Genomic DNA, 56,264 nt, shown 5'->3' with positions numbered 1-56,264 from the left:
CGCAGAACACGCGCGCGATCATCCGCGAGAACCTTGCGGAGAACTTCGGAATCGGCCGCAGCTTCACGCATTTCCACAATGGCTTTCTGACCTTGCTCGTCGAGTCGGGCATTCTCGGGGGTGGCGCGGTGATCGCGGTATTCCTTCTCGCCACCTGGATGGCGTTGCGAAACCTGCGCGCGGCATCAGACGAAAATGCGCGTTTCGGTGCCATGCTGCTGCTCACGCTGGTTGTCACCTATGGCGTCAGCGGCAGTGTCAACATCGTGCTGGGCCATGACATCATCGACACCGTCTTCATGGTCTTCCTGATCGTCGGCACCTATCTGGCAAGCGGCGAATCGATGCTGGAGAAGCGCCGACGCGCCGGGCTTCGCGAGCCTCAGTAAGTCGCTTCTACGCGAGAAGCAGCCCTGCCCCCAACACCGCCTCGCCTGCGACGATCCCGACGGGAACGCTCTTGCCGGACGCCAGATAGGCCGCAAATCCCGTCAGCCCCGCTGCAGCGCGCAGGAGCGGCGGCGTTGCGGCAAGCGCGCCACTGGGAAAGAGCACCAGATTGGCGATCACGGCGGCCACCAGCGCCGTGGCGATGCAGCGCACGAGCACGATAAGCTGCGAATCCTCCGAGATCCTCCCGCCGAGATAAACCCCCAGAAAGCGCCAGAAGTCCGTTGCCAGCCAGCCGGCGACGAGGATGAACAAATAGGGCCACCACCATGCGTCGATTGCCGTGAAGGTCATACCCCGCCCCTCCGCGCCGCCGACAGGTGAATGGCGAAGGCCGCCAGACCGGCCACCAGGCCCGCCGCCAGAAGGTCGAACTCGGGCAGGAGCAGGTGGAAGACGGGGCCGAGAACAAGGCCCAGCACCATCGCCACCTGTCCCGCACGCTCACGCGCCGAACCCCACAGGGAGGTAAGGAAATACATTGGCGTTAGGAAGAAAAGTGCGGCCGAAACGGCCGGAGGCAGACGGCCTGCAATGGCAAACACCACCGCCACCACCCCCATATTGACCAGCACCAGCGTGGCGCCCAGACCGGCATAATAGGTCGTGCGCATGGACCGCGGCACATGGCGGAACTGCTGCATCGCCAATACCCAGGAAGTGACAGCGACGAAGTGAGACAGCGCGTAGAGCACCCAGGCCGGCGTTCTGGGCGTGCGCATCTCCGGCGTCAGCGCAACCACCATCGGCGCCAGCCGCACCGAAGACAAGGCCACGGCAAGGGCCGCTGCGGGCAGACCGTTTCCCGAAAGGATGGCCCCCACCAGCACCACCTTGCCTGGGAGCGCCCACACCACGCCGGTCATGAACACCGCCTGCGCCAATGTCAGGCCCGCATCGCGCGCAAGCCCTGCAAAGCCGACAAAAGCGCTGACCAGTATGAGCCCGGGAATGGAAAAGGCGGCAAGCACGCCACGGCGGAACCAGACCGCGCGCCTTTCCTCCCGGCCGGAACGGGCAAGTTCAACGTGCTGCATGGGCTTTGCCGAATAACACAACCGCCATCATCATGCGACAGGCGGCTGCTGTCCCGCTTGGTTCACCGTGCGGCGTGACGTTGCGCCAGCCGCTCATAAAAAAGCGCGCGGGACCTGAGAGGGTCCACGCGCGCGATGACGGGAAAAGCTGCCTCAGTCCTTGCGCGGCAATTGCGGCACAAGGCTGCGCTTCGGCGGCTCCTTGGTGGCCGGCGGGCGCTTTGCCTTGGGCCTCGCCTTCTTGGCGGCAGCCGGCCTTGCCTTCCGCGAGGATCCGGCCTCGCGTTTCGGCTTGACCGGGGTATCGTCCGGTATCGCGTCGAGCTTCAGCGCGTCCGCTTCCCTGTCGAGCGTGACCCGCACGGTGCCACCGCGCTTCAGCTTGCCGAACAGAACCTCCTCGGCGAGCGGCTTCTTGATGTGCTCCTGGATCACGCGGCCCAGCGGGCGTGCACCCATGCGCTCGTCGTAGCCCTTCTCGGCAAGCCAGGCGATGGCCTCCTCCGACAGGTCGAAGGTGACGCGACGCTCGGCGAGCTGCGCCTCAAGCTGCATGACGAACTTCTGCACCACCTGATGCACGACCGGAACAGGCAGCGAACCGAACGGAATGATGGCGTCGAGCCGATTGCGAAACTCCGGCGTAAACAGCCGGTTGATTGCCTCCATGTCGTCGCCCTCGCGCTTCGACGAGCCGAAGCCGATCGCGGGCTTGGCCATGTCGGCCGCTCCCGCATTGGTGGTCATGATGAGGATGACGTTGCGGAAGTCGATGCGCTTGCCGTTGTGGTCCGTCAGCTTGCCATGGTCCATGACCTGCAGAAGGATATTGAACAGGTCGGGATGCGCCTTCTCGATCTCGTCGAGCAGCAACACGCAATGGGGATGCTGGTCGACACCGTCGGTGAGCAACCCGCCCTGGTCGAACCCGACATAGCCCGGAGGCGCACCGATCAGCCGTGAGACGGTGTGGCGCTCCATATATTCCGACATGTCAAAACGCAGAAGCTCCACGCCCAGCGAAGCGGCGAGCTGGCGGGCGACCTCCGTCTTGCCCACGCCCGTGGGGCCGGAGAAGAGATAGGAGCCGATGGGCTTTTCCGGCTCGCGCAGGCCGGCACGCGCCAGCTTGATGGAAGAGGCCAGCGCCTCGATGGCCTTGTCCTGGCCGTAGACCACGCGCTTCAACTCGGCTTCCAGGCCGGAGAGCACCTTCTCGTCATCGGCCGACACCGTCTTGGGCGGGATCCGCGCCATGGTGGCGATGGTAGCCTCGATCTCCTTGACGCTGATCGTCTTGCGACGCTTCGACTCCGGAAGAAGCTTCTGCGAGGCGCCCGTCTCGTCGATCACGTCGATCGCCTTGTCCGGCAGCTTGCGATCGTTGATGTAGCGCGCTGAAAGCTCCACCGCCGCCTTTACCGCATCATTGGTGTATTTCACCCGGTGGAAGTCCTCGAAATAGGGCTTCAGCCCCTTCATGATCTCGATGGCGTCCTCCACCGACGGCTCGTTGACGTCGATCTTCTGGAAGCGGCGCACCAGCGCCCGATCCTTCTCGAAAAACTGGCGGAACTCCTTGTAAGTCGTTGATCCAATACAACGAATGGCGCCGGAGGAGAGCGCGGGCTTCAGCAGGTTTGAGGCGTCCATCGCGCCGCCCGAGGTGGCGCCGGCTCCGATCACCGTGTGGATCTCGTCGATAAAGAGGATGGCGCCCGGAAAGTCCTCCAGTTCCTTGACCACCTGCTTCAGACGCTCCTCGAAATCGCCGCGATAGCGGGTGCCGGCAAGCAGGGTGCCCATGTCGAGCGCGAAGATGGTCGAGTCGAGCAGCACCTCGGGAACGTCGCCCTCGACGATGCGCTTGGCCAGCCCCTCCGCAATCGCCGTCTTGCCAACGCCGGGATCGCCCACATAGAGCGGGTTGTTCTTGGAGCGGCGGCACAGAACCTGGATGGTTCGGTTGATCTCCGCTTCGCGGCCGATCAGCGGGTCGATGCGCCCCGCCCTCGCCTTGGCGTTGAGGTTGATGCAGTAGGCCGACAGCGCATCCTGCTGCTGCTTCTTCTTGGCCCCCTCCTCGGCCTCCGCACCGGTAGCGCCCGCCTGGTCCTCCTCGGCGCCGCGCGGGGCGCGCGGTTCCGAGGCGCCGGGGCGCTTGGCGATGCCGTGGCTGATGTAGTTGACCGCATCGTAGCGGGTCATCTGCTGTTCCTGCAGGAAATAGGCGGCATGGCTCTCGCGCTCGGCGAAAATGGCCACGAGCACGTTGGCGCCGGAAACCTCTTCCCGGCCGGAGGACTGCACATGGATGACGGCGCGCTGGATGACACGCTGGAAACCGGCCGTGGGCTTGGAATCCTCGTCATAGCCGGTGATCAGATTGTCGAGCTCGGTGTCTATGTAGTCGAGGACGGTGCGCCTCAACTCGTCAAGATCGACATTGCACGCCCGCATCACCGCGGCGGCATCGTTGTCGTCGATGAGCGCCAGAAGCAGGTGCTCCAGCGTGGCGTATTCGTGATGGCGTTCGTTGGCATAGGTCAGCGCCTGGTGAAGTGCGCGTTCCAGGCCCTGCGAGAAAGCCGGCATTAGTACCTCACTTCTTTTCCATCACGCATTGCAGCGGATGCTGATGCTGACGGGCGAAATCCATGACCTGAGCCACCTTGGTCTCGGCCACTTCGTAGGTGTAGACGCCGCATTCGCCGACGCCGTGATTGTGGACGTGCAGCATGATCGTCGTGGCGGACTCCCGGTCTTTCTGGAAGAATCGTTCCAGAACATGAACGACGAACTCCATCGGCGTGTAGTCGTCGTTGAGAAGCAGCACGCGATAGAGGCTCGGTTTCTTCGTCTTCGTCCGGGTCCGGGTAATGACCGCCGTTCCGCGCCCGGTGCCGTTGCCGTTCTCACGGGTCATCCGCAATACGTCGCCTGGCATCTTGCTCTCGCCGATCGTCACTGGTCCCTTGCTCTTCGCCCCCCTTGAGGGGCGACATGTAGGTACTTCAGTGGCGATTTTAAGCCCTTCTCCCGCGCTGACAATACGGATTGCACGCCTGCCGCCGTCAATTTTTTGAAAGAGGGCGTTCCGGCCCCGCCGGACCGCCTTGCCATCGGTGCAAAATGCCGCAAAGCATCGGGTTTGTTTCGAATTGGAAAATTCCGCGCAGGATTTAAGACACCATAAACGAAATGGTAACGCCCCCGGCCATAGCGTCAGGGCAGATGGGTCGCCCGCGGGGCGCCCCCGGAACGAGGTCCTTCACAGGCTGGAATGGGTGAGCTCGTGCGGCTGACGCTTGCAGGTTTTCTTGGAGTCTTTCGCGGTTCCTTCGGCTTTGCGGTTGCGGCAACCCTCGCCGCTGCCGTGATGCTGACGGCGGCTCCGTCCGCTGCCAATCCGAAATATGCCGGCATCGTCATCGATGCGAAAACGGGCAAGGTGCTCTATGAGGACAATGCGGATGCGCCGCGCTACCCGGCCTCGCTCACCAAGATGATGACCCTCTACCTCGTCTTCGAGGCCATGGACAGCGGCAGGATCTCCAGGAACACGCGCATTCCCTTCTCGCGCAACGCCGCCGCCGAACCGCCGACCAAGCTTGGCGTGCCGGCCGGCCACAGCATCACCGTCGAGCAGGCCATCAAGGCCCTGGTGACGCGCTCGGCCAACGATGTTGCCACGGCGGTGGCCGAATTTCTGGGTGGCTCCGAGGCACGGTTCGCCGAGACGATGACGCGCAAGGCACGCCAGCTCGGCATGGCCTCGACAACCTTCAGGAACGCCCACGGCCTGCCCAACAGCGCGCAGAAGACCACGGCCCGCGACATGGCGCGGCTGGGAATCGCCCTACGCGAGCATTTTCCGCAGTACTACGACTATTTTTCCACCCGATCCTTCACCTTCGCCGGCCGCCGCATCACCTCCCACAACAACCTGCTGGGCAGCGTGAAGGGCGTGGACGGCATCAAGACGGGCTATATCCGCGCCTCCGGCTTCAATCTGGTCTCGTCCGTCTCGACCGGCGGAAAGAGCATCGTGGCCGTGGTGATGGGCGGGAAGACCGCCCGCTCGCGCGATGCGCACATGGCCGATCTGATCCACCGCACCCTGCCCAAGGCATCGACGGGCGGCGACCGCATGCTGATTGCTCGCGGCGGTGTTGCCCCCGTACTGGCCGCGGCGCTGCCGCGCAGCGCGCCGGTGCCCACCGAGCGGCCGGAAGAGATTCCCGTCATCGCCTATGCGGAGGAGGCGCAAGGCTCGGCCGCCCGCGCAGCCCTTGCCGCCGCTCCCGTGCCGCGTCCGCAGGTGAGCGTGGAGGCGGAAGGCGACGTCGATCCGATGAGGACGGCGTCGACCGAGGTGAAGGGCTGGGTGATCCAGGTCGCCTCCCTGCCCACCGAGAGCGACGCGCTGCGCCTTCTGAACGAGACGAGCCAGCGCGCGCCCACGGTTCTGGCCGATGCAAAGCCGTTCACCGAGGTCTTCGAGAAGGATGGGCGGATCTTCTACCGCGCGCGCTTCGGCGGCTTCTCCGGCAAGGCGGAGGCCTGGAGCGCGTGCGAAGACCTGAAGAGGAAAAACGTCGCCTGCTACGCCGTGCAGAACTGATCGCTTCCGCTTACGGCAAGTTTTTGCGTCCAGGGGAGTTCATCCGTGATCGGACAGGAGTACGTCTCTCGCTTCGTTGATACGCGCGGCAAGAAAAGACGAGCCGCCCATATCGGGGTGCAGGCGCTGCATGAGGCGGCGATGAGCCTTGCGGATTTCCGCCGCGCTCGCGCCGGGCTGAAGACCAAGGATCTCGTAGGCCTCCTCCTTTGTCATGCGGCCCGCAGTGCCCGTGCTGCCCTGCCCCCGGCCCTGGTCCGTATCCGCGCCTTCGCGCCAGACGGGAAAGCGGCCGTCAAGATACGTTTCCAATAGCTGCAGGCTTTCTGCATCGCCCGCCAGCTCCCGTCGCAGTTCCAAGAGCTCCTCAAGGCTCATCCCGGCCAGCCGTCGGCCTTCGTGTCGGCCGACCAGAACCACGCCCTCCAGCGCGCCGGTATCGTGGTCGAGTTCCATTTCAAGGGCTGCCGTGCGTACGGCGGAGCGCTGGCCGGGGGTGCGCCGCGCCCGGGCCCGCAGACGGCTGGAGCCGAGCCAAGCGGCCGCACTTGAAAGAAGCATGCCGCCAAGGCCCGCCCGCCCGGTCAGCAGGAACACCACGCCCGCAATCCCCAGGGCGAGCGGACCGGCCAGCCGCAGCGCATTTGCAATGCCGGCCGGGCTTGCCCGCGTGAAGGCAAGCGCAGCCAGAAGCAGAATGAGCAGAAGCGCAAAGGCAAGAAGGGGAACGCTCATCGCCTCCCGCCACGCAGGTGCTCGATCATCAGCCGATCCTCGGGCCGGCCGCGCGCCTCCAGCGCCGCAAGGCCGCCGGTGGCGAAGACGGCAACCGAGGAAAGCAGCTTGGCAAGCGTATCGGCGGCATTGCGGTCGAAGCGGAACCAGGCGCCCTTGGACAGCCTGGCAATCTCGCGGAATGCGGAGGTGGCTATCGGGTCGCTTCCTTCCTGAAAGACGAACACCGGCAGGCCCTTGAGGCCCAACTGACCGGCCTTGTCGGCCAGCGTGTCCACCTCCTCCTCCATCGCATCGCCGATGAAGACCAGCGCATTCACCCTGCCGCGCGCGTTCTCCTTGAGCGCATGGGAGAGCACCTTGCCGATCTGGGTGCGCCCGCCGCGGCAGTCGATGCGCGTCATCAGCCGCTTGAGCGCCGCCGTATCGGCGACGAAACGCGAGGCCGCACACTCGCCGAAGCCACGATAGTAGACGAGCTGCACGTTGAGCGCCCCTGCCCTGCCCACGGCGTCGAACATCTTCGCCTGAATCTCGCAGGCCAGATCCCAGGTTGGCTGGCGGCTCATGGTGGCGTCGAGCGCCAGGATCAGCCGCCCGCTTCCCGTTCCTGCGCGGCTCTGGGCGAGCGCGCGCGCCTGGCGCACGAAGGCTTCCACCGCGCGCGGATCCGAGCGGGCCGGCTGGATGTCCGCCCTCTCTTCGGTTCTGGCAGGCGTCTTCTTGTCGTTCATGGGAAACAAGATGTGGTGGGCGGTGGCGGCTGGCAAGCCCCTCGCCGTCTACAGGAGGCCAAGTTCGACCAGTTCGCGGCGCATGTGATCGGGCAGCTCGTCGGCTGCTCCGCCGGCCGGCTGGTCGGCGGGGGCATCCTGCGGCTTGAGATAGCGCCACCCCTGGAAGGGCCGCCTGGGCTGCCACTGGGTGCGCACCACCTGCGGCTCCAGCACCAGATGGCAGCGCGACACGCCATCGCCGTCGGTGAAGGGCCGGATGTCGAGCAGCCGCTGCCGGCAGCGCACCATGCCCTTGATGACCCAGTAGAGCGAGCCGCCCGCCAGCAGGTCGTCGATCCTGCGGGGGATCATGCGGGTGGTGTGGAAATGCTCGACAGGCTCGCCCCGCCGCGCCTTCTCCTCGAGGCGCATGGCAATCCATGCCTCGAGATCTTCCGGGCTTTCGCAGCCGACGCACAGCTTGATGAGATGCAGGGCCATGGGAGGATTTCTAGGGCGCCGGCGTCACGGAAGAAAGCCCCCCTTTGGGCCATCCACAACCACCGCTCTCAGCACTCCACCACGTTGACCGCCAGCCCGCCGAGGCTCGTCTCCTTGTAGCGCTCGTTCATGTCGAGGCCGGTCTGGCGCATCGTCTCCACCGCCGCATCGAGAGAGACGAAGTGCTTGCCGTCGCCCTTGACGGCCAGCGAGGCCGCAGTCACCGCCTTCACCGCACCGAGCGCATTGCGCTCGATGCAGGGCACCTGAACGAGGCCGGCGACGGGATCGCAGGTCATTCCGAGGTGATGTTCGAGCGCGATTTCGGCAGCATTTTCCACCTGTGCGGGCGTGCCCCCCATCACCGCGGCGAGCCCGGCAGCAGCCATCGCCGATGCAGACCCCACCTCCCCCTGGCAGCCCACCTCGGCACCGGAGATGGAGGCGTTGTGCTTTATGATGCCGCCGATGGCGGCAGCCGTCAGCAGGAAGTCGCGAATGCCCTTCTGATCGGCATCGACATGGAAGCGCAGCCAGTAGCGCAGCACCGCCGGTACCACGCCGGCAGCACCGTTGGTGGGCGCGGTGACGACGCGCCCGCCGGCGGCGTTCTCCTCATTCACCGCCATGGCGTAGACGGACAGCCAATCATTGGCGGCAAGCGGGTTGGGGCGGTTCTGGCGCCACTCTGCCTCCAGCTTTTCGTGAAGATCGCGTGCCCGCCGGCGCACGTTGAGGCCACCCGGCATCACGCCCTCCTTCGACAGGCCCCGCTCGATACAGGCTGCCATGGTCTCCCAGATGCGGTCCAGCCCGGCATCGAGCTCCGCCCGTTCCAGATGCGTTTCCTCGTTGGCCCGCTTCATGTCCGCTATGGAAAGGCCGCTTTCCTCGGCCATGGCGAGCATCTGACGGGCATTGGCGAAGGGAAAGGGCACCCGGGTGTCCACGGGCGGCTTGCTGGCGGCCTTGAGGGTCTGCAGTTCCTCCTCCGATACCACGAAGCCGCCGCCCACCGAATAGTAAACACGGCGCAGCAGAAGCCGTTCCCCGGCATCGAAGGCGCTGAAGGCCATGCCGTTGGCATGGCCGGGCAGCGGCGCCTTGCGGTCGAAGACGAGATCGGCTTGCGGATCGAAGCGGTATTCGGGGTGGCCGGGCGGGCTCAACCGCCTCGTCCGCGCGATGCGCTCGATGATCGCATCCGCAGCGTCGGGGTCCACCGTCAGCGGCGTGTAGCCCTGCAACCCCAGGATCACCGCCCGATCCGTCGCATGGCCCACACCGGTGAATGCCAGCGAGCCATGCAGGCTCACGGAGAGCCGGGCGACCTCTACACCGACGGGACGCGGCCACTCGCCCTGCACAATCTCACGCAGAAAACGCTCGGCCGCCACCATCGGTCCCATCGTGTGAGAGCTTGAGGGGCCGATGCCGATCTTGAACAGATCGAACACGGAAAGAAACATGCAGTCACTCCAACCGCCCGGAATGCACGCATCCAAGCGTGCCCGCGTCTCTCATGCATGTCAGGAAACGACATGGAAAGGCAAGCATCAAAGGACAGGGCGCAGCCTTGCGGCTGCGCCCTGTCATCCCCGAAAAGGAAACGATTTTCTTTCTAGCTCGCCGCGATCACGGCAAGGGATTCGCTTCCTGCAAAGAGCCACGCCAGGAGGATGATCCCGGCAAGACCGACCGCCGCCTTGACGGTCACGCTCCAGCAGGACTTCTGAACGGAGTCGTCCATAGAATTCCCGTCTTGTCTTCATTTCGGGCGCCGGCCTTTCGTCCCCACGGCCAGCCGCCTCAGGCCGGGGAATACTCCTGCCGGTTTCGCGATGCAACAGGAAAAGCGGCGGGAAATGGGCAGACGCGCCGGCCAGGCTCTCGCAGAATGGGTATCCGTACTGTTATTTCAATGACTTGTTTGAAAGCCTGACTGTCATCAAATTTCAATCATTGGGGCGAAATCGGGGCGCTTTCCACAGTCTCGGGGGCAGGCAGAAGCTCCCCGGTTCGCCCCGTCAGCCGGTAGGCGGCAAGCCCCAGCCACTCGCGAGTCGCGGTCGTGGTGTTGCGCAGGGAGTCGAGCACGTTGTCGGCGGCGAGGCCAAAGCGCTCCTCGCCCGTGGTCTTGTAGTCCACGGGCCAGGCAACGACGGGAAACCCGGCCTGCCGGAAGGCGCCCGCCGCGCGCGGCATGTGAAAGGCGGAGGTGACGAGCAGCCAGACCTCCCCCGGCCGTGGATCGACGAGGCGCCGTGAGAACAGCGCATTCTCGTAGGTATCGCGCGAGCGGTTTTCCAGTTCGATGCGGTGCGGCTCGACTCCCAGCGCCGTGAGGAGGCGTGGCGCAGTATCGGCATCCCCCTCGCCGGGAAGGATCAGCGCGCCCGAACCGCCCGAGACGACAAGACGCGCCTCGGGCCAGCGGCGCGCCAGAATGGCCGCCTCGACCAGGCGGTCGCCGCTGGCATTCAGCTCATAGCCGCCGCGCACCAGATTGATCGCGCCCTCGAAGCCGCCGCCAAGAACGATGATTCCATCAACCTTGTCAGGCGGAAGATCCACCTTCTGAAAGCGGTTCTCCAAAGGATGGAGAAGCAGCGCACCGAGAGTTGTCCATCCCGAAAGGCCGAGGATGAGGAATGCCAGAAGGCCGAGGCTGAGCGAGATCCTTCGCCGGTGCACGAAAGTCGCCACGAGCGACGCAGCGACCAGCAAGACGGCAAGATTGAATGGCTGGACCAGTCCCCAGAAGATGGCGGAAGCGACATGAAACATGGCTTCCGCCTCCCAGCCCTCTCGCGCCCCGCCTGGCTACCACCAGCGCCTGGGTTCAAAGCGGCCGGCTGCCTGTTCGATGACATGGGCCGTGCGGAACAGAGTCTCCTCGTCGAAGGGCCGACCGATGAGCTGCAGGCCGAGCGGCAGCCCCCTGCCGTCGAGACCCGCAGGAACCGCAATGCCCGGCAGACCGGCCATGTTCACCGTCACCGTGAAGATGTCGTTGAGATACATCTTCACCGGGTCGGCATCCATGTCCTGCTCGGCGATGCCGAAGGCGGCGGAGGGTGTGGCAGGCGTGAGAATGGCATCGACGCCGGCAGCGAACGCTTCCTCGAAGTCGCGCTTGATGAGCGTGCGCACCTTCTGCGCCTTCAGGTAGTAGGCGTCGTAATAGCCGGCAGAGAGCACATAGGTGCCGATCATGACGCGCCGCTTCACCTCGCGGCCGAAGCCTGCAGCACGGGTCTTCTCGTACATGTCCACGATGTCGCGCCCGGGCACGCGCAGGCCGTAGCGCACTCCGTCATAGCGGGCGAGATTGGAGGATGCCTCCGCCGGCGCCACGATATAGTAGGCAGGCAGCGCATATCTGGTGTGCGGCAGGGAGATGTCGACGATCTCCGCACCCGCCTCGCGCATCCACTCGATCCCCTTCTGCCAAAGCGCCTCGATCTCGCCGGACATGCCCTCGACGCGATACTCCTTGGGAATGCCAATCCTCAAACCCTTGACCGACTGGCCGATGGCCGCTTCGTAATCGGGCACCGGCCGGTCCACGGAGGTGGTGTCCTTGGGGTCCACCGAGGCCATGGATCTGAGCAGGATCGCCGCGTCCCGCACATCGCGGGCAATCGGCCCTGCCTGATCGAGCGAGGAGGCGAAGGCAACGATGCCCCAGCGCGAACAGCGCCCATAGGTGGGCTTTATCCCCACGGTGGCGGTGAAGGCGGCCGGCTGGCGGATGGAGCCGCCGGTATCGGTGGCCGTGGCACCAGCGGCAAGCCACGCCGCAACGGCAGCGGCCGAACCGCCGGAGGAGCCGCCGGGCACCAGGGGCTTGTCGTCGCCCTCGGCGCGCCAGGGGTTGACGACCGGGCCGTAATACGAGGTTTCGTTGGACGACCCCATGGCAAACTCGTCCATGTTGAGCTTGCCCAGCATGACCGCCCCGTCGGCCCACAGATTGGCGGTCACCGTGGATTCGTAGCGCGGCCTGAAGCCGTCGAGGATGTGGCTTGCCGCCTGGGTGTGCACATCCTCGGTGGCGAAGAGATCCTTGATGCCGAGGGGAATGCCCTCCAGGGCACGGGCCTCTCCTGCGGCAATGCGCGCGTCGCAAGCCTTGGCCATGGCCCGCGCCTTGTCCGGCGTTACGGCGACGTAGGCATTCAGTTTCTCGTTCGCCGCCTCGATGGCGCTCAGATAGGCTTCGGTAAGCTCAAGAGCTGAAATCTCGCGCGAGGCGAGTTTCTCGCGGGCTTGTGCAATGGTCAGGCGGGTAAGGCTGGAGTCGGTCATCAGGCCGCTTTTCTCGAATAGAGGTTTCAGTGACGTGGCGGCGCAGTTTTCCTGCGCCTATTCGACCACCTTGGGCACGACGAAGAAGTTTTCCTCGCTTGCCGGCGCGTTGGCAACGATGTCGGCCGCCTTGCCGCCGTCCGTCACCTCGTCCTGGCGCTTCTTCATGCTGATGGGAATGACGGAGGTCATCGGCTCGACATCCGTGACATCCACCTCGCCCAATTGCTCCACAAAGCCGAGGATGGCGTTGAGCTCGCCGGTCATGCGGGTGGCTTCCTCCTCGTCGACGGCGATTCTGGCGAGCCTTGCCACGCGCTTCACGGTCTCGATATCGACGGACATTCTGCTCTTCCTAGCCAGGGAAACGATGGCACAGGGCTATAGTCGCGCCCGGCGCGGGGCGCAACAACCATTGCCGAAAAAGGCGCGCCGTCAGAGCTCGACGGTCTTGCCGCGCTCCGGCACAAGCACGCTGGTGCGCGAGCCCTTCATCCCTGCGACGAACTTCTCCGCGGACTGGTCGATGATCGGGAAGGAGGCATAGTGGCAGGGAACGACGGTTTCGAAGTTGAAGTAGCGCCGGCAGGCAAGCGCCGCCACCGCGCCGCCCATGGTGAAGCGGTCGCCGATGGGCACGATGCCGATGGCCGGATGGTGCAGCTCCTCGATCAGCGCCATGTCGCCGAAGATGTCGGTGTCGCCCATGTGATAGAGCGTCTTTTCCTGCGGGAAATGCAGAACCAGACCCGCCGGATTGCCCAGATAGACATTGGTGCCGTCGTCGAGCGGGAAGGAGGAGGAATGGCGGGCCTGCACGAAGGTGGTGGTGAAGCCGCCGCAATCTACCGTGCCGCCATGGTTTCCGGGGTTGATCTTGTCCTGCCCCACGCCCTGCCCCACCAGATACATGCAGACTTCGAAATTGGCCACCAGCATGGCGCCCGTCTTCTTCAGGATGGCCAGCGAATCGCCCAGATGGTCGGCGTGGCCATGGGTGAGCAGCACATGGGTGACGCCCTCTGCCGGCCCCTCCCAACCTCCGTCCCAGCTCGGATTGCCGCTCAGAAACGGGTCGATCAGGATGTTCGCGCCGGCCGCCTCGATCCTGAAGGCGGAATGGCCGTACCACGTCACTTTCATGTTCAGCCTCCTCGCTTGTTGCGTAACGAAAGGATAGAACGCGCTGTCAGTGTGTCAAAGCCGAGGCAGCCTCATGGGCGTCCTATCCATCGAAGAATTGGCCGAGACCTTGCCGACCAGCCAGCCCGTGGCGGGCATCGACCTGGGCACCAGGACCATCGGCCTTGCCGTCTCCGATCTTGGCCTGAGGCTTGCCACGCCAAGGCCGGTGATCGCGCGTCGCAAGTTCACGGAGGATGCGAAGGTCCTGCTCGACCGGCTGGCAGGCGAGGAAGCAGCGGCGCTGGTGATCGGCCTTCCCGTCAACATGGATGGCAGCGAGGGGCCGCGCGCCCAGTCCACGCGTGCCTTCGCGCGCAATCTGGCGGCCCTGACCGCGCTGCCGCTGGTCTTCTGGGACGAGAGGCTTTCCACCGTGGCGGCGGAGCGCACGCTGATCGAGATGGACGTGTCGCGCGCCAAGCGCGCCGGGCGCATCGACTCGGCTGCCGCCGCCTTCATCCTGCAGGGCGCACTCGACCGGATTCAGATGCTGCGGGCGGCATCGCCACGCAGATAGCGCATCCGCCGCGCGGCAAGCCAGGCGCGGATGGCGCGGCGGCGGCGAAAGGCGAGAATCGCAAGGATAATCAAGGAATCGATCACACAGGCGCGCGCCAGCAGCATGGGCAGCGCCGCGGGGTCGATGCCCAGGATGCTTCCGTAGATCTCGAAGACGAGATCGTGCATCGGGCGGCTGAGAAAGAGGAACCCGAAGCTGATGTCGTTGAAGGAAAGGAAATACCAGCCCCAGATGAGGGCCATGGGCAGCGCCCAGAAGATGAGAATGTAGCGCAAGGGGCCCTCCGTCGCTGCCTGTGGCTCAGCCGCAGACTGGCCCGCGCGGCGGCGTCACGCAACGCTAACCATTCGTTAAGGTTAATTTCGACGGGCTGCCCTACCCCTCCTCGGGATACAGCATCTCCACGATGGCGGCGGCGTCGTGGCGTGCATCGAGCATGCCATAGGTGGCGCGCCACTGGCCGGCGAGACGGGTCTCGATGAACGCATCGGCCACGCGCCCTGCCCCCAGCCGGCGCAACTCGGCAGCGGCGGCGGCCAGCGCCAGCTGCTCGGTCAGAATGCGGGCCGTGCCTTCGTCCGACTGGCAAACGCGGATCGCTGCCTTCAGCACCTCCACCGTGCCGCGCCCCGCCTCCCCCAGATCGGTCTCGATCTGCGCCAGCACCTCGTCGAACAGCGCAGGGCTGCGCGCCAGCACGCGCAGCACGTCGAGCGCCATGACATTGCCGGACCCCTCCCAGATGGCATTGACCGGCGCCTCCCGGTAGATGCGCGCAAGCGGTGCCTCCTCGACATAGCCATTGCCGCCCAGGCACTCCATCGCCTCATAGGCGACGGCAGGCGCGATCTTGCACACCCAGTACTTCACCACCGGTGTCATGACGCGTGTGAAGGCGGCGTCGGAGCGGTTGGTGGCCGCCTCGTCGAAGGCGCGGGCCAGGCGGAAGGAAAGCGCCGTCGCGGCCGCCACATCAAGCGCCAGATCGGCCAGAACCCGGGCCATCAGGGGCTGCTCGGCAAGCCGCGCGCCGAACACGCGGCGGTGGCGTGCATGGTGCACCGCCTCGGCGAGGGCGGCGCGCATGAGCCCGGCCGAACCCAGAGCGCAGTCAAGCCGGGTCAGCGTCACCATGTCCATGATGGTGCGTATGCCGTGGCCGAGCTCGCCGACCGGATGGCCGAGCGCACCGTCGAACTCCACTTCCGAGGAGGCATTGGAGCGGTTTCCGAGCTTGTCCTTCAGGCGCTGGAAGCGAAACCCGTTGTCCGAACCGTCCTCCCCAAGACGCGGTACCAGGAAGCAGGAAAGCCCCTCCTTTGCCTGTGCGAGCACCAGGAAGGCATCGCTCATCGGCGCAGAGAGAAACCATTTGTGACCGGTGATACGATAGAGCCCATTGCCCGCCGGTTCGGCAGCGGTGGTGTTGGCGCGCACATCGGTACCGCCCTGCTTCTCCGTCATGCCCATGCCGAGCGTGACACCCTGTTTCTGCCCGGCGGCTCGGTTCGCGTGGTCATATTTGCGCGAGAGCACGCGCGGCGCCCAGACACGGAAAAGATCCGGGCTGGCCAGCAGCGCGGCCAGGGAGGCGTTCGTCATGGTCAGCGGGCAGAGATGGCCCGCCTCAAGCTGCGCCGTGAGATAGAAGCGCGCCGCCCGCACCTGGTGGCGCCGGCCCTTTTCCGCCTCCGTATCCTCCCATACGGAACAGTGCAGCCCCGCCCCGACAGAGCGGCGCATCAGCGCATGGTAGGCGGGGTGGTACTCGACGAGGTCGGCCCGGCGCCCATAGCGATCATGCGTCTTGAGAGCAGGTCCCTGCGTGTTGGCCAGGCGCGCAAGATCCTGCGCCTCGGCATTGCGCACGAATCGGCCGAGCATCTCCAGATCCTTGCGCACGCTGGCGGAGAAATCCTCGCCAAGCTGGATGAGCAGCGGATCCGCCCGCCAGGCGTTGGTTCCGCTCAGGGGCGGCGGCTGGTTCGTTACCTCGTGATTCACGCAAGTCCTTCCTTTGCCGTTGCAACCGACGGCCATTCCTGTTTGGTGATATGAGCCTAACCCCTTTCCATTTCCATTGAAAATTGCCGGGAGAAACGCCCCACAAGCTTTTCTCCCGCTTGCGGGAGGGGGCACCTCGGCCTATAGCAGCGCCTTGAGATGACCGAAGCACCAGCCTTTCCGCTCTTTCCGCACCGCCACCTGCTGGGCATCAAGGGCCTGTCCCCGCTCGACATCGAGATGCTTCTGGACCGCGCCGATGCCGCCGTCGCGGTGTCCCGCCAACCGCTCAAGAAGCTGGCAACGCTGCGCGGGCGCACGCAGATCAACCTCTTCTACGAAGCCTCGACGCGCACCCAGTCCTCCTTCGAGCTGGCCGGCAAGCGACTGGGGGCGGATGTCATGAACATGTCGGTGGCGAGCTCCTCCACAAAGAAGGGCGAGACGCTGCTCGACACGGCGGCGACGCTGAACGCCATGCGCCCGGATATTCTCGTCATCCGCCATTCGGCCGCCGGGGCCGCCGCGCTGCTGGCGCAGAAGGTCGGCTGCTCGGTGGTCAATGCCGGCGACGGGGCGCACGAGCATCCGACCCAGGCACTGCTCGACGCGCTCACCATCCGCCGCGCAAAGGGGCGGATCGCGGGCCTTCTGGTGGCCATCTGCGGCGATGTCCTGCACTCGCGCGTTGCCCGCTCCAACATCATCCTCCTCAACGCGCTGGGTGCGCGCGTGCGCGTCGTCGCGCCTTCGACATTGATGCCGACGGGCCTTGCACAGATGGGCGTGGAGCCGTTCACCGTCATGGAAGACGGGCTGAAGGGGGCCGATGTGGTGATGATGCTGCGGCTTCAGCGCGAGCGCATGGCCGGCAGCTTCGTGCCGTCCGTGCGCGAATATTTCCGCTTCTACGGCCTCGACGCACGCAAGCTGAAGGCGGCGAAGGAGGATGCGCTGGTGATGCATCCCGGCCCGATGAACCGCGGTGTCGAAATCGCCTCGGAAGTTGCCGACGGTCCGCAGAGCGTCATTCAAGAACAGGTGGAGATGGGCGTGGCGGTGCGGATGGCGGTGATGGAGGCCCTGCTCGACCCGCGCCGCAACGAGGGGGACGGAGAATGAGCACCACCGTCTTCACCAATGCGCGCGTCGTCGATCCTTCGCGCGGGATCGACGAGACCGGCACCGTGATCGTCGAAGACGGCACGATTCGCGCCGCCGGAGCCGATGCCCTGAACCAGGGCGTGCCGGAAGGCGCAAGTCTCGTCGACTGCGCGGGCAAGGCCGTTCTTCCCGGTCTTGTCGATGCCCGCGTGTTCGTTGGCGAGCCGGGGGCGGAACACCGCGAGACCATCGCCTCGGCCAGCCGCGCCGCGGCGGCCGGCGGCGTCACCTCCTTCATCATGATGCCGGATACCGCGCCCGTCATCGACGACGTGGCGCTGGTGGAGTTCGTGCTTCGCACCGCGCGCGAAACGGCGCTCGTCAACGTCTTTCCCGCGGCGGCCATCACCAAGGGGCTGGCCGGCGGGGACCTGAGCGAGTTCGGCCTTCTGCACGAAGCCGGCGCCGTCGCCCTGACGGAAGGCCGGCATACCGTCGCCAGCGCACTGGTCATGCGCCGTGCGCTCACCTATGCGCGCGACATGGAGATCGTCGTCTCCCATGCCACGCAGGATCCCACCCTTGCCTCCTCCGGCGTCATGAACGAAGGGCTTCTGGCAAGCTGGCTGGGCCTGCCCGGCATCCCGCGCGAGGCGGAAGCCATTCCTCTGCAGCGCGACCTGATGCTGGCGCGGCTGACCGGCGGGCGCTATCACGCCGCCGAGATTTCCACCGCCATGTCGGCCGCTGCCATGCGCCGCGCCAAGGATGAGGGGTTGCCGGTGACGGCGGGGATCAGCATCAACAATCTCTGCCTCAACGAAAACGACGTCGGCGAATACCGGACGTTCTTCCGCCTCTCCCCGCCCCTGCGCGGCGAGGAGGATCGCCTGGCGATGGTGGAGGCGCTGCGAGAAGGCACGGTGGACATCATCGTCTCCGCCCACGATCCGCAGGATGTGGACACCAAGCGCCTGCCCTTCGCCGAGGCCGCCGTGGGCGCCATCGGGCTCGAGACGCTGCTGGCCGCCGCCCTGCGGCTCTACCATAGCGGGGATGTGCCGCTTCTGCGCCTCGTCGAGGCGCTGTCCACGGCGCCGGCCCGGCTCTTCGGCCTGCCCGGCGGCACGCTGAAGCCCGGTGCGCCGGCCGATCTCGTCGTCGTCGATCTTGACGCACCATGGGTGGTGCGCGAGGCGGACATCCGCTCTCTTTCCAAGAACACCGCCTTCGAGGGCGCGCGCATGCAGGGCCGGGTCTTGCAAACGCTGGTGGCGGGCGCCACAGTATTTTCGGCCTGAAGGAAGCAGGAGGAGGAAGGATGCCGGACCCCGCCGACTGGCAAACCGCCCTGCCCTATCTGCTCGCCGCGCTCGGTGCGGGCTATCTGCTGGGCTCCATTCCCTTCGGCTTTCTCATCACGCGGCTGGCCGGGCTTGGCGATGTGCGCAAGATCGGCTCGGGCAATATCGGGGCCACCAATGTGCTGCGCACGGGCCGGAAGGGCCTGGCTGCCCTCACCCTGCTGCTCGACGCGCTGAAGGGGACGGCCGCCGTGCTGCTGGCCGCGCTCTATGGCTCCGACTACGGGCTCGTGGCCGGTTTCGGCGCCTTTATCGGCCATCTGTTCCCCGTCTGGCTCGGCTTTAAGGGCGGCAAGGGCGTGGCCACCTATCTCGGCATTCTGATCGCCGCTGCCTGGCAGGGTGCATTGGTCTTCGCCGCGGTCTGGCTGACGGTGGCCTATGCCACACGCTATTCCTCGCTGGCTGCGCTTGTGGCCGCGGTCTGCGTTCCGCTGGCGCTCTACCTTCTGGGCCTTACGGGCCCGGCACAGCTTTTCACCGTGCTCAGCCTTCTCGTTTTCCTGCGGCATCGGGCGAACATCGTGCGGCTGATCCAAGGCCGCGAGTCGCGCATCGGGGCAAAGGGGTGAGCGGGACGGGCCGCCGCCTGAGCGAGCGGCAGCGGCGCGCCTGGCTGCGCCTTATCCGCACGGAGAATGTCGGCCCCGCCACCTTCCGCGACCTTATCAACCGCTTCGGCTCCGCCGAGGCCGCCCTGGCTGCCTTGCCCGAGCTTGCCCGCAAGGGCGGCGCGCGACGCATCGGCATCCCGCCGGAGGACGAGATCGAAGCCGAGTTGGAAGCGGCCGGCCGGCTGGGCGCCCGCTTCGTGGCCATCGGCGAGGCGGAGTATCCGCCGCTTCTTGCGCGCGTCGACCATCCGCCGCCGCTGATCGCTGTCAAGGGCCGGCCTGAGCTGCTGCGTGCGCCCGCAGTGGCGATCGTCGGCGCGCGCAATGCCTCGCTCTCGGGCATCAAGCTGGCCCGGCGTCTTGCCACGCAGCTGGGGCAGCAAGGTTTCCTCATCGTCTCCGGCCTTGCCCGCGGCATCGACGCCGCCGCCCACAGGGGCGGGCTGGAAACGGGCACCGCGGCGGTCATGGCTGGCGGGCTCGACCGGCCCTATCCACCCGAAAACGATGCGCTTTTCGCGGAGATCGGAGAGCGCGGCGCAGTGCTTACGGAAATGCCCTTCGGCTGGACACCCCGCGCGCGGGACTTTCCGCGCCGCAACCGCATCGTTGCCGGTGTGGCCTACGGGCTTGTCGTGGTGGAGGCAGCCGATCGCTCGGGCTCGCTCATCAGCGCCCGGCTGGCAAACGAGATGGGACGCCTGGTCTTCGCCGTGCCCGGCTCGCCGCTCGACCCACGCGCTGCCGGCACAAACAGGCTCATCAAGGATGGCGCCATCCTGACCACCGACGCAGGGGATGTCGCCGAGGCGATCGCGCCGCTTCTCGGCCGTCCGCCGCCGGAACGGCAGATGGAAGAGCCGCCCGACGACCTCGCCGCCCCGGCCCCGAGCGACGACGACCGCAGCCGGGTGCTCGAGGCGCTTGGGCCCACGCCGGTGCACATCGACGAGATTCTCCAGCACACCGGGCTCCACCCTGCCCAGCTCTCGCTCATCTTGCTGGAGCTCGAGCTCGCTGGCCGACTGGAGCGGCATTCAGGAGGGAGCGTCTCGCTGCTTCTCGACGACAGCGGTTGAACGCTGCCCCGTCTGGGCCGACAGTTGCGCGGGGCGCTGGCCTCGCAGGATGTCGCTCACCTCCATATGTGCCATCTCGATGAGATAGGTCAGCATGTCGCAGCGCTCCTTTCGCGCCAGTATCGCAAGTTGTCCGAGCATCGCCTCGATATAGGTCAGGGTTTCCTCGCGCTGCAGCTCAAGCGGTGTCCGGGTCATCCGGCCGCACTCCCTCGCTTTCTGAGCCCCCGTTTTCGCTGGATTTTTGTCATGATTCTTCCCGCACTTGGCCAACGGGAAGCATTCTTCGAGCAATGAAACATATATACCAATAAATGTACATTTATTCTGATGCACTTTTTGATTGTACAGATGTTCTGCACCCCGATTTGCGGTGGGGGCCTTGACCGCGCGTGAAAGCACAGCCATGTCACGGGCGGATTCGGCCTTCTGGGCCCGCAAGAGAAGAACGGCGCCGCCCATTGGCCGCCGAACAAAGGTACGCCCGCGATGGATGTCGTCATTGTCGAGTCGCCCGCCAAGGCGAAAACGATCAACAAGTATCTTGGCAAGGACTACAAGGTGCTCGCCTCCTTCGGCCATGTGCGCGACCTGCCTGCCAAGGATGGCTCGGTGCGCCCGGACGAGGACTTCGCCATGTCGTGGGCGGTCGACAGCCCGTCCGCCAAGCGGCTCTCCGAGATTGCCAAGGCCGTGAAGGAAGCCGACGGCCTGATCCTGGCCACCGACCCGGACCGCGAGGGCGAGGCCATCTCCTGGCACGTGCTGGAGGTGCTGCGCCAGAAGCGCGCCCTCAAGGACAAGCCGGTGCGCCGCGTCGTCTTCAACGCCATCACCAAGAAGGCGGTGCTCGACGCCATGGCCGAACCGCGCGAGATCGACGCCTCGCTGGTCGATGCCTATCTCGCCCGCCGGGCGCTCGACTATCTGGTGGGCTTCACGCTCTCGCCCGTTCTTTGGCGGAAGCTGCCCGGTGCGCGCTCGGCCGGGCGCGTTCAGTCCGTCGCGCTTCGTCTCGTCTGCGACCGCGAAGCCGAGATCGAGCGTTTCGTGCGCGAGGACTACTGGCAGATCGCCGCCCTTCTCGATACCCCGCGCGCGGAGCGCTTCGAGGCGCGGCTTACCACGCTCGACGGACGCAAGCTGCAGAAGCTCGATATCAAGAGCGAGGGCGAAGCGCAGGCCATCAAGGCGATGCTCGAAGGCGCCACCTATCGCGTCCTCTCCGTCGAAGCCAAGCCGACCCGGCGCAATCCGGCGCCCCCGTTCACGACCTCGACCCTGCAGCAGGCGGCTTCCTCGCGGCTCGGCTTCTCCGCCTCGCGCACCATGCAGGTGGCCCAGCGTCTCTATGAGGGTGTGGACATCGGCGGCGAGACGGCCGGCCTGATCACCTACATGCGAACCGACGGCGTGCAGATGGCGCCCGAGGCACTGGAGCAGGCGCGCGCGGCGGTCGGCCAGACCTTCGGCGAGCGCTATCTGCCGGAGAAGCCGCGCGTCTATTCCGTCAAGGCAAAGAATGCGCAGGAGGCGCACGAGGCGATCCGCCCCACCGACTTCTCGCGCACGCCCGAGCAGGTGCGCAAATATCTCGATGCCGACCAGGCACGCCTTTACGAGATGATCTGGAAGCGCGCCATCGCCAGCCAGATGCAGGCTGCGGAAATCGAGCGCACGACGGTGGAAATCGAAGCGACGGGCAGCGGCCGCAGGGCGGGTCTGCGCGCTGTCGGCTCCGTGGTGCGCTTCGACGGCTTCCTCGCCGCCTATGCGGAGATCAAGGACGACGACAGCGAGGACGAGGAGAGCCGCCGCCTGCCCGAGATCAGAAGCGGCGAGGCGCTGAACTGCGAGCGCATCGACGCGACCAAGCACACCACCGAGCCGCCGCCGCGCTATTCGGAAGCATCGCTCATCAAGAAGATGGAGGAACTCGGCATTGGCCGTCCCTCCACCTACGCCGCCACGCTCAAGACGCTGGAAGACCGCGACTATGTGACCATCGAGAAGCGCCGCCTGGTGCCGCAAGCCAAGGGCCGCATCGTCACCGCCTTCCTGGAGAACTTCTTCCGGCGCTACGTCGAATACGATTTCACCGCGGATCTCGAGGAAAAGCTCGATGATATCTCGGCCGGCAAGCTCTCCTGGAAGGAGGTGTTGCGCGATTTCTGGCGGGATTTCTCCGGCGCCGTCGGCGACATCAAGGAACTGCGGGTAGCCGACGTGCTCGATGTGCTCAACGAGGAGCTTGCCCCCCTCGTCTTCCCTGCGCGCGAGGATGGCGGAGACCCGCGCCTGTGCCCCAAATGCGGCACCGGCAGGCTGTCGTTGAAGCTCGGCCGCTACGGCGCCTTTGTCGGCTGTTCGAACTATCCCGAGTGCGGCTATACCCGCCAGCTCGGCGAGAACGGCGAGAACGGGGCCGGCGATGCCGGCCTCGACGGCAACAGGGTGCTCGGCACCGACCCCTTCACCGGCGAGGAGATCACCTTGCGCTCCGGCCGCTTCGGGCCGTATGTGCAGCGCGGCGACGGCAAGGAGGCCAAGCGTGCCAGCCTGCCGAAGGGCTGGAAGCCCGAGGATCTTGACCATGAGCGCGCTCTGGCGCTGCTTTCGCTGCCGCGCGATGTGGGCCCCCATCCCGAGACCGGCAAGATGATCTCCGCCGGCATCGGGCGCTATGGTCCCTTCCTTCTGCACGATGGCACCTACGCCAATCTGGACTCGGTGGAAGATGTCTTCTCCATCGGTTTGAACCGTGCCGTTTCGCTGATCGCGGAGAAGAAGGCCAAGGGCAACGGGCGGCGGTCCAAGCCGGCGGCGCTGAAGGAGTTGGGCGAGCATCCCGACGGTGGCGGCGCGGTCACCGTGCGCGACGGGCGCTATGGCCCCTATGTGAATTTCGGCAAGGTCAATGCCACCCTGCCGAAGGGAAAGGACCCGATGAGCGTGACCATGGAAGAAGCGCTGGCGCTGATTGCCGCCAAGGGCGGCAAGGGCGGCAAGAAGGCAGCGCGCGGCAAGGCCGGGGGCTGAGGGCTTGGCGCGCCGCAACACGAAAGGCACCGCGCAAGTCCCCGGCGAAAAGCGGGGCGCGCACCTTCCCTCGCGCGAAGAACTGCTGCGCTACATCGCGGAAAACCCCGACCGCTCGGGCAAGCGGGAAATTGCAAAGGCGTTCAACATCAAGGGCGGCGACCGTGTCTGGCTGAAGGACATGCTGCGCCAGCTCCAGGACGAGGGGCTGGTGCAGAAGCGCCGCAGGAAGATCATGCGCCCGGGCGCCCTGCCCCATGTCGTCGTGCTCGACATTTTCTCGCGCGATGCCGAGGGCGGGCTGATCGCCAGGCCGGCCGAGATCGACGAGGATGACGAGGGGCCGGTGCCGCTCGTCACCATTCGGGCCCAGCGGGGCGGCCGGACGGTGGCCGGCCTTGGCGACCGGGTGCTCGCCCGCGTCCTTCCTGCCGAGGACGACGCCGGACCGGCCTATACCGGCCGTATCCTCAAGGTGTTCGAGAAGCGCCGGCGCGCCGTGCTCGGCGTTTTCCGCGAAATGCAGGATGGCACGCTGCGCATCGAGCCGGTGGAGCGCCGGCAGCCCGAACTCTTGGTCGACGAGGATTTCCGCAAGGATGCGCGGCATGGCGATCTCGTCGAGGTGCAGCCTGTCACCCGCGGCCGCTATGGCCTGCCCAAGGCGAAGGTGCTGTCGGTCGTGGGCTCCATTGCCACGGAGAAAGCCGTCTCGCTGATCGCCATCCACGCCCATGAGATTCCGCACATCTTTCCCGAAAGCGTGCTGGAAGAGGCCGAATCGGCACAGCCGGCGGGCATGGAAGGCCGCGAGGACTGGCGCAACATTCCGCTCGTCACCATCGACCCGGCGGACGCCAAGGATCACGACGATGCCGTCTTTGCCGAGCCCGACCCGGACGAGAAGAACCCCGGCGGCGTCATCGTCACCGTCGCCATCGCCGACGTGGCCCACTATGTAAGGCCCGGCTCCTCCCTCGACCGCGAAGCGCTGAAGCGCGGCAATTCTGTCTATTTCCCCGACCGCGTGGTGCCGATGCTGCCCGAGCGCATTTCCAACGACCTGTGCTCGCTGCGCGAGGGCGAGGCGCGGCCGGCACTGGCGGTGCGTATGCGCTTTGCGCCCGACGGAAGAAAGCTCTCCCACAGCTTCCACCGGGTGACGATGCGCTCGGCCGCCCGCCTCTCCTACCCCCAGGCACAGAGCGCCATCGACGGCCAGCCGGACGAAAAGACCGCCCCGATCCTCGATTCGGTGCTGCGCCCGCTGTGGGACGCCTACGCAATCCTGAAACGCGGGCGCGCGGCGCGCGAACCGCTGGAGCTCGACCTGCCGGAGCGCAAGATCCTGCTCAAGCCGGACGGTACCGTGGACCGTGTGATCGTGCCGCCGCGCCTCGATGCGCACAAGCTCATCGAGGAGTTCATGATCCAGGCCAACGTCGCCGCCGCGGAGACGCTGGAGGCGGCCCGCCAGCCGCTGATCTACCGCGTCCACGACCAGCCCTCCCTGGCCAAGCAGGAATCGCTGCGCGCCTTTCTTGCCTCCCTCGGCCTGTCGCTGGCGCGCGGCGCGGCTCTCAGGCCCGCCCAGTTCAACGGCATCCTGGCGCGCGTCGAAGGAACGGACCACGAGCAACTCGTCAACGAGGTGGTGCTGCGCAGCCAGAGCCAGGCCATCTATTCAACCGAGAACCTCGGCCATTTCGGCCTCAACCTGCACCGCTATGCGCATTTCACCTCGCCCATCCGGCGCTATGCGGACCTGGTGGTGCACCGGGCACTGATCGCGGCAAAAGGTCTCGGCAAGGACGGGCTGCGCGGTGAGGACGAGGAACGGCTGGAGGAAATTGCCGCCCTCATTTCCGCCACCGAACGGCGTGCCATGGCTGCCGAGCGCGAGACGGTGGATCGGCTGGTGGCGGAGCATCTGGCCCACCGCATCGACGAGACCTTCGACGCGCGCATTTCCGGCGTCACCAAGGCCGGAATCTTCGTTCTTTTGCCGGAATTTGGCGCCGATGGCTTCGTTCCTGTCTCTTCCCTCGGCAATGATTACTATATCTATGACGAGCCGCGGCACGCCTTGGTCGGCCAGAGAAGCGGACGCGGCTACCAGCTTGGCGACAGGGTGGAGGTGCGGCTGCTGGAGGTGGCGCCGATGGCGGGAGCGCTGCGCTTCGAGATGCTGAGCGAGCCGACGCATGTGCCCGGCTCGTCGAAGTCCTTGCACAAGGCGAAGCGCGATGCCACAAGAACGGCCAGACGCACGGCAAGGACCAGGAGACGGTGATGGAAGAGCGTGTTTTCGGCAGCCAGGCAGACCAGCAGCCGCAGCGTCCAGTCTTCCAGGCCATGCAGCGCGGCGCGTCCGGCAAATGCCCGGCCTGTGGGAAAGGGCGGCTCTTCCGCGCTTTTCTCAAGACGGTCGATCGGTGCCCGTCCTGCGGGGAGGAAATCGGCCATCACCGCGCCGACGACCTGCCCGCCTACCTCGTCATCGTCATTGTCGGCCATGTGGTCGTCGGCGCATTCATGGGAGTGCAGGCGGCGACGGATTGGCCGAACTGGCTGCATATCGCCATCTGGGCACCACTCACGCTCGCCATGTCTCTCGCCCTTATCGGTCCGGTAAAGGGGGCCGTGGTGGGGCTGCAGTGGGCGCTCAGGATGCACGGCTTTGGCGGCGAGAAGGATGTTCTGGAAACCCATCCCGAGCGCTGAGATGGGTCTTAAGGCGCGGCGCGTGGACGGGATGACGCGCCAGGAACTCGATGCGGTCGAATCGCGTGAACTCAAGCCGGCGGCAAGGGCGATACGCCCGCGCGATGCCGCCACGCTCATCCTTGTCGAGCGGCGGGCCGGCGAGCCTTTCGTCCTGATGGGTCGGCGTCATCGCCGCCATGCCTTCATGCCCGGCCAGTTCGTCTTTCCCGGCGGGCGCACCGATCCGGCCGACGGGCGCATTGCGGTCGCCGGATCACTGCACCCCGACGAGGAGGCGCGGCTGATTGGCGAGGGCGCACGGGCCAGCGCGTCCCGCGCCCGTGCCATCGCCCTCTCGGCAATCCGCGAAACCTATGAGGAAGCCGGGCTGCTCATCGGCCGGCGCCAGGACTTCGCCACCAGAAGCGCGGCCTGGCGCGGCTTTGCCGAACACGGCGTTACGCCATCCCTCGAAAACCTGCGCTACATCGCGCGCGCCGTCACGCCGCCAGGCCGTGTCCGCCGTTTCGACACCCGCTTTCTGGCCGCCTGGCGCGATTCGGTGGCCGTGGAGCTTGCCGATGGCGGTCCGACGGACGAGCTTGAGGAGTTGACCTGGCTGCCCATTCGCGAGGCCATGAAAGCCGACGTTCCCGCCATCACCCGCACCATACTCGACGATCTGAGCAAGCGCCTGGCCGTCGACCCGACGCTTTCACCGGGTGCCCCGGTGCCCTTCTACTTCATGCGCGCAGGCCGTTTCCGACGCGAGATCCTTTGACCGCACCGCCGCTGCCGCACCTATGACGGCAGAAACAGGTCGACCTTGCGGAAGCGCGTCACGTCGATCAGCCCGACATCGGAGATGCGCAGCTCGGGAATGACGACCAGGGCCAGAAGCGAGTGCTGCATATAGGCGTTGTTGAGCGTGCAGCCCATTTCCCGCATGGCGGCGGCAAGCCTGGCGGCCTTTGCGGCGACCACCTCGGCACGCTCGTCCGACATCAACCCGGCAATCGGCATCTCGACCAGCGCCAGTTCCCGCCCCCGGGAGATCATCACCACGCCGCCACCGACCTCGCCGAGCCGGTTCGCCGCCTTTGCCATGTCCTCCTTGTTGGTGCCGACCACGATCATGTGGTGCGAATCGTGCGCCACCGTCGAAGCCATGGCGCAATCCTGCGTGTAACCGAAGCCGGAGACGAAGCCGTTGGTGACGGCGCCGGTGCCGCGATGGCGCTCCACCAGCGCGATCTGGCAGACATCGTTGCGCCGGTCCATGGCCACCACTCCGCCGGCCACCGGCAACTCGGCAGACAGCGCTCTGGTCGGCGCCTGGTTCTCGATGACGCCGATGACCCGCACGCGCACGCTGCGGGCCCCTTTCGGCGCTGGAATGTCGAAGTCCCCGGCCTTCAGCCGTTTGCCGAGACGCACAGTCTTCTTGGCGCTCGCCGGATAGTCATAGGCGGGGATGTCCGCCTCCAGCCTGCCGTCCCGGGCCAGACGCACCCCGCGCGCATAGACTTCGTCGATGACGAGGGATGCCAGATCGGAAACCACCAGGAAGTCGGCGCGCCGTCCCGGCGCGATGGAGCCCAGTTCGCGTTCCAGCTTGAAGTGCTCGGCCGTGTTCAGCGTGGCCATCTGGATGGCGGTGACGGGTTTCAGCCCCTGCGCAATGGCGTGGCGGACCACGCGGTCCATGTGGCCCTCGCCGACCAGCGTGCCGGAATGGCTGTCGTCGGTGCACAGGATGAAGTTGCGGGGATCGAGCCCTTCTTCCGTTACCGCCTTGATCTGGCTTGCCACGTCATACCAGGCCGAACCCAGCCGCAGCATCGCCTTCATGCCCTGGCGCACGCGCGCGATGGCATCCTCCACGCGGGTGCCCTCGTGGTCGTCCTGTGGTCCACCGGCAACGTAGCCGTGGAAGGCGCGCCCGAGGTCCGGCGAGGCATAGTGTCCGCCCACCGTCTTGCCGGCGTCCACGGTGGCGGCGATCTCGCCCACCATCACGGGATCGTTCGCCGCCACGCCGGGAAAGTTCATCACCTCGCCCAGGCCGATGATGTTCTCCCAGCCCATGGCCTGAGCCACCTCCTCAGCGCCCAGCCGGGCGCCGGCATTCTCGAGGCCGGGAGCGGAAGGCACGCAGGAGGGCATCTGCACGTAGACGTTGATGGGCTGCGCGGCCGCCTCGTCATGCATGAGGCGCACACCGGCAAGCCCCAGCACATTGGCGATCTCGTGCGGGTCGATGAACATGGAGGTGGTGCCGTGCGGGATGACGGCGCGGCAAAACTCCGTCACCGTCACCATGCCGCTTTCCACATGCATGTGCGCATCGCACAGGCCTGGCACCAGATAGCGCCCCCTGGCATCCACCACCTTGGTCTTTTCGCCGATGGCGTGGCTGGCATCCGGCCCGCAATAGGCGAAACGCCCGGCAACAATGGCAATGTCCGTGCCGGGAATCACCTCACCCGAATGCACGTTCACCCAGCGCCCGTTGCGCACCACGAGATCGGCAGGCCTGCGCCCCATGGCAACGTCCACCAGAAGCGGCGCCACGGCGCTCCAGGGTCTCAAGGTTCCTGCGTCAGATGCTGGCATATGGGGTCTCCCTTCCTGCCCGACTTTGGCAAACCTGAGGGCACGATGCCAGAGAATTCAGGAGACTGTCAGCTGGCCGCTTGCATCATCAGCCAGGCCGCCCCACATCAACCACCTGCATAGCCGACATCCGCGAGGGACAAAGCGCATGAACGTCGCTCCGCAGACGATCAATCTGGCGGCCTATCTGCGCCGCATAAAATACGAAGGCCCGCTGGAACCGACCCTGGAGACGCTTTGCGCCCTCCATCTTCACCATCCGATGGCCATCGCCTTCGAGAACCTCGATCCGTTGATGCACCGGCCCGTCAATCTGGATCTCGCCGCCCTGCAGGAAAAGCTCATTTTTGGCGGACGCGGCGGCTACTGCTTCGAGCACAACCTGCTTTTCATGCATGTGCTTTCGGTGCTGGGCTACCGGGTTTCCGGGCTCGCGGCGCGCGTGCTCTGGGGCCGCGACGACGAGACGATCACGCCGCGCGGGCACATGCTCCTGCGCATCGAGCTTGCGCAAGGCACCTATCTCGCCGATGTGGGCTTCGGCGGTCTCACGCAGACGGCTCCTCTGCGCCTGCAGGCCGATGTCGAGCAGGAAACCCCGCACGAGACCTTCCGCCTGGAGCGCGAGGGTGCAAGCTGGCGTCTCGATGCCCAGGCGGGCGGGGCATGGCGCCCTCTCTATCGTTTCGGGCTTGAGGAGCAGTTGCCGGTCGATTACGAGGTGGCCAACTACTATCTGTCGACCAATCCGGCCTCCCATTTCCGGCACACGCTGATCGCCGCCCGGCCGACACCCGGCGGCCGCTACGCGCTGTTCAACAATCGCCTGACCTTCCATGGACAGGATGGCAGCCAGTGCGCACTCGAAGATGCCGCACAGATCGAGAAGGCGCTGTGGGATGTTTTCGGGATAGATGTCCCCGAAGGGCTTTCCGATGCGCTGCGCCGCGAAGCCATCGCTTGATCGCACGCCATTCTCCGGCTAGGCGTTCCTCCGGTGCCCAGCGGACGTGGCGGAACTGGTAGACGCAAGGGACTTAAAATCCCTCGGAGAAATCCGTGCGGGTTCGATCCCCGCCGTCCGCACCACCCCGTGCATGGCATGAGGCCCAAGGCAGGACGGGCGGCCCGAAGACCGCCCGTCACGCGCCCCACGCGCCACGCCCCCCCCCAAGAGAACCGATGGTCAACCGGCGAGCCTGGCCGCGATCTCCGCCAGCCGGCGGCCCTGAAACTTCGCACCTTCCAGCTCCTGCTCGGAGGGAAACCGCGAGCCGTCGCTGTTTGTGGTGGTGGTCATGCCATAGGGCGCACCCCCACGCACCGTATCGTTGCCCGACTGGCCCTGATAGGCATAGGAAAGCGGCACGATGATCATGCCATGGTGCTGCAGCGCCATCTGGGTGGAGGCCAGCGCCAGTTCCGCCCCGCCATGCTGCGTCGCGGTGGAGGACATGACCGTGGCCGGCTTGTTGATGAGCTTGCCCTCGGCCCACAGCGGGCCGGTCTGATCGAGAAAATTCTTGAGCTGCGCCGCCATCATGCCGTAGCGCGTGGAGACTCCGAAGATGAAGCCGTCATAATCGGCAAGCTCCAGCGGCTCGGCCACCGGCGCTTCCTGGTCGAGCTTGTAGCCGGCCTTCCTGGCCACCTCCTCCGGCACCAGCTCCGGCACACGCTTGACCGTGACCTCGGCCCCCGCCTCGCGCGCACCTTCGGCTGCCGCCCGTGCCATCTGCTCCATGTGGCCCCAGCTCGAATAGTAGAGAACCAGGATCTTTGCCATCGTCCCTTCCGTTGCTTGCTGAAATTTCGCGCCCTGCATGTAAGGGATGCAGGGTGTGATGAAACGGCCGCATCGGTGGACACTGTGTTCACCGTTTGCCGTCCATTGCCGCAGCCCGCGGATGCGGGTATCTGACGCGCGAGCTGGAGAACAACGCGATGAGCGAGATCGTGACGGCGGCCATGGTGGTGATCGGCGACGAGATCCTGTCCGGCCGCACCAAGGACCAGAACATCGGCCACCTGGCCGACATGATGACGGCCGTCGGCATCGACCTCAGGGAAGTACGGATCGTGCCGGACGACCAGGATGCTATCGTCGAGGCCGTCAACGCGCTGAGGTCGCGCAACACCTATGTCTTCACAACCGGCGGCATCGGTCCCACCCATGACGACATCACCGCCGATTCCATCGCGGCCGCCTTCGGCGTGCCCTGCGATTACGACCCGGACGCCTACCACCTTCTCGAAGAGCATTATTCCCGGCGCGGCATCGCCTTCTCCGAGGCGCGCAAGCGCATGGCGCGTATGCCGAAGGGGGCGAGGCACATCCCCAACCCGATCTCGGTCGCGCCGGGATTCATCATCGGCAACGTCCACGTGATGGCGGGTGTGCCGGCCATCTTCCAGGCCATGCTCGACACCGTGATCCCGACGCTCAGAACGGGCGCGAAGCTGCTTTCCGTGACCGTTCCCTCCCCCCTGCCCGAGGGCACCATCGGCGGCCCGCTCGGCGCGGTGCAGAAGGCGCACGACCAGACCATCATCGGCTCCTATCCGAAATATCAGGACGGGCGATTCTGGACCGAGATCGTGATCCGCTCGCGCTCTGCCGATGCGCTGGAGGCAGCCCGCGGGGCGGTCGAGGAGATGCTGGCGGCGCTGGCGCAACGCGATTGAGCCTCATGCGTTGACATGGCACAAAGACGGCGGCGGCAGGACCGTCCAGGACGATGGCCGTTGCATGTTGTCCGTCCAAGGAGGCTTCCATGACCTGCAAGACGATACTCGCCATCCTGCAAAGCGAGGCCGACACACCGCGGCTTCTGGACTTCGCCCTGCCGCTCACCGCGCGCCACCAGGGCCATCTCATCGGCCTGCACGCCGAGGCGCTGCCCATTGCCGTGGCCACGCCGCTGGGCGGCGCGATGGTCGACCTGACCGAGGAAATGAGAGCCGAGGCGGAGGACCGCCACGCCCGCCTTCGCGCCCTCTTCATGGAGCGCACGCAGGCCGAGGGCATCGCCGCGGAGTGGCGCGGCTACGACAACGTCTCGGGCGATTCGGCCATCTCCGGCATCGAAAGCGCGCGCACCGCCGACCTCGTCATCGCCCAGCAGAACGATCCCGACGCCGATGCGCGCATGACGGCCGATGTCGAGGCCCTGGTCTTCGAGAGCGGCCGTCCGGTCCTGCTTGTCCCCTACACCTTCAAGGGCCGCAGCGCACCCTTCAAGCGGGTGATCCTGGCCTGGAACGGCAGCAAGGAGGCCGCGCGGGCCGCCTTCGACGCGCTGCCCTTCATGCAGGAGGCCGGCAGCGTCGAGGTTCTCATGGTCGACCCTCAGGACTTCCCGCATCAGGATACCGGGCTCGCCGGTTCGGCCATTGCCACCGCCCTCGCCCGCCACGGCATCGACGTGACCACGCGCACCGAAATCTCCGGCGATCTTTCGCATGGCGAGGTGATCATCAACCGGCTGGCCGATACGGGTGCCGACCTCCTGGTCATGGGCGCCTATGGCCGCTCGCGGGTCTCTGAGTTCATCTTCGGCGGCACGACCCGCACCCTGCTGCAGTCCATGACGGCGCCGACGCTGATGGCGCGGTAGAGGCTGTCGGGGCCAGAACCGGCATCGGCGCCCGCGGGGGGCGGCCTTGCGCATCCCCCCACTTTCCGGCTAAGTCCCCCTGCATTCCACGCCCAGCGGAGTGCAGAAGATGTCTCTTCCCGAAAAAGCGTTTCCCGTCTCTTGGGACCAGTTCCACCGCGATGCACGCGCGCTCGCCTGGCGGCTTGCCGGCACCAACGGCCGCTGGAGGGCGATCGTGTGCATCACCCGCGGCGGCCTCGTGCCGGCGGCGGTCATCGCGCGCGAGCTCGGCATCCGGCTGATCGAGACGGTGTGCGTGGCCTCCTACCACGACTATACGGAGCAGGGAGAGCTGAAGGTTCTCAAGGAGATCGCACCGCCGCTGCTGGAAAGGGACGGTGAGGACGTGCTCATCGTCGACGATCTCACCGATACCGGCAAGACGGCGGCCATCGTGCGCGCCATGATGCCCAAGGCGCATTTTGCCACCGTCTATGCCAAGCCCAGAGGGCGGCCGCTCGTTGACACCTTTATCACGGAGGTCAGCCAGGACACCTGGATCTATTTTCCCTGGGACATGGGCTTCTCCTACCAGCGGCCGATTGCCGACGAGCAGGTGGGCTGACGTGCCGGGCGCGCCGTTCCCACACGCCCAGCTTGCCAATCTGCAGGGGGTGCCTATCTAGGATATTGTTACGGCTCGGGCTGATTCTCCCCTCCCGGGAGAAAGCCGCAACGGTGAGGGCATGTTTTTCGAGCGCGCCAGACATATCGGGCTGATGGAACGCCTGCGCCGGCTGTTCGGCGGCAATCCGCCGCGCGTGCAGGCTGCCGCCCTGCCCTGGCGGCTGGAGAAGGGCCGTGTCGAGGTTCTGCTCATCACCAGCCGTGGCACGGGCCGCTGGGTGCTGCCCAAGGGGTGGCCGGAAGGCGGCGAGAGCCTGGCTGGCACCGCCGCCCGCGAAGCGCGCGAGGAGGCCGGCGTCGAAGGCAGGATGGCCGACCGCGAGATCGGCCGCTATTTCTACGGCAAGGAGACCGAGAGCGGGCTTACCTGGCGCTGCGAGGTGGCGGTCTTTCCGCTGTGCGTGGAGGAAGAGGCGAAACGCTGGCCGGAGAAGAGCCAGCGCACCCGCCGCTGGATGAGCCAGGAGGAGGCGAGCAAGGCCGTGCAGGAGCCGGACCTCGCCCAGCTGCTTGCCGCCTTTTCACCCAATCCACGGGAAATCGCCGCCTGAACTGCGCTTTTCACCGTTAATCCCGCATCGAGACTTGTGCCCGACGCCCGCATTCCCTAGGCGATAGCGAATCGCGCGGCGATCCCGTTGCGCGCGCCCGATGCCGCGCCTCGCGGCCGTCTGTAAGGAACCGCCGGAACGCCCCATGGCCACCACGAACAACCGCGCCACCTTCAAGAAGCGTACGCTCGACAAGGATCTGGACAAGCTGGTGCATGTCGAGGAGGCGACGAGCCTGCTGGCGCGCCGGCTGGTGGCTCCTGGGCTCGGGCTTCTGTTTCTGGCGCTGGCCGCCGTCTTCGCGTCCATCTACGTGATCGGCGAGCCGCGCGCCGTCATCATCATCGCGGCAGCCGCCATCGGCGCCTATATGGCGCTCAACATCGGCGCCAATGACGTGGCCAACAATGTCGGCCCGGCCGTCGGCGCGAAGGCGCTGACGCTCACCGGCGCGCTGGTGCTGGCCGCCATCTTCGAGACCGCAGGGGCGCTGATCGCCGGTGGCGACGTGGTCGGCACCATTTCCAAGGGCATCATCGCACCGGATGCAGTGGCAAGCCCGGAGATCTTCGTGCGCGCCATGATGGCCGCTCTCATCTCCTCCGCCCTGTGGGTGAACCTGGCAACCTGGATCGGGGCTCCCGTCTCTACCACCCATTCGGTGGTCGGGGGTGTCATGGGCGCGGGCATCGCGGCGGCCGGCTTCTCCACGGTCGATTGGTCCACCATGGCGCAGATCGCGGCAAGCTGGGTGGTCTCGCCCGTCATGGGCGGTGTCATCGCCGCCCTGTTCCTCGCCTTCATCAAGACGGCCATCATCTACCAGGACGACAAGATCACCGCGGCGCGGCGCTGGGTGCCCCTGCTCATCGCCGTGATGGCCAGCGCCTTCACCGCCTATCTCGCGATGAAGGGACTGAAAAAGGTGGTGGATATCGGCAACGGCACCATCGCCTTTCTCGGCATCGCGGCCTTTGCGGTCGTCTGGGCCCTGGCGCATGTTCACGTGCGTCGCCGCTCGCAGGGCATGGAGAATCGCAACCAGTCCCTGCGGCGGCTGTTCAACCTGCCGCTGGTGATTTCCGCCGCCCTGCTGTCCTTTGCCCATGGCGCCAACGACGTGGCCAACGCGGTGGGGCCGCTCGCCGCCATCGTCTTCACCGTCGAGGCCGGCGCCGTCGCCTCGGAGGTGGCGATCCCGCTCTGGGTGATGGTGATCGGCGCGCTCGGCATCTCCTTCGGCCTGGTGCTGTTCGGACCGAAGCTCATCCGCATGGTCGGCGAGCAGATCACGAAGCTGAACCCGATGCGGGCCTTCTGCGTGGCGCTGTCGGCGGCCATCACCGTGATTGTTGCCTCCGGCCTCGGCCTTCCCGTCAGTTCCACCCACACGGCGGTGGGGGCGGTCTTCGGTGTCGGTTTCTTCCGCGAGTGGTACACCGCCCGCTCGAAGCGCCGCCGCGCCTATCTGGAACGCAGGGGAAAGAAGATGAAGGTAGCGCAGATGGCGAACGCCGATGCCGGCCCGTTCAGCTTCCTCTACGAGGAGGAGAACGGCGTTCCCGGCATCTCGCGGGAGGAAATTGCCCGCCGCAAGCTTGTACGCCGCGCCCACGTGCGCACCATCGTCGCCGCCTGGCTGACGACGGTTCCTGCGGCCGCGCTGCTTGCCGCTGGCGTGTTCCTGTTCCTCGATGCGCTTGGCTAGCCCGGATTTCCTCTCTCCCCACTATCCACATGCATGACACACAACATATAGCGGTCACAAAACTTACAAGAAACGAGAGCTTGACGGGTTCGGGCGAGTCGCCTTTTATGATGACTTGCGTTCCCTTTTCGGAACGCGCGGCCGGATAGTCCTTCAGTCGGTCAGTTTTCCAATCTGTTGTCGCGTGCGTGTCCCCGCCTGTTGTCGCCGCAGGCGGGAGGGAGATTTCTTGTCGGTCGAAGGCGCTGGGGGCACGGGTGCCAAGGGGGTATAAGCAATCTGTTAACACTATATTTAGTCATTGCGGCGAAACTCGCCACTAAATAGAGTGTTCTTCTCCGTTCGGAGAACCCCCAAGGGAAGCGTCAGAAACGGGCCGGTCAACTCCCCGGCGGGTTCTGCCCGGCTTGCGAAGCCGAAGCGGGCGGAGCGGAAGTGGAGCAATGAAGGGCCGCCATGACACGAGGCCTGGCGGCCGGTTGAAGAGATGGTGTCGGCGGGAACACGATGTGATGAGCATCGCTCCCCAGGAGACGCTATATATGGGATATTGAAGAGGACGAAGATGCGCATCGAACGTCGGTTCACCAAGCAGGGCCAGTCTCCTTATGCGGAGATCGCATTTCGCAAGGCCGTAAGCGAGATCCGGAACCCGGACGGCTCGACCGTCTTCCGGCTCGACAATATCGACGTGCCGGCGCAGTTCTCCCAGGTGGCGAGCGACATCCTGGCCCAGAAGTACTTCCGCAAGGCCGGCGTGCCGGCACGCCTGAAGAAGGTGGAGGAGAACGACGTCCCCTCCTTCCTGTGGCGCTCCGTGGCCGACGAGGAGGCGCTCGCGGAGTTGCCCGAGGATGAACGCTACGGCTCCGAGACCGATGCGCGCCAGGTCTTCGACCGGCTGGCCGGCACCTGGACCTACTGGGGCTGGAAGGGCGGCTATTTCGACACGGAGGAAGACGCCCGCGCCTTCATGGACGAGCTTGCCTATATGCTTGCCACCCAGCGCGTCGCGCCCAACTCCCCGCAATGGTTCAACACCGGGCTTTACTGGGCCTACGGCATCGACGGGCCGGGCCAGGGCCACTATTACGTCGACCCCTTCACCAAGAAGCTCACCAAGTCGAAATCGGCCTACGAGCACCCGCAGCCGCATGCCTGTTTCATCCAGTCCGTGCAGGACGACCTCGTCAACGAGGGCGGCATCATGGACTTGTGGGTGCGCGAGGCCAGGCTGTTCAAATACGGGTCCGGCACGGGCTCCAACTTCTCGATGCTGCGCGGCGAGGGCGAGAAGCTTTCGGGCGGCGGCAAGTCGTCCGGCCTCATGTCCTTCCTCAAGATCGGCGACCGCGCGGCCGGCGCCATCAAGTCCGGCGGCACCACGCGCCGCGCCGCCAAGATGGTGGTGGTGGACATCGACCACCCGGACATCGAGGAATATATCGATTGGAAGGTGAAGGAGGAGCAGAAGGTCGCGGCCCTCGTCACCGGCTCCAAGATCGTCAAGAAGCATCTCGAAGCCATCATGAAGGCCTGCGTCAACTGCCAGGCTGACAATGGCGAATGCTTTGACCCTGCCAAGAACCCGGCACTCAAGCGCGAGGTGAAGGCGGCCAAGCGCAACGCCGTGCCGGAGAACTACATCAAGCGCGTCATCCAGTTCGCCAAGCAGGGCTATACCTCGATCGCCTTCAAGACCTACGATACGGATTGGGATTCGGAAGCCTATCTCACCGTTTCCGGCCAGAACTCCAACAACTCCGTGTCGCTGAAGGACGACTTCCTGCGTGCCGTCGAGAACGATGGCGATTGGACGCTGATCAACCGCATCGACGGCAAGCCCGCCAAGGTTCTCAAGGCACGCGACCTGTGGGAAAAGATCGGCTATGCCGCCTGGGCTTCGGCCGATCCGGGACTGCATTTCAATACCACGATGAACGACTGGCACACCTGCCCGGCGGCCGGTCCGATCCGCGCGTCCAATCCGTGCTCGGAATACATGTTCCTGGACGACACGGCCTGCAATCTCGCCTCCATCAATCTCCTGCAGTACCGCAACAAGGATGGCTCGATCGACATCGAGGCGTATGAGCACACCGTCAGGCTGTGGACCATCGTGCTGGAAATCTCCGTCATGATGGCGCAGTTCCCCTCGAAGGAGATTGCCAGGCTTTCCTACGAGTACCGCACGCTGGGGCTCGGCTATGCCAATATCGGCGGCCTGCTGATGACCTCCGGCATTCCTTACGACTCCGATGAGGGCCGGGCCATCTGCGCCGCGCTCACCGCCATCATGACGGGCGTGGCCTATGCAACCTCGGCAGAGATGGCCGGCGAGCTTGGCCCCTTCCCGGACTACCAGCGCAATGCCGAGCACATGCTGCGCGTCATCCGCAATCACCGCCGCGCCGCCTATGGCGAGGAGCAGGGCTACGAGAATCTTTCGGTCAGCCCCGTGCCGCTGAAGGCGCAGGATTGCCCGCAGGCAGAGCTTGTGACGCATGCGCGGGCTGCCTGGGACAGGGCGCTGGAGCTTGGGCAGAAGCACGGCTACCGCAACGCCCAGGCAACCGTGATCGCGCCCACCGGCACGATCGGACTTGTCATGGACTGCGACACCACGGGCATCGAGCCCGATTTCGCGCTGGTGAAGTTCAAGAAGCTGGCCGGCGGCGGCTATTTCAAGATCATCAACCGCGCCGTGCCCGAGGCACTGCGCACACTCGGCTATACCGAGGCCCAGATCGCCGAGATCGAGGCCTATGCGGTGGGCCATGGCACGCTCGACCAGGCGCCGGGCGTCAACCCCACGACGCTGAAGGCCAAGGGTTTCACCGACGAGAAGATCGCGGCGCTGAACGCGGCGCTGAAATCCGCCTTCGACATCAAGTTCGCCTTCAACCAGTGGACGCTGGGTGCAGACTGGCTGAAGGAGACCTTCGGCTTCACCGACGAGCAGCTCTCCGATTTCTCCTTCGAGATTCTGCCCGCGCTCGGCTTTTCGAAGCAGGAGATCGAGGCCGCCAACATTCACATCTGCGGCGCCATGACGCTGGAAGGCGCGCCGCACCTCAAGGATGAGCACCTGCCCGTCTTCGACTGCGCCAACCCCTGCGGCAAGATCGGCAAGCGCTATCTCTCTGTCGAATCCCACATCCGCATGATGGCCGCCGCCCAGCCCTTCATCTCCGGCGCCATCTCCAAGACCATCAACATGCCCAACGAGGCGACGGTCGAGGACTGCAAGAACGCCTACATGCTGTCGTGGAAGCTGGGGCTGAAGGCCAACGCGCTCTATCGCGACGGCTCGAAGCTCTCCCAGCCGCTGAATGCCTCGCTGCTCTCGCAGGACGACGAGGAAGCCGACGACCTTGTGGAGGAGCTGGTTGCCGCCCCGACGGCGGCTCAGGCCGCGCAGGTGACGGAAAAGATCGTTGAGCGCGTGGTCGAGCGCGTGGTGCGCGAGCGCGAGAAACTGCCCAACCGGCGCAAGGGCTACACCCAGAAGGCCGTGGTCGGCGGGCACAAGGTCTATCTGCGCACCGGCGAGTTCGACGACGGCCGCCTGGGCGAAATCTTCATCGACATGCACAAGGAAGGGGCCGCCTTCCGCGCGATGATGAACAATTTTGCCATCGCCATCTCGCTCGGCCTGCAATACGGCGTGCCGCTGGAAGAGTATGTGGAGGCCTTCACCTTCACCAAGTTCGAGCCGGCCGGCATGGTGCAGGGCAACGACGCCATCAAGAACGCCACCTCGATTCTCGACTATGTTTTCCGCGAGCTGGCGATCTCCTATCTCGGCCGTCACGACCTTGCCCATGTCGACACGACCGATTTCTCCAACACCGCGCTCGGCCGCGGCATCAACGAAGGCAAGGCGACCCCTTTCTCAAGGGGACTGACGCGGGGCGCCACGCCCTTCAAGATGGTGAGCAGGAACGACGAGCCCCGCGGTGAAGCATCCGGCGGCGTGCCGGCCGGCCGTGGCGGGCCCAAGGTGCGTGCCGTTTCCGCCGGCGCAACGGTGACGGCGCTCAAGCCGGCGGTCGCCGGCCTGCAGGAGGAAGCCTCCGCCTTCCGCCGCGACTATGAAGAGCGCGCCAAGGAGCTGGCCGAGGAGGCCGCGCGGGACGAAAGTGCCGAGCAGCCGGCAGCCGACGAGGCGGCGGAGGCCAAGAAGGTGGAAGCCCACCGCCGACAGAAGGCCATCATGCAGGGCTACACCGGCAATATGTGCTCCGAGTGTCAGAACTTCACCATGGTGCGCAACGGCACCTGCGAGAAGTGTGACACCTGCGGAGCGACCAGCGGCTGCTCCTGAGGGGCGTTCGGAATACGCGCCGGACACGGGTTTTCCAGGCGGCGGGCAACGGCCCGCCGTCTGTGTTGGCGCCGGGTTCGCAGCGGATCAGGACGGGGTGAGAATGGGTGTCTTCAAGCGCCGAGGCGCGGAGAAACACCCTTTGCGGCCGGGCGTTTTCTGTCTTGAGACGGGTGCCTAAACCAGCTCGACATCCACCACGCCCGGAACGGCGCGCATGGCGGCGGCAAGTTGCGGGGAGATGCGATAGCGCTCGGGCAAGCCGATCTCGATTTCGCCTTGGCCGCCCTCCTTGATGACGATGAGACTCACCTGCCCCTCTCCACGGCTGCTGAGCTGGGAGGAGATGGCACCGACGGGCGCCGCGTCGCGCAGATAGACGCGCAGCGCCTTCTGCATGCGGCTGGCCTCCTCCTCCAGCGACTGGACGGTCTGGATGCGCAGGTTCACGCCCTCCGGCCTGTCTTCCGCCGAAACGGTGATGACGACCGAGTTTCCCGGCTCCAGAAGATCGCGGTACTGGGCCAACGTCTCGGAAAACAGAACGGCCTCATACTGGCCGGTGGCATCGGAAAGCTGGACGATGCCCATCTTGTTGCCGGTACGCGTCTTGCGCTCCTGCTTGGCCGTCACGGTGCCGGCCAGTCGCCCGGCGGTCGCGCCGTGCTTGACGGCGGCCTGGAAGGCAGCCCAGCTTTGCACGCGCATCTTCTCCAGCGTCGGCAGATAGTCGTCGAGCGGATGGGCGGAGAGATAGCAGCCGACGGCCTGAAACTCGCGATGCAGCTTTTCCGCCGGCAGCCACGGGTCGACGGCCGGCAGGTGCAGCTTCTGCGGTTCGAGCGCCGTCCCGAAGATGTCGCCCTGCCCCATCGCCGCATCCTCCGCCGCGCGTGCGGCCATGCCCATCAGCCGATCCACGCCGGCAAACAGCGCCGCCCGATCATGGCCGAAACAGTCGAGCGCGCCGGCGCAGATGAGGCTTTCGAGCACGCGCTTGCCGACGATGCGCGGGTCGACGCGGGCGCAGAAATCTTCCAGGCTCTCGAAAGGCTTCTCCTTGCGCTTCTCGACGATATGCTCGACCGCCGCCTCGCCCACGCCCTTGATAGCGGCCAGCGAATAGTAGATGCGGTTCTCGCCCACCTCGAAATCGCGAAAGCTCGTCATCACCGAGGGCGACACCACCTCGATGCCGAGCCGCATGGCATCGCGGCGGAAGTCGTTGAGCTTGTCGGTGTTGGCCATGTCGTAGGTCATGGACGCGGCCAGAAACTCCACCGGGTAATGCGCCTTCAGATAGGCCGTCTGATAGGAGACCACGGCATAGGCCGCGGCATGCGACTTGTTGAACCCGTAGTCGGCAAACTTGGCCAGAAGGTCGAAGATGAAATCGGCCTGCGGCTTCTGCAGCCCGCGCTCCACCGCGCCCTCCACGAAGCGCACGCGCTGCTTGTCCATCTCGGAGCGGATCTTCTTGCCCATGGCGCGGCGCAGAAGATCGGCTTCGCCGAGCGTATAGCCGGAAAGCTCCTGGGCGATCTGCATCACCTGCTCCTGATAGACGATGACGCCCTGGGTCTCCTTCAGCAGGTGGTCGATCTTGGGATGGATGGAGGCGATTTCCTCCTGCCCGTGCTTGCGGGCGTTGTAGGTGGGGATGTTCTCCATCGGGCCGGGGCGGTAGAGCGCCACCAGGGCGATGATGTCCTCGATGCGGTCGGGCTGCATGCCGATCAGCGCCTTGCGCATGCCCGCGCTTTCCACCTGAAAGATGCCCACCGTCTCGCCGCGCGACAGCATCGCATAGGTTTCAGGGTCGTCGTAAGGGATGCTCGAAAGGTCGATCTCGATGCCGCGGCGGCGGATGAGCTGCACCGCCTTCTCCAGCACGGTCAGCGTCTTCAGGCCGAGAAAGTCGAACTTCACCAGACCGGCCTGTTCCACCCATTTCATGTTGAACTGGGTGACTGGCATATCCGAGCGCGGATCGCGATACATGGGCACCAGCTCGGACAGCGGCCGGTCGCCGATGACGATGCCCGCCGCATGGGTCGAGGCGTGCCTGTAGAGCCCTTCGAGCTTCTGGGCGATTTCCAGAAGCTGCCCGACGATCGGTTCCTTCTCCACCTCCTCGGCAAAGCGCGGCTCGTCCTCGATGGCCTTCTTCAGCGGTGTCGGGTTGGCCGGATTGGAGGGCACCATCTTGCACAGGCGGTCCACCTGCCCATAGGGCATCTGCAGCACGCGGCCGACATCGCGCAGCACGGCGCGCGCCTGCAACGTTCCGAAGGTGATGATCTGCGCCACCTGGTCGCGGCCATATTTCTCCTGGACGTAGCGGATCACCTCATCGCGCCGCTCCTGGCAGAAGTCGATGTCGAAATCCGGCATCGAGACGCGATCCGGGTTCAGGAAACGCTCGAACAGCAGCGAAAAGCGCAGCGGGTCGATGTCGGTGATGGTCAGCGCATAGGCCACCAGCGAGCCCGCGCCCGATCCGCGCCCGGGCCCCACGGGAATGTCGTGCGCCTTGGCCCATTTGATGAAGTCGGCAACGATCAGGAAGTAGCCGGGGAACTTCATGCGCTCGATGATGCCAAGCTCGTGTTCCAGGCGCGCGACGTAGTCCTCGCGGCTGTGCCCCTTCGCAGGTCCCTGAGTGGCCAGCCGCTTCTCAAGCCCTTCGTGGGCCTGCCGGCGCAGCTCCTGCGCCTCCGCCGTTTCCGCGGCCTCCGCGTCCTGCGCGCTGCCAGTGAAACGCGGCAGGATGGGCTTACGGGTCTTCGGATAGTAGGAGCAGCGCAGCGCGATTTCGACCGTGTTGTCGATGGCTTCCGGCAGGTCGTCGAAAAGCGCCGCCATCTCGGCCTGCGACCGAAGGTAATTGTCGGGCGTGAGCCGGCGACGGTCGTCCATGGCGATGACCGCGCCTTCCGCAATGGCGATCAGCGCGTCATGGGCATCGAAGTCCTCGCGCGCGGGAAAGAAGGCTTCATTGGTCGCCACCAGCGGCAGATCGTGGCGATAGGCGAGGTCCACCGTCGCCGCCTCCAGCGCGCGGTCGTAGCCCGCCAGACGCTCGATCTCGACATACAGACGGCTGTCGTAGATCTCCCTGAGATATTGCAGCCGCGAGGCGGCCACCTCGGGCCGGTCGGCCTTCAGGGCCGCGCCCACGGGCCCGCGCGGGCCGCCTGTCAGGCACAGGATGCCCTCGGCGAGCTCCGCAAGCCAGGCTGCGGATACGTGCGGGGCGGCACCCGCCTCGTTGTCCAGATAGGCGCGGCTGACGAGCCGCACCAGATTGGCATATCCTTCCTCCGTCGCGGCAAGGAGCACCAGCGGCTCATGCTCGGGTTGCGCCCTCCGGGCGTGGCTGCCACGGCGCGCCTCGGACAGGGCATCGGCGAAGGCCACGGCAAGCTGGCAGCCGATGATGGGCTGCACCCCCTCCTTCGCCGCCTTCTGGGCAAACTCCAGCGCGCCGAACAGATTGTTGGTGTCGGTGACGGCAATGGCCGGCGCCTCGTCCGCTACGGCATGGCCGATGATCCTGGAAAGCGGCAGCGCGCCCTCCAGCAGGGAATAGGCCGAATGCACCCGCAGGTGAATGAAGGGCCGCGCAGGGCGTGTCTTCCGGCGCGCCATTTCTTTCTTCAGCGGGTCATGCGATGGCCTGTCGCTTGCCATGTCGGTTCCCGGGCTTTCGGACTCAGTGCGTATCGCACCCATTGTTCAGGATCGAGCCTGACGGGTCGAGTCTGCCGGAACCTTGGCCACAGGAGTCTGCCCGTGCAGGCCCGACAGGCACCGGAAATCGCCCGGCGCCGGCCGCGTCAGCCGATCCGCAACGAGTCGTCGTCAAGCTCCTCGCCGCCACGTACCTTGCGGAACATGGCCACGAGATCGTCCACATCCATACTGCTGCGCCGCTCGCCCGTGATGTCGAGCACGATGCGGCCTTCATGGAGCATGACAGTGCGCGTGCCGAGGTCCAGCGCCTGCCGCATGGAGTGAGTCACCATCAGCGTCGTCAGTCCGTGGGCCTTCACCAGCCGCTGCGTGAGCTCGACCACGAACTCCGCCATGCCGGGGTCGAGGGCCGCCGTGTGCTCGTCAAGCAGCAGGACCTCCGCGCCGGCGAGCGTGGCCATGACGAGCGCCAGCGCCTGGCGCTGCCCGCCCGACAGCAGGCCCATGCGGTCGCCCATACGGTCTTCGAGGTTAAGGCCGAGCTCGGCCACCCGCTCGCGCAGCAGTGCCCGGCGACCGGCGTTGAGGGCGGAAGCAAGGCCCCGCCTTGCACCGCGCATTGCCGCCAGCGCCAGGTTTTCCTCGATGGAAAGCGCAGCACAGGAGCCGGCGAGCGGGTCCTGAAAGACGCGCGCTACCCGCGCCGCACGCCTTGCCGGCGCCTGACGCGTGACGTCACGCCCACCGATTTCGATCCGCCCGCGCTCCACCGCGACGTCACCGGCGATCGCCGCCAGCAGGGTCGACTTGCCAGCACCATTGGAACCGATCACCGTGGCGAACTCGCCTTCCTGGAGCGTCAGGTCGATGCCGTTGACGGCGCGCCGCTCGAGCGGCGTGCCGGGATTGAAGGTGACGTGCAGATCCTGGACGGAGATCATTGGACAGCCTTTCTGCGCGCCCGCAGCTTCGGCAGGATCAGCGCCAGCGTTACCAGAACGGCGGTGACAAGGTTCAGATCGGAAGCCTTGAGGAAGAGCAGGTCTGCCGAAAGCGCAAGCTGCACGGCGATGCGGTAGACGACGGAGCCGATGACGACGGACAGAAGCGCCACCAGCATGATGCGGGTACGAAACAGCGTTTCACCGACGATCACCGCCGCCAGGCCCACCACGATGGTGCCCACGCCGGACGTCACATCGGCAAAGCCGGCGATCTGGGCGAACAGGGCGCCGCCCAGCCCGGTCAGCGCATTGGAAAGCGCCATACCGCAATAGATCTGCCGGCCGACATTCACGCCATTGGCCTGTGCCATGCGGGCATTGGCGCCGGCCGCGCGCATGGCCAGGCCGAAATCGCTGGCCAGGAAACGGGCCAGGAGCAGCACCGTTGCCAACACGAGAACGGCAAGCACAGCCGGCCGCACGAGGTGGTCCGGCAGCCCCAGGTCGTAGAAGGGTGTTACCACCGTCTCGCGGTTCAGCACGGCCATGTTTGGCCGCCCCATGATGCGCAGATTGACGGAAAACAGCGCGATCATGGTCAAGATCGAGGCAAGCAGGTTCAATATGCCGAAGCGGACATTCAGAAACGCCGTCACGAGCCCGCACAGCGCACCGCCCACGGCGGCAAGCAGACAGGCAAGCCACGGGTCCCAGCCGGCGGTGATGGCCACCGCCGCGGCCGCCGCCCCCAGCGGAAAGGAGCCATCGACCGTAAGATCTGGAAAATCGAGCACACGGAAGGCCAGAAAGACGCCGAGCGCCACAAAGCCGTAGATCAGTCCGAGCTCGACGGCGCCCCAGAAAGCGATGGCAGACATTGTATCGAAACGCTCCGCGGTGAATCCTTCACGATTGCGCCCTCCGGTGGCGCGAAGCGGGGTGAAGTGCAAGGAAAAAATTGGAAGGCGAAGGCAATCGGGATGAAAAGTCCGGGCTTCCGGCCGCGCCGGCAGGACGGCGGGGCCCTGCTTGCGCGAGGGCCCCGGCCTCAATCTTCTACTCGATCACCTTCGAAGCGCGCTCCACCAAGCCCTCGGGCAGCGTCACGCCCATGGCCTCGGCAGCCTTGCGGTTGACCACCAGATCCGTGCCGCTGGCAAAGGTGACGGGAATGTCACCCGGCGCCTCGCCCTTCAGCACGCGCACCACGACGTCGGCCGTCTGCCTGCCGAGCTGATAGTAGTCGAAGCCGATGGAGGCGAGCGTGCCGCGCTCCACCGAATCCGTGTCGCCGGAGACCAGCGGCAGGTCGTTCTCTTCCGCAACGGAAATCAGGGCCTCCAGGGCGGAGACCACGGTGTTGTCGGTGGGCACGTACATGGCATCGGCCTTGCCGACCAGGCTGCGCCCTGCGGCCTGCACGTCGGCCGACTTGTTGGCGGCCGCCTCGACCACCGAAAGTCCTGCCTCCTCGGCCGCGTTGCGGAAATGCTCGAGGAGAGCCACGGAGTTCGCCTCGCCCGGATTGTAGACGAAACCGACGCTCTTCGCCGAGGGCGCCAGTTCCATGATGAGCGCCACATGGTCGGCAACGGGCGTCAGATCCGACACACCGGTGACGTTGCCGCCCGGCTTCTCGTTCGATTCCACCAGGCCCGCGGCCAGCGGGTCGGTCACGGCCGAGAAAACCACCGGGATGTCGCGCGTGGCCGCTGCCACCGCCTGTGCCGACGGCGTGGAAATGGGCACGATCACGTCCGGCGCGCTGCCCACGAATTCGCGGGCGATCTGCGCCGCCGTGGCCGGGTTGCCCTGCGCGGACTCGTAGACGAATTGCAGATTCTCGCCCTCCTTGTAGCCCGCGTCGGCCAGCCCGTCGCGCACGCCATCGCGCACCGCGTCAAGCGCCGGATGTTCGACGATGGCCGTCACGGAGACCTTGACCGTCTGGGCCGAGGCCGCCGTCGCCATGGCGAGGCCCGCCGCGGCGATGAGAAGTAGTTTTCGCATGGGTGTCTCCCTCGGTGGAAATTGCCTGAAATCCCGACAGGCGAACCGCCCCTTCGCCGCGATCCACCGGCGCCGGCAGCCGCGCTGCAATGGCCGCCAACTTTTGGCGACTTGCCGGAAGATGTCAATCTGATGAAGCTTGCCGAATTGGGATGCGGAACCAGCCCGGGCGGCAGACAGCCGCCTGGCTGTTCTAATCGTCGCGGTAGACCTTCTCGCGCCGCTCGTGGCGCTCTTGCGCCTCGATGGAAAGCGTGGCGATGGGACGGGCGTCGAGCCGCTTGAGCGAGATCGGCTCTCCCGTCTCCTCGCAATAGCCATAGGTGCCTTCGTCGAGGCGCTGCAATGCGGCGTCGATCTTCGCGATCAGCTTACGTTGCCGGTCGCGTGCGCGCAGCTCAATGGCACGGTCGGTCTCGGAGGATGCCCGATCGGCCAGGTCGGGATGGTTGGCGCTCTCGCGCTGCAGGGCCTCCAGCGTTTCGCGCGCTTCCTTCAGGATCTCGTTCTTCCACTTCAGAAGCTTGTTGCGGAAGTAGGCCCGCTGGCGCTCGTTCATGAAGGGCTCGTCCTCGGAGGGGACATAGTCGGCATCGACAATTTCGGTCATCGCTCACACCCCACTGTTGCCAGCGGCGCCTATATATGCGGGTGTGCGCGCGGCGACAAGCGCAAACCGGTTTGTGATAACACAATTGTCAGTGGTGACCGCCTATCCCGCTGACCGCCAAGGAAAAGCGCGTGAAGCGGCACGGCCGGGCATCGCGGCGGCTGCCATTTCATCGCCGCATCCCGTCGCCTATATGCTTGGGACCTTCAACGAATCGGGGACGCCCTTGCCATCGCTGACCACCCTGGCCGACGAAGCCCGTATCGCTCTCGACACCGTTGCCGACCGCGCCTCGGGCCTGTGGTCGCCGTCGGTGCGGCTCGGCGTCACCGGCCTTTCGCGCGCCGGCAAAACCGTTTTCATATCCGCGCTGGTGCACAATCTGGTGCATGGCGGCCGCCTGCCGCTGTTCGAGGCACAGTCCTCCGGCCGCATCGCCAAGGCCTATCTGGAGCACCAGCCGGACGATGCGGTGCCGCGCTTCCAGTACGAAGAGCACGTTGCCGCTCTCGTGGAGCGGCGGGTCTGGCCGGCCTCCACGCGGGCCATCTCCGAGCTTCGGCTGACGGTCGAGTACGAATCGGCCTCTGCCTGGGGGCGCATGTTCTCGCGCGGACGCCTGTCCATCGACATCGTCGACTATCCCGGCGAATGGCTGCTCGACCTGCCCCTCCTAGGAAAGAGCTATGAGACTTTCAGCCGCGAGGCGCTGGAGCTGGCCGAGCTTCCCGCGCGTAAGGAGGCTTCCGGCGCCTGGCGCGCACTTGCCGCCGGCATAGACCCGGATGCCGAAGCCGACGAGATGTTGGCGCAGCGCCTGTTCGACGGCTTCAGGGCCTATCTTGCCGCCTGCAAGGACGATTCGCGGGCGCTGTCCACACTGCCGCCCGGACGCTTCCTGATGCCCGGCGACATGGAGGGCTCGCCCGCCCTCACCTTCGCGCCGCTCATGCGCCTGCGGACCGGGCGGCCGCGCCCCGGCTCCATGCAGGCGATGATGGAGCGGCGCTACGAGGCGTACAAGACGCACGTCGTGAAACCCTTCTTCCGAGAGCACATCGCCAGGCTCGACCGGCAGATCGTGCTGGTCGATGCCATGCAGGCCATCAACGCCGGCACGGCTGCGGTGAGCGATCTGGAGCGGGCGCTGACGGAGATCCTGGCCTGTTTTCGGCCGGGTCGCGGCAATCTCCTCACCGACCTCGTGGCGCGGCGCATCGACCGCATCCTGATCGCCGCGACCAAGGCCGACCATATCCACCACGAAAGCCATGACAGGTTGCAGGCCATCGTGCGCAGGCTGGCCGACCGCGCCATCGCGCGCGCCGACTTCTCCGGCGCCACGGTGGACGTGGTGGCGATGGCCGCGGTGCGCGCCACGCGCGAGGGCACGGCCCGCCACGAGGGCGAGACGCTGCCGGTCATCATCGGCACACCGCTTGCCGGCGAGACGATCGACGGCCAGACCTTCGACGGCGAGACGGAGACCGCTGTGTTTCCGGGGGACCTTCCCGAGAATCCGACCGCCCTCCTGCGCAGGAACGCGGCAACGCCGGCACAGGGGGAGCCGACGATCCGCTTCGTGCGCTTCCGCCCGCCGAAGCTGGAGCGCACGGCGGAAGGCGTCTCGCTTTCCCTGCCGCACATCCGTCTCGACCGTGCCCTCCAGTTTCTCCTGGGAGACCAACTCGCATGAGCCGCCGCCCCGCCGCCTTTCCCGTCAGCCCCGAGGAACCGCCGCAGCGCGAGCCGCGCCAGGACAGCGCGCGCAAGCCACAGGCGGTGAAGGTGGATGCCGTCACCATAACGCCGGCAGACGCCGACGTGTTCGACGCGCTGGAGCCTGCCGCGGCTGCCCCGGGGCCCGCCACGGCGCCGCGCCGGCGCTCGCGGCTCGGCACCATCTTCATCGCGGCTTTCGGCCTGCTCGTATCCCTGGCCGTCGGGCTGTGGACCGATCGGCTCGTTCGCGACCTGTTTGCGCGCGCGGACTGGCTGGGCTGGCTGGCCCTCGGTCTGGCGGTGCTGGCCGCTTTGGCATTGCTTGCCATTCTTGTGCGTGAGTTGGCCGCCCTTGCCCGCCTCGCCTCGGTGGAGCGCCTTCGCCAGCGCGCCGAACGGGCTTATGAGAGCGACGACACGCGGGACGCGCGCGCCGTGGTCGCCCAGCTTGCCGCGCTCTTTGCCAGCCACCCCGACACGGCGGCCGGCCGGCGCGCCCTCGCGGAGCTGGAAGGCGACGTCATCGACGGCCGCGATCTGCTGAACATCGCGGAAAGGGAGCTTCTGGCCCCGCTCGACGTACGCGCGCGCAAGCTGGTGCTGGATGCGGCCAAGCGCGTGTCCGTGGTCACCGCCGTCAGCCCGCGGGCGCTCGTCGATGTCGCCTATGTGCTGTTCGAGGCAACCCGCCTCGTGCGCCGCCTCTCGGAGCTTTATTGCGGGCGGCCCGGTTTCCTGGGATTTCTGCGCCTGTCACGCAGCGTGCTCGCCCATCTCGCCGTTACCGGCTCAATGGCGGCGGGCGAGGCTTTCGTGCAGCAGCTGGTGGGGCACGGCCTCGCCGCGCGCCTTTCGGCAAAGCTCGGCGAAGGCGTGGTCAACGGCATGCTGACGGCGCGAATCGGTATCGCGGCGATGGCCGCCATCCGCCCCCTCGCCTTTCGCGCCGTGGAGCGGCCGGGCCTCGGCGACTTTCTCAAGGCGCTGACGCAATTCGCCTCGAAGGCCGGGCAGACGCCACGGAACCCAAACGAATGAGGGGCTTGCGAAAAACGCCGGCGTCGCGCAGTGTGGCGCTGGCGAAGGGGCAGTGACAAAGCGTTAACCAAAACTCTCCATGCTGGCGGTGCCTGTTCCCGCAAGCTGATGATCAGGGTTCCCATGTCTGCGATGCCGCGCAAATTCGCCCTCCTCCCCCTTGCCACCCTGCTGGCGCTCGGCGCGCTCCTGCCTGCCGCGGCCTCGGAGCGCGAGAAGCGCTTCTTCGAGCAGGTGGAAGGCAACTGGTCGGGGCCCGGCGAGATCGTCGCCGGCAAGTACAAGGGCACCAAGTTCGTCTGCAACTTTGCCGGAACGACGCCTGAGAGCAAAGTCGGCATGGCCCTCGACGGCGGCTGTCGCGTCGGCGTCTTCAACCAGGAGATGTCGGCGAGGGTGGAACGCATGGCCTCCGGCTATCGCGGCACCTTTCTCGACGGGGCGGAGGGCAAGGGGCTCGACGTGGTGGGCGGTACGGTGCGTGACGGCTATGCCGTCTTTGCCATCGAGCGCAACAAGCTCACCGGCGCCATGCGCGCCCAGATGACCGGCAAGGACACCATGAACGTCACCATTTCCGTGCACGTGCAGGAGGAGCTGGTTCCCGTCATCGGCGTCACCCTGCGGCGCCTCGACGCCCAGGCTGTGGGTGCTGTGGCCAGGGATTAGCCCCGCCGCCACCAGCTTCCCTCGGCGCTCGCGCCAACGATGCCGGAGGCATCCAGTCGGCCGAGATGCTCGGCGACGGTGAGCCCGTCGACCTCCAGATCCGGTGCGATCTCGGCCAGGGGCACCAGCACGAAGGCGCGTTCCAACATGCGCGGGTGCGGAATTTCCAGCCCGCCGATGCTGATCCGGCGGTCGCCGAAGAGCAGGATGTCGATATCGATCGGCCTTGGTCCCCAGCGCTCGCGCCGCTCGCGCTTCAGGGCGCGCTCGGTGGAGAGGCACAGCTCCAGAAGCGCCTCGGGCGCAAGGCGCGTGCGTATCTCGGCAGCGGCGTTTAGAAAGTCCGGCTGGTCCACCTTGCCCCAGGGCGGCGTGCGGTAAAGGCCGGAAACCCTGACGACCTCCACCCCCGCAGCCGCGTCCAGCAAGGCAAGCGCATCGGCCATCGCCCGTGCGGGCTCGCCGATATTGCCGCCGAGCCCCAGAAAGGCAGGCACGTCACTGGGGCCAATCAACCGTCACCTCCACATGATCGAGTACGCCGGGCACCGGCGCATTCGGCTTCCGGATGGTGATGGCGGCATGCTTGATCTGCGGGAAGCGCCGCGTCAGGGCCTTGGCCACCTCAAGCGCCAGCGCTTCGATCAGGAAACGCCGCTTGCCGGTAATGATCTCCTGGATCACCGAGAAGGCCACGCCGTAATCCACCGTGTCTTCGATCGAGTCTTCTTCCAGAGGCCGGCCGGGCTCCACGGCCAGCTCCGCATCCACATAGAAGCGCTGTCCCAGCGTCTCCTCCTCGTCGTGAACGCCATGGCGCGCGAAGAAAGCGCAGTTCTTCATCCGGATGACATACATCAAACGGCCTCCCGCTCCTTTCCGGCCGCCAGCATGGCATCGGCCATGCACAGCGCGTCCCGGTTTTCAGCCACGTCGTGAACGCGGAAGATCGCCGCGCCCTTAAGCCGCAGGAGCGCGCTGGTCGCCGCCGTCGCGACAGCCCGCCGGTCCACCTCGCGGCCGGTGTAGTGGCCGATGAACCGCTTGCGCGAGGTGCCCACGGCCAGTGGAAAGCCCAGATCCGAAAGTTCGTCGAGGCGCGCCATCAGCGCCGCGTTCTCCGCCGGCTCCTTGGCAAAGCCAAATCCGGGATCGAGCACGATCTGGGCATCCGCCACGCCAGCGGCACGGGCGATTTCGAGCGAGCGGCGCAGGAAAAGGCGCTGGTCGGCAATCACATCCGCCAGCTTCTCGCGCTCACGCCCGGTGTGCATCACGACCAGCCCCGCCCCCGTCGCCGCCGCCATCTCCGCAATGGCCGAATCCCGCTGGAGGCCCCAAACATCGTTGACGATGTGCGCGCCGGCTTCCACGGCGCGGCGGGCCGTTGCGGCGCGATAGGTGTCGATGGAAATCAGCGCGTCGCCATGCGCGGCCAGCGCTTCGATGACGGGCAGAACCCTCTCCTGCTCCTCGGCCTCACCCACGGGCTCGGCACCGGGGCGCGTGGATTCCCCGCCCACGTCGATGATCGCGGCGCCCTCAGCCAGCATGGCCTCGGCGCGGGCCAGCGCGCTTTCCACCGCCACGTAGCGGCCGCCATCGGAAAAGCTGTCGGGAGTGACGTTCAGCACGCCCATGATGCGCGCCTGCGGCCCGAGCTCCAGGCTGCGCCCATGGGCAAGCTGCCAATGCCGCGTTTCGATCATCGTCTCAGGATCCCGTCTGCGCTCCAAGGCCCGTCTTGTCGGATGCCCGTGCGGCAAAATCAATCGCCATTCGCGTGGACCGGACGATTCGCGGCCGGCGATGCGCAGCTTTTCGTTGCGCCTCCACCACAGTTGGCGCAATGTGCCGGGCGGAGGTTCCCATGTCACGCATTCTCCTTGTCCTCCTCCTGCTTTCTTCCGCGGCCGTGCCTCAGGCCGGTGCTGCCACCCTTTCCAAGAGCTACAGCTACTTCTCCATCGGCGGGCTGACCCTGCCCGAGATCGAGCGCCAGCTCGAAAAGCGCGGCCCCAAACTGAAGAGCACCGGACAAAGACACCCGGGAGCCACCAATATGGCCTTCACCACCCAGGTGGACTATGCCGACTCCGGCACGCATTGCCGCATCGCCGACGCCCGCGTCCTCGTCAAGGCAGAAGTCATACTGCCCAGGTGGCGCATGTACCGGCGTGCCGAGAAGGAGGTGCGTCTCATTTGGGACACGCTCGCCCGCGACATCAAGCGCCATGAGGAAAGCCATCTGAGCATCGCCAAGAACCATGGGCGCCGGCTTGAAGACCGGCTGAAGGCGCTGCCGCGGCGCAGAAGCTGCGCGGTACTGGCAGCGGAGGTGGAAAAGACGACGGCGCGTGTGCTGGCCGAGCACGATGCCGCGCAGGAGCATTTCGACCGTGTCGAGAGCATCAATTTCGAGAGCCGTTTCCTGCGGCTCCTGCGCTACCGGCTGGAGCAGATCGAGGCGGGCAGGCTGCCGGACTACCGATAGGGCCGCGGACGCGGCAGACCGCGGAAGCCACCTTCCCGCCCGGGCACTGGTTCAGCGTGTGACGCCCAGCTTCCTCTGCAGGCTGGTGGAGGACGTGGTGTACTGAAAGACCACCTTCTCGTGCGGATGCACGATGCGCTTTGCCGCCTGCGCCATCAGCGCGGCCTCATGGAAGCCCGAAAGGATGAGCTTCAGCTTGCCGGGATAGTGGTTGATGTCGCCGATGGCAAAGATGCCAGGCTGCGAGGTCTCGAACCTCTCGGTGTCCACGGGGATCAGGTTCTCGTCGAGATTGAGCCCCCAGTCGGCGATGGGGCCGAGCTTCATCGTCAGCCCGAAGAAGGGAAGAAGCCGCGTGCAGGCGACCTCGAAATCTCCCTCGGGGCCCTTCACCACGGCGCCTCTCAGAATGCCGTCCTCCCCTTCCAGGGCCTTTACCTGGCCGATGCGGAAGTCGAGCTTCCCGGCTTCCTTGAGTGCCAGCATCCTGTTGACGCTGTCGGGGGCGGCGCGGAACTCGGCGCGGCGATGAACGAGCGTCAGGCGGTGCGCCAGCGGCTGCAGGTTGAGCGTCCAGTCGAGCGCCGAGTCGCCGCCGCCGACGATCAGAAGGTCCTCGCCGCGAAAGTCCTCCATGCGCCGAACGGCATAGAAGACGCTCTTGCCCTCATAGGCTTCGATGCCGGGGATGGGCGGGCGCTTGGGCTGGAACGAGCCGCCGCCGGCGGCGATCACCACCACCTTGGCCTCGAAGACCTCGCCCTCATCCGTGGTTGCCCGAAAGCCGCCCTCCGGCAGGCGTTCGAGGCCGGCAACCATACGATTGAAGGTGAACTGCGGCTCGAAGGGTCGGATCTGCTCCATCAGCCGGTCGACCAGCTCCTGGCCGGAGATGACGGGCCAGGCGGGGATGTCGTAGATCGGCTTTTCGGGATAGAGCTCGGTGCACTGGCCGCCGGGGCGGTCGAGAATGTCGATCAGATGGCATTTGAGGTCGAGCAGGCCGAGCTCGAAGACGGCGAACAGGCCCACGGGGCCCGCCCCGACGATGAGCACGTCCGTCCTGATCGCTTCCTTCACGGCCACCTCACCTTCCACCCTCGCATTGCCGGCCGGGCAAGGCGGCAGCCCTTGCAGCCCCTAGCCCTGGCGCTCGGGCACACGCACCACCAGCCCGTCGAGATCCTCGCGCACCCTGATCTGGCAGGACAGGCGCGAATTGGGCCGCACATCATAGGCGAAGTCGAGCATATCTTCCTCCATCGCCTCCGGTTGGCCCACGGCATCCATCCATTCCTCGTCCACATAGACGTGGCAGGTGGCGCAGGCGCAGGCGCCGCCGCATTCGGCCTCGATGCCCGGCACACCATGGCGCACGGCATTCTCCATCACCGTGGAGCCGTCTTCCGCCTCCACCTCGAATGTCGCACCGTCCGGGGCGATGTAGGTCAGTTTTGTCATTCGGCTTTCCTGCTGGGAATCCTTACCGCCGGCTGGCGACGCGGAAAACTCTTGCTCCCGCCGAGATAATGACTGCGCGCGACGTGTCAACCGAATGACGCGCAGCGGCTCCTAGCGGGCGATCATTCCGGCCACCTGTGCCCGCGTGCGCGCGATGAGAAGCACAAGGCACGCTGCCAGCGCCTCGTCCTGCGGCGCGGCCTCCAGCCGGGCGGCGCAGTCGGCCAGCACGAAGGCGCCGACGGCCCGCCCGGTGCCGACAAGACTGTGCGCGATCTCGCGCCGCTTGCCGGCGTCGGCGCCGGCAAGCGCTTGAGCGGCATGCGCCACCTGGGCGACGAACAGCTCCAGCACCTCGCGCTCCAGCGCCGCATCGCCGCCGGCCTGCCTGGCAAGGTGTGCACGGTCGATCAATGGCTGTCCCGCCATATCCCTGCCGTCTTCATGCGGTTTGCAGGCGTGCATGTCTCCTCCCCGTTTTCTCCTGCCCCGGCGAATAGGCGAGGCGCGTGCACAAGATGTTAATGCCGGCCCGACAATGCTTACAATCGGGCCAGCCCAGCGTTAACCTTATGTTTAAACTTGTAGGCATTGGCCCAAAAACGTGTTTCCATCGCATCGGCGTGTCATTACGATACGATTGGCGCGATGTGGGGGCATGTGGGCCGCGTGAACCCGGGTTTGCAACGGCCCAAAAGAGTACAGGTGACGGCGTATGGCGCGGAATACAGCAGCAAAGGCTGACGAGGACAGCTTCGTGAAGGAGCTCGAGGCAGCGCTCGAGCTCGACGCGGAACAGTTCAAGGCCGCCGACGGCGATCTCGACATCGCCGCCTCCATGGAAGAGTTGGAAGCGCAGATTTCGCTTGCCGCCGAGGAGTTGGCGCGCGAGGGAAACGGGGAGAACGGTGCCGCCGGCGTCGAGAAGGCGCAGCCCGCCGTGGCGTCCCGGCGCGACAATGACCACCCGGCCCACAGCGGGCCGGAACACGCCGCGCCTGCCCCACGTGCCAAGGAGGCGGCCGACGAGGCGCGCGGGCGCGACACGGCGGCCCGCGAGACGGCGCGCAAGCCGCAGCCCGACCAGGATCAGGAGACACTGCGTCCCGTCACGCCGCAGCCAGCCTCCAGCGCCCCGCCCTTCGCGCCTGCGAACGACGACCGACAGGACGCCGCTGCCAGCCTGCGACAGCGCTTCCAGCGGCCTGCCCCGCGCACCATCTACTGGCTTGTCGCTGCCCTTTCCCTTCTGTGGATCGGCGGTGCAGCCGTGCTCGGCAACATCCTCTATGGACCCTCCATCTGGGAAATCCGCTCGGTCGGCGGACTCCTCGCCTCGCCGCAGGCCATCGGCCTGGTGGTCGGCGCCCTGGTGCCGGTCATCCTCTTCTGGGGCTTCGCGGTGATGATCCGCCGCGCTCAGGAGATGCGCCTTGCCGCGCAGCAGATGGCGGATGTCGCCGCTCGCCTGCTGGAGCCGGAAAATCTGGCGCAGGAAAGGGTGATGAAGGTGGGACAGGCCGTGCGCCGCGAAGTGCAGGCCATGGGCGACGGCATCGAACGCACCCTGGCGCGCGCCGTCGAGCTGGAAACCCTGGTGCACACGGAAGTGAACGAGCTGGAACGTGCCTATTCGGAGAACGAGGCGCGCATCCGGCTGCTCGTCGACAGCCTGGGCAGCGAGCGCGAGGGCATCGTCAGCCATGCCGAGCGCGTGCGCGCCTCCATCACCGGCGCCCACGAAATCCTCAAGGAGGAGCTGGATTCGGCCGGCGAGCAGATCCGCCTCAGCGTCGACAGCGCGGCACAGCGGCTCACCCAGTCGCTCGGTCAGGCGGGCGAAAGCCTGGTCGAACGCATCAGCAGCACGGGCACCTCCATCTACACCGCAATGGACGAGCGCGCCGACACGCTGGCCAGGCACATCACCTCCGCTGGCGACAACCTCTCCTTGCTGCTCGACAGCCGCATCGAGGCGCTCGGCACCTCGGCGGAGGAATTCATCCGCCGCATGGAGACCTCCAGCGAAACGGTCACCCGCGCGCTCAACGAGCGCTCCGAGACGCTTGCCCAGCGCATCGCGCAATCGGGCGACAACCTCTCCTCCCTGCTCGACAGCCGCATCGAGGCGCTGGGCACCTCG

General features: G+C 66.2%; 51 protein-coding genes, 1 tRNA gene and 1 pseudogene (1 of these 53 running past the window's edge). 24 read left to right on the top strand and 29 right to left on the bottom strand.

Translation table 11 applies throughout. The features are described 5' to 3' along the window. Positions 1–389 carry the end of an O-antigen ligase family protein gene (locus NYR58_RS09045; RefSeq protein WP_261520213.1) on the top strand. 856 nt of this gene lie to the left of the window's left edge, so 389 of the gene's 1,245 nt are visible here — the last part of the coding sequence; the start codon falls outside the window, past its left edge; it ends in the stop codon at positions 387–389. A gap of 7 nt (positions 390–396) precedes the next feature. Here the strand turns inward: NYR58_RS09045 and NYR58_RS09040 are convergent, their stop codons facing one another. The 4 genes from NYR58_RS09040 to clpS all read right to left on the bottom strand — a co-directional run bounded on the left by NYR58_RS09040 (position 397) and on the right by clpS (position 4,434). After that, complete coding sequence (locus tag NYR58_RS09040) at positions 397–744, bottom strand: AzlD domain-containing protein (RefSeq protein ID WP_261520212.1); 348 nt, start codon at positions 742–744, stop codon at positions 397–399. Further along, positions 741–1,487 (bottom strand): AzlC family ABC transporter permease, encoded by a 747-nt coding sequence (locus NYR58_RS09035; protein ID WP_261520211.1) that lies wholly within the window; start codon positions 1,485–1,487, stop codon positions 741–743. Before NYR58_RS09035 ends, NYR58_RS09040 begins: the two co-directional genes overlap by 4 nt. Positions 1,488–1,640: 153 nt before the next feature. After that, the gene (gene clpA, locus NYR58_RS09030) at positions 1,641–4,082 is read right to left on the bottom strand and encodes an ATP-dependent Clp protease ATP-binding subunit ClpA (protein ID WP_261520210.1); all 2,442 of its coding nucleotides are present in this window, start codon (positions 4,080–4,082) and stop codon (positions 1,641–1,643) included. A gap of 7 nt (positions 4,083–4,089) precedes the next feature. Then, on the bottom strand, positions 4,090–4,434 hold the full coding sequence (gene clpS / locus NYR58_RS09025; protein ID WP_261520223.1) for an ATP-dependent Clp protease adapter ClpS: 345 nt from the start codon (positions 4,432–4,434) through the stop codon (positions 4,090–4,092). Between the two features lie 336 nt (positions 4,435–4,770). Between clpS and NYR58_RS09020 the strand changes: the two genes are divergently transcribed. Then, entirely contained in the window at positions 4,771–6,111 is a 1,341-nt protein-coding gene (locus NYR58_RS09020) for a serine hydrolase (protein ID WP_378074538.1), read from the top strand. 39 nt (positions 6,112–6,150) lie between these two features. Here NYR58_RS09020 and NYR58_RS09015 read toward each other — a convergent pair whose 3' ends face one another. The 9 genes from NYR58_RS09015 to NYR58_RS08975 form a co-directional block, all read right to left on the bottom strand. Continuing rightward, positions 6,151–6,846: a DnaJ domain-containing protein gene (locus NYR58_RS09015; RefSeq protein WP_261520209.1), complete on the bottom strand. Its 696-nt coding sequence runs from the start codon at positions 6,844–6,846 to the stop codon at positions 6,151–6,153. Beyond that, positions 6,843–7,580: a VWA domain-containing protein gene (locus NYR58_RS09010; RefSeq protein ID WP_261520208.1), complete on the bottom strand. Its 738-nt coding sequence runs from the start codon at positions 7,578–7,580 to the stop codon at positions 6,843–6,845. The genes NYR58_RS09015 and NYR58_RS09010 overlap by 4 nt, the downstream gene beginning before the upstream one ends. A gap of 48 nt (positions 7,581–7,628) precedes the next feature. Next, entirely contained in the window at positions 7,629–8,063 is a 435-nt protein-coding gene (locus tag NYR58_RS09005; protein ID WP_261520207.1) for a DUF1489 family protein, read from the bottom strand. 68 nt (positions 8,064–8,131) lie between these two features. Then, a complete protein-coding gene (locus tag NYR58_RS09000; protein WP_261520206.1) occupies positions 8,132–9,532 on the bottom strand; it encodes an L-serine ammonia-lyase in 1,401 nt (466 codons plus the stop codon). A 152-nt stretch (positions 9,533–9,684) separates the two neighbouring features. Continuing rightward, on the bottom strand, positions 9,685–9,813 hold the full coding sequence (locus NYR58_RS08995) for a hypothetical protein (RefSeq protein ID WP_261520205.1): 129 nt from the start codon (positions 9,811–9,813) through the stop codon (positions 9,685–9,687). A 209-nt stretch (positions 9,814–10,022) separates the two neighbouring features. Next, positions 10,023–10,850, bottom strand: coding sequence for a YdcF family protein (locus tag NYR58_RS08990; protein ID WP_261520204.1), 828 nt, complete (start codon positions 10,848–10,850; stop codon positions 10,023–10,025). Positions 10,851–10,886: 36 nt separating this feature from the next. Next, a complete protein-coding gene (gene gatA, locus NYR58_RS08985) occupies positions 10,887–12,374 on the bottom strand; it encodes an Asp-tRNA(Asn)/Glu-tRNA(Gln) amidotransferase subunit GatA (protein WP_261520203.1) in 1,488 nt (495 codons plus the stop codon). A 57-nt stretch (positions 12,375–12,431) separates the two neighbouring features. Then, positions 12,432–12,719: an Asp-tRNA(Asn)/Glu-tRNA(Gln) amidotransferase subunit GatC gene (gene gatC, locus NYR58_RS08980; protein ID WP_261520202.1), complete on the bottom strand. Its 288-nt coding sequence runs from the start codon at positions 12,717–12,719 to the stop codon at positions 12,432–12,434. A gap of 90 nt (positions 12,720–12,809) precedes the next feature. Continuing rightward, positions 12,810–13,517, bottom strand: coding sequence for a metal-dependent hydrolase (locus NYR58_RS08975; protein WP_261520201.1), 708 nt, complete (start codon positions 13,515–13,517; stop codon positions 12,810–12,812). Between the two features lie 73 nt (positions 13,518–13,590). On the opposite strand from NYR58_RS08975, the gene ruvX reads away from it, so the two are divergent. After that, positions 13,591–14,076, top strand: coding sequence for a Holliday junction resolvase RuvX (gene ruvX / locus NYR58_RS08970; protein ID WP_261520200.1), 486 nt, complete (start codon positions 13,591–13,593; stop codon positions 14,074–14,076). Here ruvX and NYR58_RS08965 read toward each other — a convergent pair. Next, positions 14,043–14,354 (bottom strand): DUF6105 family protein, encoded by a 312-nt coding sequence (locus NYR58_RS08965; protein WP_261520199.1) that lies wholly within the window; start codon positions 14,352–14,354, stop codon positions 14,043–14,045. The two genes, ruvX and NYR58_RS08965, sit on opposite strands and share 34 nt — an antisense overlap. A 100-nt stretch (positions 14,355–14,454) precedes the next feature. Beyond that, entirely contained in the window at positions 14,455–16,119 is a 1,665-nt protein-coding gene (locus tag NYR58_RS08960) for an acyl-CoA dehydrogenase family protein (protein WP_261520198.1), read from the bottom strand. A gap of 123 nt (positions 16,120–16,242) precedes the next feature. Here NYR58_RS08960 and NYR58_RS08955 point away from each other — a divergent pair, with 123 nt between their 5' ends. From NYR58_RS08955 to dprA, 4 genes are read left to right on the top strand one after another with little or no spacing between them, the layout of a single operon-like run. Further along, complete coding sequence (locus NYR58_RS08955) at positions 16,243–17,205, top strand: aspartate carbamoyltransferase catalytic subunit (protein WP_261520197.1); 963 nt, start codon at positions 16,243–16,245, stop codon at positions 17,203–17,205. Further along, positions 17,202–18,488, top strand: a complete 1,287-nt coding sequence (locus NYR58_RS08950; protein ID WP_261520196.1) for a dihydroorotase — start codon at positions 17,202–17,204, stop codon at positions 18,486–18,488. Before NYR58_RS08955 ends, NYR58_RS08950 begins: the two co-directional genes overlap by 4 nt. A gap of 20 nt (positions 18,489–18,508) precedes the next feature. Next, entirely contained in the window at positions 18,509–19,123 is a 615-nt protein-coding gene (plsY, locus tag NYR58_RS08945; RefSeq protein ID WP_261520195.1) for a glycerol-3-phosphate 1-O-acyltransferase PlsY, read from the top strand. Further along, positions 19,120–20,244 (top strand): DNA-processing protein DprA, encoded by a 1,125-nt coding sequence (gene dprA / locus NYR58_RS08940; RefSeq protein WP_261520194.1) that lies wholly within the window; start codon positions 19,120–19,122, stop codon positions 20,242–20,244. The genes plsY and dprA overlap by 4 nt, the downstream gene beginning before the upstream one ends. Here dprA and NYR58_RS08935 read toward each other — a convergent pair. Continuing rightward, positions 20,203–20,442: a hypothetical protein gene (locus tag NYR58_RS08935; RefSeq protein ID WP_261520193.1), complete on the bottom strand. Its 240-nt coding sequence runs from the start codon at positions 20,440–20,442 to the stop codon at positions 20,203–20,205. The two genes, dprA and NYR58_RS08935, sit on opposite strands and share 42 nt — an antisense overlap. Positions 20,443–20,733: 291 nt before the next feature. On the opposite strand from NYR58_RS08935, the gene topA reads away from it, so the two are divergent. The 4 genes from topA to NYR58_RS08915 are packed head-to-tail and all read left to right on the top strand — an operon-like array spanning position 20,734 to position 26,770. Then, positions 20,734–23,283 (top strand): type I DNA topoisomerase, encoded by a 2,550-nt coding sequence (gene topA / locus NYR58_RS08930; RefSeq protein WP_261520192.1) that lies wholly within the window; start codon positions 20,734–20,736, stop codon positions 23,281–23,283. 4 nt (positions 23,284–23,287) lie between these two features. Next, positions 23,288–25,576, top strand: coding sequence for a ribonuclease R (gene rnr / locus NYR58_RS08925; protein WP_261520191.1), 2,289 nt, complete (start codon positions 23,288–23,290; stop codon positions 25,574–25,576). Then, entirely contained in the window at positions 25,576–26,007 is a 432-nt protein-coding gene (locus NYR58_RS08920; protein ID WP_261520190.1) for a DUF983 domain-containing protein, read from the top strand. The genes rnr and NYR58_RS08920 overlap by 1 nt, the downstream gene beginning before the upstream one ends. Before the next feature lie 31 nt (positions 26,008–26,038). Beyond that, positions 26,039–26,770, top strand: coding sequence for an NUDIX hydrolase (locus NYR58_RS08915; protein ID WP_378074545.1), 732 nt, complete (start codon positions 26,039–26,041; stop codon positions 26,768–26,770). A gap of 20 nt (positions 26,771–26,790) precedes the next feature. On the opposite strand, the gene ade is transcribed toward NYR58_RS08915, so the two are convergent. Next, positions 26,791–28,605 carry an adenine deaminase gene (gene ade, locus NYR58_RS08910; protein WP_261520188.1) on the bottom strand — a complete coding sequence of 605 codons (1,815 nt, stop codon included), beginning with the start codon at positions 28,603–28,605 and terminating at the stop codon, positions 26,791–26,793. A gap of 148 nt (positions 28,606–28,753) precedes the next feature. On the opposite strand from ade, the gene NYR58_RS08905 reads away from it, so the two are divergent. Next, entirely contained in the window at positions 28,754–29,569 is an 816-nt protein-coding gene (locus tag NYR58_RS08905) for an arylamine N-acetyltransferase family protein (RefSeq protein ID WP_261520187.1), read from the top strand. A 40-nt stretch (positions 29,570–29,609) separates the two neighbouring features. Further along, positions 29,610–29,694 (top strand) — tRNA-Leu (locus NYR58_RS08900). A gap of 97 nt (positions 29,695–29,791) precedes the next feature. Here NYR58_RS08900 and wrbA read toward each other — a convergent pair. After that, positions 29,792–30,391 carry an NAD(P)H:quinone oxidoreductase gene (wrbA, locus tag NYR58_RS08895; protein WP_261520186.1) on the bottom strand — a complete coding sequence of 200 codons (600 nt, stop codon included), beginning with the start codon at positions 30,389–30,391 and terminating at the stop codon, positions 29,792–29,794. Positions 30,392–30,549: 158 nt separating this feature from the next. Between wrbA and NYR58_RS08890 the strand changes: the two genes are divergently transcribed. The 6 genes from NYR58_RS08890 (at position 30,550) to NYR58_RS08865 (ending at position 39,477) form a co-directional block, all read left to right on the top strand. After that, on the top strand, positions 30,550–31,290 hold the full coding sequence (locus NYR58_RS08890) for a competence/damage-inducible protein A (RefSeq protein ID WP_261520185.1): 741 nt from the start codon (positions 30,550–30,552) through the stop codon (positions 31,288–31,290). A gap of 89 nt (positions 31,291–31,379) precedes the next feature. After that, entirely contained in the window at positions 31,380–32,222 is an 843-nt protein-coding gene (locus NYR58_RS08885) for a universal stress protein (protein WP_261520183.1), read from the top strand. A 109-nt stretch (positions 32,223–32,331) separates the two neighbouring features. After that, positions 32,332–32,829 (top strand): xanthine phosphoribosyltransferase, encoded by a 498-nt coding sequence (gene gpt / locus NYR58_RS08880; RefSeq protein WP_261520182.1) that lies wholly within the window; start codon positions 32,332–32,334, stop codon positions 32,827–32,829. Between the two features lie 121 nt (positions 32,830–32,950). Further along, positions 32,951–33,442 (top strand): NUDIX hydrolase, encoded by a 492-nt coding sequence (locus NYR58_RS08875; protein ID WP_261520181.1) that lies wholly within the window; start codon positions 32,951–32,953, stop codon positions 33,440–33,442. Between the two features lie 145 nt (positions 33,443–33,587). Beyond that, complete coding sequence (locus tag NYR58_RS08870; RefSeq protein ID WP_261520180.1) at positions 33,588–35,150, top strand: inorganic phosphate transporter; 1,563 nt, start codon at positions 33,588–33,590, stop codon at positions 35,148–35,150. 565 nt (positions 35,151–35,715) lie between these two features. Then, entirely contained in the window at positions 35,716–39,477 is a 3,762-nt protein-coding gene (locus NYR58_RS08865) for a vitamin B12-dependent ribonucleotide reductase (RefSeq protein WP_261520179.1), read from the top strand. A 177-nt stretch (positions 39,478–39,654) separates the two neighbouring features. Here NYR58_RS08865 and dnaE read toward each other — a convergent pair whose 3' ends face one another. The 5 genes from dnaE to dksA all read right to left on the bottom strand — a co-directional run bounded on the left by dnaE (position 39,655) and on the right by dksA (position 46,737). Next, entirely contained in the window at positions 39,655–43,128 is a 3,474-nt protein-coding gene (gene dnaE, locus NYR58_RS08860; RefSeq protein ID WP_261520178.1) for a DNA polymerase III subunit alpha, read from the bottom strand. A gap of 188 nt (positions 43,129–43,316) precedes the next feature. Beyond that, positions 43,317–44,114, bottom strand: a complete 798-nt coding sequence (locus NYR58_RS08855) for an ABC transporter ATP-binding protein (protein ID WP_261520177.1) — start codon at positions 44,112–44,114, stop codon at positions 43,317–43,319. Next, positions 44,111–44,995 (bottom strand): ABC transporter permease, encoded by an 885-nt coding sequence (locus NYR58_RS08850; RefSeq protein ID WP_261520176.1) that lies wholly within the window; start codon positions 44,993–44,995, stop codon positions 44,111–44,113. Before NYR58_RS08850 ends, NYR58_RS08855 begins: the two co-directional genes overlap by 4 nt. A gap of 178 nt (positions 44,996–45,173) precedes the next feature. Beyond that, a complete protein-coding gene (locus tag NYR58_RS08845) occupies positions 45,174–46,127 on the bottom strand; it encodes an ABC transporter substrate-binding protein (RefSeq protein WP_261520175.1) in 954 nt (317 codons plus the stop codon). Between the two features lie 193 nt (positions 46,128–46,320). After that, positions 46,321–46,737: an RNA polymerase-binding protein DksA gene (gene dksA, locus NYR58_RS08840; RefSeq protein WP_261520174.1), complete on the bottom strand. Its 417-nt coding sequence runs from the start codon at positions 46,735–46,737 to the stop codon at positions 46,321–46,323. A 226-nt stretch (positions 46,738–46,963) separates the two neighbouring features. On the opposite strand from dksA, the gene NYR58_RS08835 reads away from it, so the two are divergent. From NYR58_RS08835 to NYR58_RS08825, 3 genes are all read left to right on the top strand, one after another. Continuing rightward, positions 46,964–48,433 carry a YcjX family GTP-binding protein gene (locus NYR58_RS08835; protein ID WP_261520173.1) on the top strand — a complete coding sequence of 490 codons (1,470 nt, stop codon included), beginning with the start codon at positions 46,964–46,966 and terminating at the stop codon, positions 48,431–48,433. Then, entirely contained in the window at positions 48,430–49,497 is a 1,068-nt protein-coding gene (locus NYR58_RS08830; protein WP_261520172.1) for a YcjF family protein, read from the top strand. Before NYR58_RS08835 ends, NYR58_RS08830 begins: the two co-directional genes overlap by 4 nt. 132 nt (positions 49,498–49,629) lie before the next feature. Further along, entirely contained in the window at positions 49,630–50,166 is a 537-nt protein-coding gene (locus NYR58_RS08825) for a hypothetical protein (RefSeq protein ID WP_261520220.1), read from the top strand. Here NYR58_RS08825 and folK read toward each other — a convergent pair. The 3 genes from folK to folP are packed head-to-tail and all read right to left on the bottom strand — an operon-like array spanning position 50,163 to position 51,875. Continuing rightward, a complete protein-coding gene (gene folK / locus NYR58_RS08820) occupies positions 50,163–50,681 on the bottom strand; it encodes a 2-amino-4-hydroxy-6-hydroxymethyldihydropteridine diphosphokinase (RefSeq protein WP_261520171.1) in 519 nt (172 codons plus the stop codon). The genes NYR58_RS08825 and folK overlap by 4 nt on opposite strands. After that, on the bottom strand, positions 50,665–51,024 hold the full coding sequence (gene folB, locus NYR58_RS08815; protein ID WP_261520170.1) for a dihydroneopterin aldolase: 360 nt from the start codon (positions 51,022–51,024) through the stop codon (positions 50,665–50,667). Before folB ends, folK begins: the two co-directional genes overlap by 17 nt. Then, positions 51,024–51,875, bottom strand: a complete 852-nt coding sequence (folP, locus tag NYR58_RS08810) for a dihydropteroate synthase (RefSeq protein ID WP_261520169.1) — start codon at positions 51,873–51,875, stop codon at positions 51,024–51,026. The genes folB and folP overlap by 1 nt, the downstream gene beginning before the upstream one ends. 161 nt (positions 51,876–52,036) lie before the next feature. Between folP and NYR58_RS08805 the strand changes: the two genes are divergently transcribed. Then, entirely contained in the window at positions 52,037–52,660 is a 624-nt protein-coding gene (locus NYR58_RS08805; protein ID WP_261520168.1) for a DUF922 domain-containing Zn-dependent protease, read from the top strand. 51 nt (positions 52,661–52,711) lie between these two features. On the opposite strand, the gene NYR58_RS08800 is transcribed toward NYR58_RS08805, so the two are convergent. From NYR58_RS08800 to NYR58_RS08790, 3 genes are all read right to left on the bottom strand, one after another. Beyond that, on the bottom strand, positions 52,712–53,740 hold the full coding sequence (locus NYR58_RS08800) for an NAD(P)/FAD-dependent oxidoreductase (protein WP_261520167.1): 1,029 nt from the start codon (positions 53,738–53,740) through the stop codon (positions 52,712–52,714). 60 nt (positions 53,741–53,800) lie between these two features. Further along, the gene (locus NYR58_RS08795) at positions 53,801–54,121 is read right to left on the bottom strand and encodes a (2Fe-2S)-binding protein (protein ID WP_261520166.1); all 321 of its coding nucleotides are present in this window, start codon (positions 54,119–54,121) and stop codon (positions 53,801–53,803) included. A 111-nt stretch (positions 54,122–54,232) separates the two neighbouring features. Continuing rightward, positions 54,233–54,586 (bottom strand): histidine kinase, encoded by a 354-nt coding sequence (locus tag NYR58_RS08790; RefSeq protein WP_261520165.1) that lies wholly within the window; start codon positions 54,584–54,586, stop codon positions 54,233–54,235. Between the two features lie 250 nt (positions 54,587–54,836). Here NYR58_RS08790 and NYR58_RS08785 point away from each other — a divergent pair. Continuing rightward, positions 54,837–56,264, top strand: a pseudogene (locus tag NYR58_RS08785) (hypothetical protein); the annotation flags it as partial.

It is taken from the genome of Chelativorans intermedius, assembly GCF_025398255.1.
GTDB lineage: Bacteria > Pseudomonadota > Alphaproteobacteria > Rhizobiales > Rhizobiaceae > Chelativorans > Chelativorans intermedius.
Note: the sequence above shows the minus strand (reverse complement) of the source record. Positions and strands in the feature narration are given on the sequence as shown.

What these genes read in the sequence shown, in the direction of transcription:
- NYR58_RS08990 (WP_261520204.1), bottom strand. Translation starts at nt 10,850, where the DNA reads ATGTTTCATGTCGCTTCCGCCATCTTCTGGGGACTGGTCCAGCCATTC.
- gpt (WP_261520182.1), top strand. Translation starts at nt 32,332, where the DNA reads ATGTCTCTTCCCGAAAAAGCGTTTCCCGTCTCTTGGGACCAGTTCCAC.
- NYR58_RS08795 (WP_261520166.1), bottom strand. Translation starts at nt 54,121, where the DNA reads ATGACAAAACTGACCTACATCGCCCCGGACGGTGCGACATTCGAGGTG.
- NYR58_RS08905 (WP_261520187.1), top strand. Translation starts at nt 28,754, where the DNA reads ATGAACGTCGCTCCGCAGACGATCAATCTGGCGGCCTATCTGCGCCGC.
- NYR58_RS09020 (WP_378074538.1), top strand. Translation starts at nt 4,771, where the DNA reads ATGGGTGAGCTCGTGCGGCTGACGCTTGCAGGTTTTCTTGGAGTCTTT.
- NYR58_RS09010 (WP_261520208.1), bottom strand. Translation starts at nt 7,580, where the DNA reads ATGAACGACAAGAAGACGCCTGCCAGAACCGAAGAGAGGGCGGACATC.
- NYR58_RS09035 (WP_261520211.1), bottom strand. Translation starts at nt 1,487, where the DNA reads ATGCAGCACGTTGAACTTGCCCGTTCCGGCCGGGAGGAAAGGCGCGCG.
- NYR58_RS08915 (WP_378074545.1), top strand. Translation starts at nt 26,039, where the DNA reads ATGACGCGCCAGGAACTCGATGCGGTCGAATCGCGTGAACTCAAGCCG.
- gatA (WP_261520203.1), bottom strand. Translation starts at nt 12,374, where the DNA reads ATGACCGACTCCAGCCTTACCCGCCTGACCATTGCACAAGCCCGCGAG.
- dksA (WP_261520174.1), bottom strand. Translation starts at nt 46,737, where the DNA reads ATGACCGAAATTGTCGATGCCGACTATGTCCCCTCCGAGGACGAGCCC.
- NYR58_RS09040 (WP_261520212.1), bottom strand. Translation starts at nt 744, where the DNA reads ATGACCTTCACGGCAATCGACGCATGGTGGTGGCCCTATTTGTTCATC.
- NYR58_RS08995 (WP_261520205.1), bottom strand. Translation starts at nt 9,813, where the DNA reads ATGGACGACTCCGTTCAGAAGTCCTGCTGGAGCGTGACCGTCAAGGCG.
- NYR58_RS08865 (WP_261520179.1), top strand. Translation starts at nt 35,716, where the DNA reads ATGCGCATCGAACGTCGGTTCACCAAGCAGGGCCAGTCTCCTTATGCG.
- NYR58_RS08975 (WP_261520201.1), bottom strand. Translation starts at nt 13,517, where the DNA reads ATGAAAGTGACGTGGTACGGCCATTCCGCCTTCAGGATCGAGGCGGCC.
- clpA (WP_261520210.1), bottom strand. Translation starts at nt 4,082, where the DNA reads ATGCCGGCTTTCTCGCAGGGCCTGGAACGCGCACTTCACCAGGCGCTG.
- NYR58_RS08960 (WP_261520198.1), bottom strand. Translation starts at nt 16,119, where the DNA reads ATGGCCGTCGGTTGCAACGGCAAAGGAAGGACTTGCGTGAATCACGAG.
- ade (WP_261520188.1), bottom strand. Translation starts at nt 28,605, where the DNA reads ATGCCAGCATCTGACGCAGGAACCTTGAGACCCTGGAGCGCCGTGGCG.
- wrbA (WP_261520186.1), bottom strand. Translation starts at nt 30,391, where the DNA reads ATGGCAAAGATCCTGGTTCTCTACTATTCGAGCTGGGGCCACATGGAG.
- folP (WP_261520169.1), bottom strand. Translation starts at nt 51,875, where the DNA reads ATGATCGAAACGCGGCATTGGCAGCTTGCCCATGGGCGCAGCCTGGAG.
- NYR58_RS09015 (WP_261520209.1), bottom strand. Translation starts at nt 6,846, where the DNA reads ATGAGCGTTCCCCTTCTTGCCTTTGCGCTTCTGCTCATTCTGCTTCTG.
- NYR58_RS08855 (WP_261520177.1), bottom strand. Translation starts at nt 44,114, where the DNA reads ATGATCTCCGTCCAGGATCTGCACGTCACCTTCAATCCCGGCACGCCG.
- NYR58_RS08825 (WP_261520220.1), top strand. Translation starts at nt 49,630, where the DNA reads ATGCCGCGCAAATTCGCCCTCCTCCCCCTTGCCACCCTGCTGGCGCTC.
- NYR58_RS09005 (WP_261520207.1), bottom strand. Translation starts at nt 8,063, where the DNA reads ATGGCCCTGCATCTCATCAAGCTGTGCGTCGGCTGCGAAAGCCCGGAA.
- NYR58_RS08885 (WP_261520183.1), top strand. Translation starts at nt 31,380, where the DNA reads ATGACCTGCAAGACGATACTCGCCATCCTGCAAAGCGAGGCCGACACA.
- ruvX (WP_261520200.1), top strand. Translation starts at nt 13,591, where the DNA reads ATGGGCGTCCTATCCATCGAAGAATTGGCCGAGACCTTGCCGACCAGC.
- NYR58_RS08830 (WP_261520172.1), top strand. Translation starts at nt 48,430, where the DNA reads ATGAGCCGCCGCCCCGCCGCCTTTCCCGTCAGCCCCGAGGAACCGCCG.
- NYR58_RS08845 (WP_261520175.1), bottom strand. Translation starts at nt 46,127, where the DNA reads ATGCGAAAACTACTTCTCATCGCCGCGGCGGGCCTCGCCATGGCGACG.
- NYR58_RS08870 (WP_261520180.1), top strand. Translation starts at nt 33,588, where the DNA reads ATGGCCACCACGAACAACCGCGCCACCTTCAAGAAGCGTACGCTCGAC.
- dnaE (WP_261520178.1), bottom strand. Translation starts at nt 43,128, where the DNA reads ATGGCGCGCCGGAAGACACGCCCTGCGCGGCCCTTCATTCACCTGCGG.
- folB (WP_261520170.1), bottom strand. Translation starts at nt 51,024, where the DNA reads ATGTATGTCATCCGGATGAAGAACTGCGCTTTCTTCGCGCGCCATGGC.
- NYR58_RS08890 (WP_261520185.1), top strand. Translation starts at nt 30,550, where the DNA reads ATGAGCGAGATCGTGACGGCGGCCATGGTGGTGATCGGCGACGAGATC.
- plsY (WP_261520195.1), top strand. Translation starts at nt 18,509, where the DNA reads ATGCCGGACCCCGCCGACTGGCAAACCGCCCTGCCCTATCTGCTCGCC.
- NYR58_RS08875 (WP_261520181.1), top strand. Translation starts at nt 32,951, where the DNA reads ATGTTTTTCGAGCGCGCCAGACATATCGGGCTGATGGAACGCCTGCGC.
- NYR58_RS08850 (WP_261520176.1), bottom strand. Translation starts at nt 44,995, where the DNA reads ATGTCTGCCATCGCTTTCTGGGGCGCCGTCGAGCTCGGACTGATCTAC.
- gatC (WP_261520202.1), bottom strand. Translation starts at nt 12,719, where the DNA reads ATGTCCGTCGATATCGAGACCGTGAAGCGCGTGGCAAGGCTCGCCAGA.
- clpS (WP_261520223.1), bottom strand. Translation starts at nt 4,434, where the DNA reads ATGCCAGGCGACGTATTGCGGATGACCCGTGAGAACGGCAACGGCACC.
- NYR58_RS08805 (WP_261520168.1), top strand. Translation starts at nt 52,037, where the DNA reads ATGTCACGCATTCTCCTTGTCCTCCTCCTGCTTTCTTCCGCGGCCGTG.
- NYR58_RS08935 (WP_261520193.1), bottom strand. Translation starts at nt 20,442, where the DNA reads ATGACCCGGACACCGCTTGAGCTGCAGCGCGAGGAAACCCTGACCTAT.
- NYR58_RS08790 (WP_261520165.1), bottom strand. Translation starts at nt 54,586, where the DNA reads ATGCACGCCTGCAAACCGCATGAAGACGGCAGGGATATGGCGGGACAG.
- topA (WP_261520192.1), top strand. Translation starts at nt 20,734, where the DNA reads ATGGATGTCGTCATTGTCGAGTCGCCCGCCAAGGCGAAAACGATCAAC.
- NYR58_RS08920 (WP_261520190.1), top strand. Translation starts at nt 25,576, where the DNA reads ATGGAAGAGCGTGTTTTCGGCAGCCAGGCAGACCAGCAGCCGCAGCGT.
- NYR58_RS08955 (WP_261520197.1), top strand. Translation starts at nt 16,243, where the DNA reads ATGACCGAAGCACCAGCCTTTCCGCTCTTTCCGCACCGCCACCTGCTG.
- NYR58_RS09000 (WP_261520206.1), bottom strand. Translation starts at nt 9,532, where the DNA reads ATGTTTCTTTCCGTGTTCGATCTGTTCAAGATCGGCATCGGCCCCTCA.
- NYR58_RS08950 (WP_261520196.1), top strand. Translation starts at nt 17,202, where the DNA reads ATGAGCACCACCGTCTTCACCAATGCGCGCGTCGTCGATCCTTCGCGC.